General features: G+C 35.9%; 53 protein-coding genes and 1 riboswitch (2 of these 54 cut by a window edge). Of the genes, 19 read left to right on the plus strand and 34 right to left on the minus strand.

What is annotated here, in order from left to right; genetic code table 11:
- The 7 genes from thrB to IE155_RS12660 all read right to left on the minus strand — a co-directional run.
- Positions 1-457, minus strand: the 5' portion of a protein-coding gene (gene thrB, locus IE155_RS12630; RefSeq protein ID WP_229817281.1) for a homoserine kinase. Its footprint begins 548 nt before the window's first position; the window shows 457 of its 1,005 coding nt (coding positions 1-457); the start codon lies at positions 455-457; its stop codon lies beyond the left edge, outside the window.
- Positions 457-2,913 carry a bifunctional aspartate kinase/homoserine dehydrogenase I gene (gene thrA / locus IE155_RS12635; protein WP_189378606.1) on the minus strand — a complete coding sequence of 819 codons (2,457 nt, stop codon included), beginning with the start codon at positions 2,911-2,913 and terminating at the stop codon, positions 457-459. The genes thrB and thrA overlap by 1 nt, the downstream gene beginning before the upstream one ends.
- Before the next feature lie 256 nt (positions 2,914-3,169).
- The gene (locus tag IE155_RS12640; protein ID WP_189378607.1) at positions 3,170-4,120 is read right to left on the minus strand and encodes a sensor domain-containing diguanylate cyclase; all 951 of its coding nucleotides are present in this window, start codon (positions 4,118-4,120) and stop codon (positions 3,170-3,172) included.
- Positions 4,120-4,728 (minus strand): chemotaxis protein, encoded by a 609-nt coding sequence (locus IE155_RS12645; protein ID WP_189378608.1) that lies wholly within the window; start codon positions 4,726-4,728, stop codon positions 4,120-4,122. The genes IE155_RS12640 and IE155_RS12645 overlap by 1 nt, the downstream gene beginning before the upstream one ends.
- Positions 4,725-5,090, minus strand: coding sequence for a response regulator (locus IE155_RS12650; RefSeq protein WP_189378609.1), 366 nt, complete (start codon positions 5,088-5,090; stop codon positions 4,725-4,727). Before IE155_RS12650 ends, IE155_RS12645 begins: the two co-directional genes overlap by 4 nt.
- 431 nt (positions 5,091-5,521) lie before the next feature.
- Positions 5,522-6,241: a M48 family metallopeptidase gene (locus IE155_RS12655; RefSeq protein WP_308433831.1), complete on the minus strand. Its 720-nt coding sequence runs from the start codon at positions 6,239-6,241 to the stop codon at positions 5,522-5,524.
- A gap of 24 nt (positions 6,242-6,265) precedes the next feature.
- Positions 6,266-6,577, minus strand: a complete 312-nt coding sequence (locus IE155_RS12660; protein ID WP_189378611.1) for a YebG family protein — start codon at positions 6,575-6,577, stop codon at positions 6,266-6,268.
- A gap of 191 nt (positions 6,578-6,768) precedes the next feature.
- Positions 6,769-6,926, plus strand: a riboswitch (molybdenum cofactor riboswitch).
- Between IE155_RS12660 and moaA the strand changes: the two genes are divergently transcribed.
- Together moaA and mobA are read left to right on the plus strand one after the other, a co-directional pair.
- Complete coding sequence (gene moaA / locus IE155_RS12665; protein WP_189378612.1) at positions 6,913-7,884, plus strand: GTP 3',8-cyclase MoaA; 972 nt, start codon at positions 6,913-6,915, stop codon at positions 7,882-7,884. It overlaps the preceding riboswitch by 14 nt.
- A gap of 21 nt (positions 7,885-7,905) precedes the next feature.
- Positions 7,906-8,460, plus strand: coding sequence for a molybdenum cofactor guanylyltransferase (gene mobA / locus IE155_RS12670; protein ID WP_189378709.1), 555 nt, complete (start codon positions 7,906-7,908; stop codon positions 8,458-8,460).
- A gap of 53 nt (positions 8,461-8,513) precedes the next feature.
- On the opposite strand, the gene rmf is transcribed toward mobA, so the two are convergent.
- From rmf to IE155_RS12685, 3 genes are all read right to left on the minus strand, one after another.
- Positions 8,514-8,687, minus strand: a complete 174-nt coding sequence (gene rmf, locus IE155_RS12675; RefSeq protein WP_189378613.1) for a ribosome modulation factor — start codon at positions 8,685-8,687, stop codon at positions 8,514-8,516.
- A 324-nt stretch (positions 8,688-9,011) separates the two neighbouring features.
- Positions 9,012-9,230, minus strand: coding sequence for a DUF3820 family protein (locus tag IE155_RS12680; RefSeq protein ID WP_189378710.1), 219 nt, complete (start codon positions 9,228-9,230; stop codon positions 9,012-9,014).
- A gap of 89 nt (positions 9,231-9,319) precedes the next feature.
- Positions 9,320-9,802: a YajQ family cyclic di-GMP-binding protein gene (locus IE155_RS12685; protein WP_189378614.1), complete on the minus strand. Its 483-nt coding sequence runs from the start codon at positions 9,800-9,802 to the stop codon at positions 9,320-9,322.
- Positions 9,803-9,955: 153 nt separating this feature from the next.
- Between IE155_RS12685 and IE155_RS12690 the strand changes: the two genes are divergently transcribed.
- From IE155_RS12690 to IE155_RS12700, 3 genes are all read left to right on the plus strand, one after another.
- The gene (locus IE155_RS12690) at positions 9,956-10,312 is read left to right on the plus strand and encodes a VanZ family protein (protein ID WP_189378615.1); all 357 of its coding nucleotides are present in this window, start codon (positions 9,956-9,958) and stop codon (positions 10,310-10,312) included.
- On the plus strand, positions 10,309-11,238 hold the full coding sequence (locus IE155_RS12695) for a ketopantoate reductase family protein (protein WP_189378616.1): 930 nt from the start codon (positions 10,309-10,311) through the stop codon (positions 11,236-11,238). The genes IE155_RS12690 and IE155_RS12695 overlap by 4 nt, the downstream gene beginning before the upstream one ends.
- A gap of 195 nt (positions 11,239-11,433) precedes the next feature.
- Positions 11,434-12,441: a GGDEF domain-containing protein gene (locus tag IE155_RS12700; protein WP_229817285.1), complete on the plus strand. Its 1,008-nt coding sequence runs from the start codon at positions 11,434-11,436 to the stop codon at positions 12,439-12,441.
- 32 nt (positions 12,442-12,473) lie between these two features.
- On the opposite strand, the gene thiI is transcribed toward IE155_RS12700, so the two are convergent.
- The 3 genes from thiI to pomA form a co-directional block, all read right to left on the minus strand.
- Entirely contained in the window at positions 12,474-13,928 is a 1,455-nt protein-coding gene (gene thiI, locus IE155_RS12705) for a tRNA uracil 4-sulfurtransferase ThiI (RefSeq protein WP_189378617.1), read from the minus strand.
- 185 nt (positions 13,929-14,113) lie between these two features.
- Entirely contained in the window at positions 14,114-15,067 is a 954-nt protein-coding gene (locus IE155_RS12710; RefSeq protein ID WP_189378618.1) for a flagellar motor protein MotB, read from the minus strand.
- A gap of 11 nt (positions 15,068-15,078) precedes the next feature.
- A complete protein-coding gene (gene pomA, locus IE155_RS12715; RefSeq protein WP_189378619.1) occupies positions 15,079-15,843 on the minus strand; it encodes a flagellar motor protein PomA in 765 nt (254 codons plus the stop codon).
- 309 nt (positions 15,844-16,152) lie between these two features.
- Here pomA and IE155_RS12720 point away from each other — a divergent pair, with 309 nt between their 5' ends.
- The 5 genes from IE155_RS12720 (at position 16,153) to IE155_RS12740 (ending at position 21,889) form a co-directional block, all read left to right on the plus strand.
- Positions 16,153-16,401, plus strand: a complete 249-nt coding sequence (locus tag IE155_RS12720; RefSeq protein WP_189378620.1) for an exodeoxyribonuclease VII small subunit — start codon at positions 16,153-16,155, stop codon at positions 16,399-16,401.
- The gene (ispA, locus tag IE155_RS12725; protein WP_189378621.1) at positions 16,398-17,288 is read left to right on the plus strand and encodes a (2E,6E)-farnesyl diphosphate synthase; all 891 of its coding nucleotides are present in this window, start codon (positions 16,398-16,400) and stop codon (positions 17,286-17,288) included. The genes IE155_RS12720 and ispA overlap by 4 nt, the downstream gene beginning before the upstream one ends.
- Before the next feature lie 16 nt (positions 17,289-17,304).
- The gene (gene dxs / locus IE155_RS12730; RefSeq protein ID WP_189378622.1) at positions 17,305-19,170 is read left to right on the plus strand and encodes a 1-deoxy-D-xylulose-5-phosphate synthase; all 1,866 of its coding nucleotides are present in this window, start codon (positions 17,305-17,307) and stop codon (positions 19,168-19,170) included.
- Between the two features lie 209 nt (positions 19,171-19,379).
- Entirely contained in the window at positions 19,380-20,183 is an 804-nt protein-coding gene (locus tag IE155_RS12735; RefSeq protein WP_189378623.1) for a hypothetical protein, read from the plus strand.
- Between the two features lie 86 nt (positions 20,184-20,269).
- Entirely contained in the window at positions 20,270-21,889 is a 1,620-nt protein-coding gene (locus IE155_RS12740) for a GGDEF domain-containing protein (protein ID WP_189378624.1), read from the plus strand.
- A 70-nt stretch (positions 21,890-21,959) separates the two neighbouring features.
- Here IE155_RS12740 and IE155_RS12745 read toward each other — a convergent pair whose 3' ends face one another.
- Positions 21,960-22,373, minus strand: a complete 414-nt coding sequence (locus tag IE155_RS12745) for a MarR family winged helix-turn-helix transcriptional regulator (protein WP_189378625.1) — start codon at positions 22,371-22,373, stop codon at positions 21,960-21,962.
- Between the two features lie 82 nt (positions 22,374-22,455).
- Here IE155_RS12745 and IE155_RS12750 point away from each other — a divergent pair, with 82 nt between their 5' ends.
- Both IE155_RS12750 and IE155_RS12755 read left to right on the plus strand, forming a co-directional pair.
- Positions 22,456-22,938: a DUF2798 domain-containing protein gene (locus IE155_RS12750; protein WP_506054833.1), complete on the plus strand. Its 483-nt coding sequence runs from the start codon at positions 22,456-22,458 to the stop codon at positions 22,936-22,938.
- A gap of 27 nt (positions 22,939-22,965) precedes the next feature.
- Positions 22,966-23,691 carry a siderophore-interacting protein gene (locus tag IE155_RS12755; RefSeq protein ID WP_189378627.1) on the plus strand — a complete coding sequence of 242 codons (726 nt, stop codon included), beginning with the start codon at positions 22,966-22,968 and terminating at the stop codon, positions 23,689-23,691.
- Positions 23,692-23,787: 96 nt separating this feature from the next.
- Here IE155_RS12755 and ribBA read toward each other — a convergent pair whose 3' ends face one another.
- The 12 genes from ribBA to IE155_RS12815 form a co-directional block, all read right to left on the minus strand.
- Complete coding sequence (gene ribBA / locus IE155_RS12760) at positions 23,788-24,897, minus strand: bifunctional 3,4-dihydroxy-2-butanone-4-phosphate synthase/GTP cyclohydrolase II (RefSeq protein ID WP_189378628.1); 1,110 nt, start codon at positions 24,895-24,897, stop codon at positions 23,788-23,790.
- Positions 24,898-24,912: 15 nt separating this feature from the next.
- Entirely contained in the window at positions 24,913-25,569 is a 657-nt protein-coding gene (locus IE155_RS12765) for a riboflavin synthase (RefSeq protein ID WP_189378629.1), read from the minus strand.
- A 55-nt stretch (positions 25,570-25,624) separates the two neighbouring features.
- The gene (gene ribD, locus IE155_RS12770) at positions 25,625-26,764 is read right to left on the minus strand and encodes a bifunctional diaminohydroxyphosphoribosylaminopyrimidine deaminase/5-amino-6-(5-phosphoribosylamino)uracil reductase RibD (RefSeq protein ID WP_229817287.1); all 1,140 of its coding nucleotides are present in this window, start codon (positions 26,762-26,764) and stop codon (positions 25,625-25,627) included.
- A gap of 33 nt (positions 26,765-26,797) precedes the next feature.
- On the minus strand, positions 26,798-27,136 hold the full coding sequence (locus tag IE155_RS12775) for a hypothetical protein (protein WP_189378630.1): 339 nt from the start codon (positions 27,134-27,136) through the stop codon (positions 26,798-26,800).
- Between the two features lie 8 nt (positions 27,137-27,144).
- Positions 27,145-27,600, minus strand: a complete 456-nt coding sequence (nrdR, locus tag IE155_RS12780; protein WP_189378631.1) for a transcriptional regulator NrdR — start codon at positions 27,598-27,600, stop codon at positions 27,145-27,147.
- A gap of 104 nt (positions 27,601-27,704) precedes the next feature.
- The gene (locus IE155_RS12785; RefSeq protein WP_189378632.1) at positions 27,705-30,533 is read right to left on the minus strand and encodes a sensor domain-containing protein; all 2,829 of its coding nucleotides are present in this window, start codon (positions 30,531-30,533) and stop codon (positions 27,705-27,707) included.
- A 174-nt stretch (positions 30,534-30,707) separates the two neighbouring features.
- The gene (glyA, locus tag IE155_RS12790) at positions 30,708-31,964 is read right to left on the minus strand and encodes a serine hydroxymethyltransferase (RefSeq protein ID WP_189378633.1); all 1,257 of its coding nucleotides are present in this window, start codon (positions 31,962-31,964) and stop codon (positions 30,708-30,710) included.
- Between the two features lie 320 nt (positions 31,965-32,284).
- Positions 32,285-32,902: a hypothetical protein gene (locus tag IE155_RS12795; RefSeq protein WP_189378634.1), complete on the minus strand. Its 618-nt coding sequence runs from the start codon at positions 32,900-32,902 to the stop codon at positions 32,285-32,287.
- Complete coding sequence (locus IE155_RS12800; RefSeq protein WP_189378635.1) at positions 32,902-33,492, minus strand: RNA polymerase sigma factor; 591 nt, start codon at positions 33,490-33,492, stop codon at positions 32,902-32,904. The genes IE155_RS12795 and IE155_RS12800 overlap by 1 nt, the downstream gene beginning before the upstream one ends.
- Before the next feature lie 17 nt (positions 33,493-33,509).
- On the minus strand, positions 33,510-34,673 hold the full coding sequence (locus IE155_RS12805) for an ABC transporter permease (protein ID WP_189378636.1): 1,164 nt from the start codon (positions 34,671-34,673) through the stop codon (positions 33,510-33,512).
- Positions 34,670-35,416 (minus strand): ABC transporter ATP-binding protein, encoded by a 747-nt coding sequence (locus tag IE155_RS12810; RefSeq protein ID WP_189378637.1) that lies wholly within the window; start codon positions 35,414-35,416, stop codon positions 34,670-34,672. The genes IE155_RS12805 and IE155_RS12810 overlap by 4 nt, the downstream gene beginning before the upstream one ends.
- A gap of 9 nt (positions 35,417-35,425) precedes the next feature.
- Positions 35,426-36,844, minus strand: coding sequence for an alpha/beta fold hydrolase (locus IE155_RS12815; RefSeq protein ID WP_229817289.1), 1,419 nt, complete (start codon positions 36,842-36,844; stop codon positions 35,426-35,428).
- Between the two features lie 253 nt (positions 36,845-37,097).
- Here IE155_RS12815 and astB point away from each other — a divergent pair, with 253 nt between their 5' ends.
- The gene (gene astB / locus IE155_RS12820; RefSeq protein WP_189378639.1) at positions 37,098-38,432 is read left to right on the plus strand and encodes an N-succinylarginine dihydrolase; all 1,335 of its coding nucleotides are present in this window, start codon (positions 37,098-37,100) and stop codon (positions 38,430-38,432) included.
- A gap of 187 nt (positions 38,433-38,619) precedes the next feature.
- Here astB and IE155_RS12825 read toward each other — a convergent pair whose 3' ends face one another.
- Positions 38,620-41,628, minus strand: a complete 3,009-nt coding sequence (locus tag IE155_RS12825) for a TonB-dependent receptor (RefSeq protein ID WP_189378640.1) — start codon at positions 41,626-41,628, stop codon at positions 38,620-38,622.
- A 437-nt stretch (positions 41,629-42,065) separates the two neighbouring features.
- On the opposite strand from IE155_RS12825, the gene IE155_RS12830 reads away from it, so the two are divergent.
- Positions 42,066-42,284: an EF-hand domain-containing protein gene (locus tag IE155_RS12830; RefSeq protein ID WP_189378641.1), complete on the plus strand. Its 219-nt coding sequence runs from the start codon at positions 42,066-42,068 to the stop codon at positions 42,282-42,284.
- A 162-nt stretch (positions 42,285-42,446) separates the two neighbouring features.
- On the opposite strand, the gene IE155_RS12835 is transcribed toward IE155_RS12830, so the two are convergent.
- On the minus strand, positions 42,447-44,312 hold the full coding sequence (locus IE155_RS12835; protein ID WP_189378642.1) for a tetratricopeptide repeat-containing diguanylate cyclase: 1,866 nt from the start codon (positions 44,310-44,312) through the stop codon (positions 42,447-42,449).
- Positions 44,313-44,740: 428 nt separating this feature from the next.
- Here IE155_RS12835 and IE155_RS12840 point away from each other — a divergent pair, with 428 nt between their 5' ends.
- Positions 44,741-46,096, plus strand: a complete 1,356-nt coding sequence (locus IE155_RS12840) for a GGDEF domain-containing protein (RefSeq protein WP_189378643.1) — start codon at positions 44,741-44,743, stop codon at positions 46,094-46,096.
- 120 nt (positions 46,097-46,216) lie between these two features.
- Here IE155_RS12840 and lpdA read toward each other — a convergent pair whose 3' ends face one another.
- From lpdA to ampD, 6 genes are all read right to left on the minus strand, one after another.
- A complete protein-coding gene (gene lpdA / locus IE155_RS12845) occupies positions 46,217-47,647 on the minus strand; it encodes a dihydrolipoyl dehydrogenase (RefSeq protein WP_189378644.1) in 1,431 nt (476 codons plus the stop codon).
- A 208-nt stretch (positions 47,648-47,855) separates the two neighbouring features.
- Positions 47,856-49,538: a dihydrolipoyllysine-residue acetyltransferase gene (aceF, locus tag IE155_RS12850; protein WP_189378645.1), complete on the minus strand. Its 1,683-nt coding sequence runs from the start codon at positions 49,536-49,538 to the stop codon at positions 47,856-47,858.
- A 20-nt stretch (positions 49,539-49,558) separates the two neighbouring features.
- On the minus strand, positions 49,559-52,234 hold the full coding sequence (gene aceE / locus IE155_RS12855) for a pyruvate dehydrogenase (acetyl-transferring), homodimeric type (RefSeq protein WP_189378646.1): 2,676 nt from the start codon (positions 52,232-52,234) through the stop codon (positions 49,559-49,561).
- Positions 52,235-52,370: 136 nt separating this feature from the next.
- A complete protein-coding gene (gene pdhR / locus IE155_RS12860; protein WP_229817300.1) occupies positions 52,371-53,126 on the minus strand; it encodes a pyruvate dehydrogenase complex transcriptional repressor PdhR in 756 nt (251 codons plus the stop codon).
- A gap of 398 nt (positions 53,127-53,524) precedes the next feature.
- A complete protein-coding gene (ampE, locus tag IE155_RS12865) occupies positions 53,525-54,457 on the minus strand; it encodes a regulatory signaling modulator protein AmpE (protein ID WP_189378648.1) in 933 nt (310 codons plus the stop codon).
- Positions 54,458-54,486: 29 nt separating this feature from the next.
- Entirely contained in the window at positions 54,487-55,050 is a 564-nt protein-coding gene (gene ampD / locus IE155_RS12870; RefSeq protein WP_189378649.1) for a 1,6-anhydro-N-acetylmuramyl-L-alanine amidase AmpD, read from the minus strand.
- Between the two features lie 160 nt (positions 55,051-55,210).
- Between ampD and IE155_RS12875 the strand changes: the two genes are divergently transcribed.
- From IE155_RS12875 to pilB, 4 genes are all read left to right on the plus strand, one after another.
- Complete coding sequence (locus tag IE155_RS12875) at positions 55,211-55,732, plus strand: retropepsin-like aspartic protease family protein (protein ID WP_189378650.1); 522 nt, start codon at positions 55,211-55,213, stop codon at positions 55,730-55,732.
- Complete coding sequence (gene nadC, locus IE155_RS12880; protein ID WP_189378651.1) at positions 55,733-56,641, plus strand: carboxylating nicotinate-nucleotide diphosphorylase; 909 nt, start codon at positions 55,733-55,735, stop codon at positions 56,639-56,641.
- Positions 56,642-56,934: 293 nt separating this feature from the next.
- Positions 56,935-57,390, plus strand: coding sequence for a pilin (locus IE155_RS12885; RefSeq protein WP_189378652.1), 456 nt, complete (start codon positions 56,935-56,937; stop codon positions 57,388-57,390).
- Positions 57,391-57,514: 124 nt separating this feature from the next.
- On the plus strand, positions 57,515-57,671 hold the start of the coding sequence (gene pilB / locus IE155_RS12890; protein ID WP_189378653.1) for a type IV-A pilus assembly ATPase PilB. Its footprint extends 1,550 nt past the window's final position; the window shows 157 of its 1,707 coding nt (coding positions 1-157); the start codon lies at positions 57,515-57,517; its stop codon lies off the right edge, out of view.

Below are 57,671 nucleotides of genomic sequence, written 5' to 3' on the forward strand. Positions count from 1 at the left end.
CACTAATTTGCGCTTCCATTTCGCCCATCATTAACAGCATCTTTTTTCGATCAAATCCTGTTTGATTATATTGCTGATAAAACTGATTCAAGGCTTCAAGTGCCGCGACAACTGAACAAGCACTAGACCCTAAACCGCTACCAACAGGCATTTTTTTATCCAAAGTTAGCGCAAGTTTTTCAGTTTTATAACCAGCTTCAGCCATTGCTTTATTAAACAACAAGAGGCAATGCCAAACTATATTATCTTTTACATCCCCAGGTAGTTTTTTCGCAAACTCACCCACAACCGTTAAACTGTCTTCATCTGCTAGAACAATAGAGACTACATCGCCCAATAATGTACCATCAATAGGCTTCACACCAAGCCCTAGCACATCGAAACCAACGCTAACATTACCGATAGAAGCCGGAGCAAAAACAGATACACCGTCTAGTTTTGACATTAATTGTGACATTAGTGCTGTTGCTCCCATGCTAATGTTCTTAATAAATCACCAAATACACCTGCGGCAGTTACCTCTGCACCGGCACCATACCCCCTTAACACAAAAGGCAATGGTTGATAGTAGCGACTATGAATAGCAAGAGCATTCTCTCCATCTTTAATACTATAAAGTGGGTGTTCAACACCAACAGCTTCAATAGACACTCGACATTTACCTTCGATGATATTACCAATGTAACGTAATACTTTACCTTGTGATTTAGCCTCTTCAACCCGTTGTGAAAATTCTTTATCTAGCAAAGTCAAATTAGCCATAAAAGTTGGAATATCACCACTATCATCAAACCCCTTAGTTAATACTGGTTCAATTTCAATATCTGATAACTCTAACTTCATGCCCGCTTCACGCGCCATAATTAATAATTTACGCGCAACATCCAAACCACTTAAATCATCTCTAGGGTCAGGCTCAGTAAAGCCATTTTCTTTTGCTATTGTTGTTGCCTGCGATAAGCTCATGCCTTCGTCAAGCTTACCAAATATATAAGAAAGCGAACCTGATAAAACACCTTCAAATTGTACCAATTCATCACCCGCTTTAATTAAACTTTGCAAAGTATCAATTACAGGTAAACCAGCACCAACCGTTGTTTCATATAAGAAACGTCGATTAGTGGATTGTGCCGCCTTTCTCAATGCTTGATAATACTCCCAAGAATCGGTGTTAGCCTTTTTATTAGGTGTTACGACATGAAAGCCTTCTTGTAAAAAGTCAACATAGCTCATTGCTAACGTTTCATTGGAAGTAGAATCAACAAGAACAGGGTTTATTAAATGATGATCTCTAACAAATTTTTTAATATTTTCTGCATTAACAGCAACAGCTTCTTTCCCCATAAGACCTTGCCAGTTATCTAGGTCAATACCCTCAGAATCAAAAACCATCCCTTTACTATTTGCTAAACCATACACTTTAAGTGAAATATTCTGCTCTTTTAACTTTGGTTGCTGACGAGCAATTTGGGCGATAAGTTCGCTACCAACGACCCCACAACCGACTAAGAAGACATCGATAGTAGGTTTGTGAGAGAAGAAGTTTTGATGACTCACTTTCATCGCATCAGTACACTTTCTTTTCTCGATAACAACAGAAATGCTTCGCTCTGATGAGTCTTGCGCAATAGCAACAACATTAACACGTGCTTGTGCTAATGAACTAAAAAATTTAGCAGCAACCCCTTGCTGATGATGCATCCCATCGCCAACTAGAGAAACAATTGAAAGTTCATGTTTCAAACCAATAGGTTCAAGCAAACCATTTAATAACTCTAACTCAAATTCTTGTTTTAAACAGTTTTCCGCAATTTCGGCATCTGAAGAATGAATACAAAAACTAATACAGTATTCACTTGATGATTGACTGATTAAGACGAGTGAAATGTTTTCACGGCTCATAGTAGCAAATACTCGACTTGCCATACCAACCATGCCTTTCATACCAGGACCTGAAACATTAACCATAGTTAAGTCATCTAAATTAGAAATTGCTTTTACTTGTTTCTTTTGGTCATTTTCATTTGCAATTAAGGTTCCCTTAGCTTCAGGATTTCCGGTATTTTTAATCAGACAAGGAATATGATATTGCGCTATAGGACCAATAGTTTTTGGGTGTAAAACACTAGCACCAAAATAAGAAAGCTCCATTGCTTCTTGATATGATAAATAATCAAGTAATGTTGCATCTTTTATAAAGCGAGGATCAGCATTATAAACACCATCAACATCAGTCCAAATTTCACAACACTCTGCTTGTGCACATACCGCTAAAACAGCAGCCGAGTAATCAGAGCCATTACGTCCCAGTGTTGTCACATTACCTTTTTGATTAGTGCCTATAAAACCAGGCATTAATGAAACTTGATTTAATTGATTGTACTCTTTACCAAACACCTCTTTACACAACACAAGATCAGCTAAAGCATTAAGAGATACATTATTAGTGTATAGAAACTTTTCTGGCTCAATCAAAGATACATTTATTTTATAGGTTTTGAGAACGGAATCTAAAATAGCCACACTCAAACGTTCGCCGATACTAATAATAATTGCGCGTATATGATCTGGGCAATACGAAAGCATTGTTGCCCCTTTTAAATACCGACCAAGACTATGCTCCCAATTAGTGAGTACTTGCTCTGCATGTTGTGGACAAAATGCAGGAAGAGTTGCACTTAAGTCGTCAATAATAGTGGTAATAGCGCGATTAAAATGAATTAAATCATTAGCTAACTTATCTTCGTCTGAAATATTTTCAGCCATAGCAACTAAATGATTAGTAACTCCTTGTGGAGCTGATACAACAATAGCCACTGGCGACTCTTGACTTTTATCTTTGATGATCTCGGCAACCTGTATAAATCTATTTGCAGTTGCTAATGATGATCCACCAAATTTTAATACACGCATTTTTTACATCCCCTAAAAACAAAAAAAGTCCGTAACCTTTATGGTCACAGACTTCGATAAAATACTTTTTTTTATACGTCAGCCAATAACCACCAGTCGTTTGAGAATGGTAGTGGTGATAATAATGGTAATGCGGCTGATAAATAATTTCATGCCAATAAAATGCCCGAATTGATATTTACTGTCAACCTTTATCTATGAATAAAAGGTTATAATTTATGAATAAAATAAAGGTTAAGGTGAATATATGCTACTTTTATACAAATTCATCAAGTTCGTTTATTGCGAAAACTTTATTTCGACCTGCATTTTTAGCTTTATATAAAGCAATATCGGTATTTGAAATTAAGTCCTCATAGCGAGTATCAGCAGGGTTTATCACAGCGACGCCAACACTAACTGAGGCATGGATAATTTCATCCTGAAACTCTACGATCATTTCAGCAATAGATCTACGCACCCGTTCAGCAACATCTAGCGCTCCGGTCAAATCAGTTTCCGGTAAGATAATAGCAAACTCTTCTCCGCCATAGCGTCCGAATATATCGCATGCTCTTAAAAGTGTTTGAACTAAGCTAGCAACTTTTATTAATACTTTGTCTCCGCCTTGATGGCCAAAGGTATCATTAAGAAGTTTAAAACAATCCAAGTCGAACATAATCAATGCCAAACCATGATCATAACGTCGTGCTCTTGAAAATTCTTTTGCTAAACATTCTTCCCAATGTTTTCGATTAAAGATTTGGGTTAAGCCATCAATTCTATTAGAAAGGGCAAGCTGCTCTAATACTGTATTTAACTTTGTTTGGTAGTGATATACATCTGTAACATCTTCAATTAAAAGACAAATATTAGTTATTTTACTATCATCTAACACGGGTAAGAACGTACAATTTTGTGCCATATAAACGCTGTCAGTCGTTATAGGCCGGGTATGAGGTAACTCAAATAAATGATGCCGCTGTTCCCATGAACAAAAAGACTGTGTATTAAGTTCGATGACACTGGACAGCTTTCTTTCAAACCATCGACGAGGTAATTCAGGAAACACATCAAAGACACTTTTATCAATTACATTTTCAGTACTTTTGTTAGAGTGAACCTGCAAAAAGCGATTCCACATAACAATGTTGTAATCAAGATCAAGTATCAATACACCAGTATTTATTCTATCAACTATATTAGCGCAGTAACTTTCAAGAGACATTAAAAAGACGCCAAAATACGGTCAAGCACATCAGTGATATTAACTATTGCAGACTCTGGAATAAGTAAAACCATATCGCAATTAAAAGAATAATCAGTCACTTGATAGGTAATCTTCACTTTAAGTGCAAGATCCCAGTTATACGATTGTTGTTCTATATGTTCTGAAATAGCCCCCTTATGAGAAGCTAATAATCGTGGCGCACTATATGACATTTGGTTTTCTATTTGGCTAGCAAAAACATTTAAAAATGTTGTTGTCAAAATAGAACTCAAATCAATAATTTGCTCTTCAACCGAAAGCTCATCAGGCTCGTAACCTAATAAATCAGCCAATTTATCGGAATCCTTTGGTTGATATATCAGTAATGCTTCGCCTCGAATACCTTCATAACCAAAAAATCCCTGACTAACAACAGCTACTGTAGTATCTGATGGATTTAATGTACCAATTAAGCTTTGTGAACTTACTTGCTCAATACTAGGGACTTTTAAATAAACAAAAGTGTCTAAATAACGCGCTAATTGATCACTCGCCTGCCCCATCGCTACATTGATAAGTTCTTGTAAACAATCTTGCTGATCTTCTGTTAAATTGAAGTTACTCATAAAAATCCGTGTTGCTGAAGTTGTTCTATTAAGACTTCTTTTTTAACAGGCTTTTTAAGAAATGCTTTGGCACCTAAAGATAATACTTTACTTTGCATTTCAGGCTGTATATCAGCAGAAATTACAAATACGGCAATATTAGTATTATTCTCTTTAATTCCTTGTAATACCCCTAAACCATCTAATATCGGCATGGTCAGATCAAGAAATAATATGTCAAAATTTTGGCTTGTTAACAATTCTAGTGCTTCTTGCCCATTAGTAGCCAATTGAACGTCGGCGGATAATATATCAGGTAAACTTCTTAAAACTTGCTTACGGGCTAAGTTAGAGTCATCACAAATAAGGATTGACGAGCTCATGAAATTGGGGATCCTAAGGTTATTATTTTTATCCCCCTAATTTACCTTAAATATTCTCCTGTGTTAATCCACAACAGTTAAATATTGCTAGTTTTTTGCTCTGATTGTACAGATAAAGCACCACAACTATAAAAACAATATATATATAAGTAACTTACAAATATTTTACATTTTTAATAATTATAATGAATTAAAGTTATTTCATATAACAAAACGTTAAGCTGCTGATAAAATGTACAATTTAAAATGTACTTAATATAAACTTAACAAAGTGTCTAAAATAACCAATGATAAAACACACGAAATTAAATATAAGCTGGTCATTTTCCAGCGATAAGCATTTTTTTTCATCACTATTTCCAATTTTAGAGACTAAAGTGATGTAAAAACAAACAAATTTTATGCCAAATTTGAAATAGTAGAAGAAATATTTATAAAGACCAGAGTAATTTCTGTTGATGTTTTTTAAGCCATTTTTTAGCTAATATATAATCAGGCGAGTATTGCTCAACTAATTGCCAAAACTCTCGGCTATGATTTAAATGCTGTAAATGACACAATTCATGCACAATAACATAATCAACAACCCACTTAGGCGCCATCATTAGTAAATAGTTAAACTGCACATTTCCTAAACTGTTACAACTCCCCCAACGGGCTTTGTATTGTCTGATAGTAATAGTATTAGGGGTTAAAAGCATGACTTGTGAATATTGATGACAGCGAGGAATTAGATAATGCTCTGCTTGAGACTTTAACCACACTTCTAATTTTTTCTTTATTAACTTTTCAGGGATGTTTGCATTAACACCATGATCATTACTTGATTGATTAAGAACTTTTTGCATGGTTTTAATAACAATATTAATGCAACTTCCGTCAAAGTTGACGGTATTTTTAAGACCATAGGTGACATTAAGAGGACACAGTTTGCCGTCAAACCAAATTTGTCCGCCCGTACATAGACGATTTTGATCTATTTTTTGACGAAGCTGCTGAGTCAATTTGTCTTGAATCCAAGCAGATTTATTGATTAATAGATTATCAATATAACTTTCTTTAATTCGCAAAGGTGCCCGCACAACAACTTTACCCGCCACAATTTGCACAGAAATTGAACGTCTCTTACTTCTGATTAACTGATATTGCACTAATGAAAATGAAGTATTTATGGGTTAAGCAGCATCACTCTCTTTATTAGTCTTTTCCAATTCTGTCACTTTTGTCACTTTAGCTTTTGGTTTAGGTGCCGGTTTAGGCTTTTTGGCTTGTAAAGCAATTAAAACATTTTCTCTATTTTGTGCAAGGTAAATACTTAATTCTTCTTGCAAGGCCTCAGATAACTCCACTGGCGCTTGTTGAAACATTTCAGCTAAGTTATCAGCCATATCTAACATTTTGTCATATTCATCAGCGGCTTTCTTATCCATAAATGTTTCTACCTCTACACCTTTTCTTATGACGACAAATCTACTTTCTACTGCCATTGTTTTCCCTTAATTCACTATCAGTACAAAAAAATAACTTTAAACTGTATACATAAACAGTAATATACGCTCATCATCTATTAATGCAAGCAGAAATGCATCAATCTATTTGATTTGATTTCTTAATATTATCCTAATCAATTTATCGATAAATACAGACATATTCAAATAAGTTGCGTAAACTGATGAGACTCAATTTATTTCGCCGAGCTTGACAAGCTTCCCCTTCATTCTAGGTATGCTTGTTTAGCCGCGTTTAAATAAATCAAGTGATTTACTTAAACGCCAGGGTCAAAATGGAAACGCTTTGACCTCCCGACATTTGGAAAGGTGATATGTTAACAGATACTTATGGACGCAAGTTTAGTTACTTACGTCTTTCAATAACCGATGTGTGTAACTTTAGTTGCAACTACTGCTTGCCTGATGGCTACCAGTGTGGCTCTGATAGAGACTTTCTGTCAGTTACGGAAATATCTAGAATTGTTGCAACATTTGCAGAGTTAGGCACAAAGAAAATTAGAATTACCGGTGGTGAACCCTCATTAAGGAAAGATCTTCCTCAGATCATTGCTATCGCCAAACAAACCCCAGGAATAGAAACCGTCGCCATAACCACCAATGGTTATAAACTATTAGAACATATTGATTCATGGCTTAGCGCGGGCTTAAACTCGCTAAATATTAGTATCGACAGCCTAGATCCTCGATTATTCAACACTATTACAGGCCACAATAAGTTACCGCACATTTTAAAAGGTATCGATAAAGCATTTGAATTAGGCTGCACTAATATTAAAGTCAACAGTGTTCTAATGAAGTCATTTAATCATCAGCATATGAACTATTTTTATGACTGGTTAAAAGAGACTCCCGTTACCGTTCGTTTTATTGAGCTAATGCAAACAGGCGATAATACAAGCTTCTTTAATGAGCAACATGTCTCAGGTACACAGATTAAAGATGATCTCATCGCACAAGGCTGGCAACAGAAAATTAGATCACAAACAGCAGGGCCAGCAGAAGAATTTTATCACCCTGATTATGCGGGTAATATAGGCTTGATCATGCCTTACAGTAAAGATTTTTGTAAAACATGTAACCGTTTGCGGATCAGTGCGTTAGGGAAATTACATTTATGTTTATTTTCAGACTCTGGCATTTCTGTGCGTGAATTATTACAGTCTCCAGACAATACAATGTTAAAAAATGAAATAGCACAATTACTTACTAATAAAAAATCTACTCATTTTTTACACGATAAACTTGTTGGTGCTACTGAAAACCTAGCAATGCTTGGCGGATAATTGGACGAGAAAATAAGTAATATGCAAAAAACTTTAGGCGTAGTGCTAGCTGGTGGTTTATCTTCTCGAATGAAACAAGATAAAGCAACTTTACAAAGAAATCATGAAACCATGTTGGACTTTAGCCAATCAATACTAAAACAATGTGGTGTTGACGACATTGTTATTAGTGGTAGTAATTACCAAATTAAAGATTTATTTCAACACTTAGGTCCGTTATCAGGTATTTTCAGCGTTATTGAGCAGTGCCCCGCTACAGCATTATTAATTCTTCCCATTGATTTACCCCTATTAAAAGCCAACACATTGAAACAATTAAAAATAGTCGGTGAAGTTAGCCAAAAAGCATGTAGTTATGAAAATCATCCTTTACCACTATATCTTCCTGTAAATAGCTTTGTAGAACTATTTTTACAGAAATCACTAAGTACAACTTCGGGTAAAGGGCCTTCAATTCGACAGCTTGTAAAAGCCATTCCACATAAAACAATTGCAGCGCCAAACACTAATTGCTTATTTAATACCAATACTCCAGAGCAGTGGAAACATGCTCAGCGTTCTTTTATACGAGAGTAAATAATAGCCAATAAAAAGCCCTCTTTATTGAGGGCTTAACATACTAATAAATTCTATTTAAATAATCCTGAATGTCGATCTGAGACGGCCTCTCGCCAACCTCCAAGCCACTCAGATTTGGCCGTAGCATTTTGGTAGGGACAATTTTCTTTATTTCTTCCACAAAGGCCTGCTTGATAACCATTTGAATACGCTCTATCTAAGCGGTCTCTTTTTTGTCTTCTCATTTATAAATCTCCATAACTTATTAATAAGTATAGCTTTATTAAACAATTACACAACCAAACATAAACGATGTTTGATAATTCATTTAAGATCAAAACATGATGCTTTGCAAGTCATTTAGCACGAAGAAAAATTGAAAATTTGGGGAGAAATTATACGATAATTGATAACAATAAATGCCATAAAAGAATTCATTGTAAAAACAGTTTGTTAATAAAAATGAAATATAACTGCAATATATAAAAGGAAGTTTTTAAGAACAAATCGATTTATTAAAAATAGATACTAATTTATCTGAGTATCTATTCAAAATAATATTAATGTGATTACTTTGTCAGTAGAGGTTTTAACATTTCTTCAAGTCCATTTAATTTTATTTCATACATCAGGGCCAATTGCTGGCCTAATTTACCTTCAGGAAATCCTTTGCCATGAAACCATACTAAATATGGTTCAGGTAACTGTAACAGTTTTCGTCCGGCATACTTGCCAAACGGCATAACTTGATTAACCGTATTAATAAGTTCTTGTTGATCTGGAAGCACTATATTACCTAAACCATTTAAAAAATTATTGTAAAGGCGCAAACTTCACGCCTTTCAAACAGTGGTTATATTTTAGTGATACTAAAAAGTTAATCCCTAAAGTTAGTGAACTGAAAAGATTGATCAAATTCACTGTTTTTTACCAGTTGCATCACAGCTTGAAGATCGTCACGCTTTTTACCCGTTACACGTAATTGCTCTCCCTGAATAGCAGCCTGTACTTTAAGCTTACTATCTTTAATAAGTTTCACTATTTTTTTAGCGACGGGTTGTTCAATTCCCTCTTTGAAAGATACATGTACAGTACAGTTTTTGCCTGAAAACTCATATTTACCAACATCCATGGCTTTAGCATCAATCTTGCGTTTGGTTAACTGCGAACGTAATATGTCAACGATTTGCTTAACCTGAAAATCACCTTCAGACTTTATAACAACATTAGGTTTTTTCCATTCTAAACTAGCTTCAACACCACGAAAATCAAATCGTGTATCTAATTCTCGACTTGCATTGTCTGTTGCGTTGCGTACTTCTTCCAAATCAATTTCAGAAACAATATCCATTGAAGGCATAACTCAATCCTAACCAGTAAAAATAAACGAGATTCTAGCAAAGTATTTATCATTGCTAAACCTAATTTTAGTATTTACCAAGAGCGTGTTGCTTTTGAATTATCATGCTAAAATGATTCTCTATTTTCCAATTTCTCAAATAGTTCGCTTAAAATGAATCGCCATTACCAGTTACTTATTGTATTAATTATTCTCATTAGCAGTTTTTGCGCCTATTTTATGTTGGATGATTTGCGTGCCATCGTTTTTAGAGGGACACAAATTGATTCTATTGGCCATATCATTAGTTTTTTTCTACTAACTTGGCTATTAAATGGCATATTCAAACTCCCATTAACCAACTGTGTTATCACAATTAGCATCTATGCTGCTTTAACGGAGTTAGGACAGTATTACTTAGGTTTTCGTAACGGAGAATTAAGCGACTTCTTTGCTGATTTAGTGGGTATAGCCCTGTTTGCACTATTAAGATGGGGAATTACCATTTATCGGCAGAGCCGTATAAAATGAATATCGTTATTGTTGGACAAGGTCCTATTGGTTTAATGTGGTATAGATATTTAGCTTTATCTACGGCTAATAATGTAAAAATAGTGTGCTCAAAAAACGTACAACCCCCCCCTTCCTTTTTTAGTTTTTCTAACTTAAATGCCAATCCCCCTGATAAGTTGGAACAAATTAAACTAGTATCAGCTGATGATGATTCAATAACTAAAGCAGATTTAATTATTGTCTGTGTAAAATCGTTTCAGGTAATTAGTGCACTTAAACGATTGCAAAATATCCTTAATTCAAAAACCATTATTGCCTTATGTCACAATGGCATGGGGGTAAAAGAACAACTCCCCGACACCATAAAGCAAGCTCAGACTATTGTTAGCTTTTTAATCACCCATGGCGCAAAACTTAATGCCCCTTTTGATATTGTTCATACTGGTTTGGGAAAAACAGATATTGGTCTCGTATGTGGATCGTTAAACAGTAAAAAACAAGCTCAATTAATAAAGACGATTGATAACGCTCTCCCTCAAACAAGTTGGCAAGATAATATTCAACAAAAACAATGGGAAAAATTAGCAATAAATTGTGTTATTAACCCGATCACAGCCATTCATAACATAAAGAATGGCGATGTTAATCAAGAACAATACGATCAAACTAAAATACAAGTATTAGAAGAAGTTATTACAGTAGCAAAAGCTGAGGGCATTGAACTTAACCATGGTTCCTTATTAAATATAGTCGATCAAGTAATCCTACTAACAGCTGAAAATAGCTCTTCTATGCGAAGTGATATTCTAGCTAAACGCTCCACTGAAATAGACTATATCAATGGCTACATTCACCAACTTGGCATTAAACACCTAATACCTACACCACAAAACTCTTTATTGTGGCAACAAGTTAAAGCAACTGAATTACAAGATAAAAAATGAAGTAAGCCAACATACAGTGTTTCAACCATTACTAGCGCTTTCCTAGAGCATAAATATTGTAAATCTATATTTTGATACAGATAGCATTTATTCCAAATACTGATATGCTAAATAAGAGACAAATACTTAGCTTCGCATATTAATAGGGTTCTATTTTTGAGAAAAAACCTGAAAACAACCACTAGCAACAATAGGATGATCCATCACACAAATGTAATTGCTTTATTTGCATTGGTGGGGATGTCTATTACAGCTTCTATGGGAATTCTAGGGTTATTTAACGAAAATTATTTTTTAGCAGCGGCTCTGTTTTTAGCAAGTATTATTTATTTTTTAGGTTATTTTTCTTTAAAAAAATTCAATAACACAAACTTAAGCTCAGCTATTGTTCTTTACTCACTTTATCTGCTCATGTTTTATCTAGTATTTACAGGTGGAGTTGAGAATACCGGACCTTTATGGATTTATATTGTCCCCCCAGTCTCATTATATATCCATGGATTTAAACGCGGTTTAACGGATATAGCACTATTTATCATCATCATTGGCATGTTTATGTTTATGCCTATAAATGTAACAACTTACAGTATTGAATTTAAATTACGTTTAATCTATTCATTTCTAACAGTAACTTTCCTATCGGCCTTATACGAATATTCAAGAACACAATCTTTTAAACGCATTTTAGAGTTAAGCAATAAATATGAGCAACTGGCAAATTACGACCCATTAACACAATTATCTAATCGTCGTGACGCTCTACATATTTTACAACGAGAACAAGCGAGAATATTACGTAATAAAGAAGCATTATCGATTATTTTATGCGATGTAGATTACTTTAAAAAAGTTAATGATCAGTTAGGACATAATGCGGGAGATGCTGTTTTAGTTGAGCTTGCCAGCTTATTTACTCGCAGCATAAGAGAACAGGATTGTGTAGCTCGTTGGGGTGGTGAAGAATTTTTATTCATTCTACCGCAAACATCCGCTCAAAACGCCTTTGTGTTTGCAGAAAAAATCAAAAAACAAGTACAGAATCATTTAATTCGTTATGAGAATAACGACATTAACATAACGGTAAGTATGGGGGTTGTTCAATTACATAGTGATATCAGCATTGATGAAGCAATCAACAATGCTGATAAACACTTATATCAAGCAAAAAATTCAGGACGAAATGAAGTATATCCTAAGCCATAGCTTGTGGATAAGCTAATGTTTATTAAATAACTCTATTTTCGATATACTTTTACATTACTAAAGCCATTATCAAGTAAATAAAGCGCCTGTAATTTACTCATAATACCTTTATCACAATACAATAAATATTGCTTAGAGTTGTCTAAATCGCCAAACTGTGTGGCTAATTTATAAAAAGGAATATGCTTAACTTCCACGCCATCTATTGTTAACGGATTTTCATCTTCTTCTTCAGGACTACGAATATCTACAACGACTTCATCTTTACCAATTTTATCAACCGTATCAACCGCAGTAATCTCAGCTTCCGTTTCTTGGCCAATATCACGGATATCATATACCCGCATTTCCTCAACCACTTTATCTAAAATAGAAAAATCAAAGTTATCTTCTTCTTTTTCAACTTTTGATAAAACAGCTTTTACCGTAGGTTTTTTAGATATAACTCCACAATATTCAGGAATTGTTTTAGCAAAATCCTCAGTACCAATGTGTCGAGCAATATCGATAATATCTTGCTTATCATAAGCAACTAAAGGACGTAGAATTAAAGTCTCTGTAACTCTATCTATCACGTTTAAATTGGTTAATGTTTGGCTTGACACTTGGCCTAAACTTTCACCTGTCACTAATGACTGAATACCTCGCATTTCAGCTACTTTAGCTGCAGCACGCATCATCATGCGTTTAAGTACAACACCCATTTGACCATTTTCAATTTTTTCTAGGATCTCAGCAACCACAGGTTCGAAATCAATCGCGTAAAATTTAGTGCGATGTGATGCACCAAATTTATCCCACAAATAATAGCTTACTTGTTTAACACCAACTTCATGGGCTGAGCCGCCTAGATTAAAGAAACAAAAATGCGTACGAGAGCCTTTTTTAATCATTTGATAGCTAGCAACACCAGAATCAAAACCTCCTGACATTAATGACAATACATCTTCTTGAGTCGCAATTGGAAAACCACCTAAGCCTTTGAATGCATTACTGACAATATTTAAAACATTATTTTTAATTTCTAAACGGATTGTTACATCTGGCTTTTTCAATTTAACTTTAGCACTTTCAACATTTTGGTTTAAACCACCACCGACGTATTGCTCAACATCTAACGATTTAAAGTCATGCTCACCTGAACGTTTAACACGTACACAAAAGGTTTTATTTTCGATAGTTTGCGCATGAACCGCTAAGGTTTTTTCAAAAATATCATGAAGATCGGTAAATTCCATTTGCTGAACTTCAAGAAATGCTGGTACACCAGGAATACACTTTAAAGTTTCAATCAACTTTAAGCGATTTTCTGGGCTATTATTCTTGGTATTAACTTCAATGCTATCCCAATTAACACGTGTGGTGAGTTGCTCATCAACCCGACGTAAGACATTTTTAACATTAGATTCTAAGATCTTAGTAAAACGTTTACGCACAGGACGGCTTTTAATGGTGATTTCAGCTTGTAATTTTACGATAAACTTCATAGTAAAAGGGGATCCACATAAAATAATGGCGCGAATTATACACGGATAAGCTTAAATTGGGTATCAGCAATTCGACTGAGTTTGTTACAAGTCTTTAGGTAAAGATAAGGGCATCAAAACAGATACCCTTGCTAAAGTGTTTTTTATCGTGTCTTTTAAGCTTGTATTTCGTATATTCGAAACACTTACTGAGCATCACTTGAAATTGAAATAGGCTCTGAAACTTTGGCTTTACCTTGGTTTATTGCTATTTCAACTCTACGATTACGACGACGATTAAGTGCATTAGTATTAGGTACTAAGGGTCGAGTATCAGCATGACCAACAACTAACATACGCGTTTGATCAAAATCAGGTACTTTCACTAATTCGTGTGCTATGGCAACCGCTCGTTTAGTAGATAAATCCCAATTAGAGCTATACAACTCTGAGTTTATCCCTTGATTATCGCTATTACCTGATACCATCACTTCACCGGGGATCGTTGTTAATAGTTCACCTATTTGACGAATAATTGGTTTGAACTTTGGCTGTAAAAAAGCAGACCCTGCAGCAAATGAACCATTTTCACGAATACGTATAATGACCTGCTGTCCTAAAGATTCAAGCTCGATAGCTCCATCTTGGATCTGTTTCTCCATTTGATCAGCTATTTTTTTCACTAATTCATTAACTTGATCTTTTGATGCTTGCTTTAATTCAGCTTTAGCTTGTTGTTCTGCTTGCGCAGACTGTGCATCATCTGTACTTTGCGATTGTCCACCACGTTCTGTTCCTCGTTGCTCCTGACGCCCACCCGCTGATGTTTCATCGCCAGCCTGAAACTCTAACATTTGTTGCGTCATTTCCATGGTCTGTTGCTGGATAACTTCTATAGGAGTCGGCTCTGGTTTACCCGGTCTAAATTCTTGCGCGATAATGCTTGTACCTTTAGGAATATCTTTTACTTCAATTTTATTTTGCACACCAAAAGCAAACTTCATTGACCCAGCGATTTGTTTAAACTTAAGTACATCCATCTCGGAAAAAGATAATAACAATACAAAAAAGCACATAAGTAATGACATTAAATCGGCAAACGTTCCCATCCACGCAGGTAGTCCGGGTGGTGGGCACTTACATTCTGGAGGATTAGCCATAATTAATCTCGTTACTCTTCAGTTGTATTTACGACACGTTTACTTTCTGACAAATAATTTTTTAACAAGCCTTCGATTACTCTAGGGTTTTGCCCATCTTGAATACCAAGTACCGCATCAAGTATTAACTCTTGGTTAAGTTTTTCTTCGGCTAGACGTAGTTTTAATTTATTGGCAATAGGTATCGCAATTACGTTAGCTAAAAATGCACCATATAGCGTTGTTAACAATGCAACCGCCATTGCCGGACCAATAGCCTTAGGGTCATCCATATTTGACAACATAGCCACCAAGCCGATTAAAGTACCTATCATCCCCATTGCAGGTGCAACTTCAGCTAACGCCATTAACATACCAATGCCTTTTTCATGGCGCTCAGTGGTTAAATTAATATCTTTTTGTAATGTACCCTTTACTACGTCAGCGTCATGGCCATCAACTAGCATATCAACGCCTTTTTGCATAAAAGCATTCGATATCTCAGCTTCCTCTAACGCAAGAAAACCACCTTTTCTCGCCGCATCTGCCATTTCAACCGATTTTTCAATTAACTCTTCAGGCTGTTCAATTTTAAACATGAACGCCTTAGCGATAATTTTTCCAATACCAAAAAACTGCCCAAGGTTATAATTAGATAACACAACAAATGTAGAACCACAGAAAACAATTAGAATAGACTGAGTATCAATAAACATGTTGATATCACCGCCTAGCACCATTGCCATAACGATAAAACCAATAGCTCCTAAAATCCCCAGTATCGTAGCTAAATCCACAAAAAAGTCTCCTTAATACGTTGTTTTAATAACAACCTTAATTTGGTTAATACTATTTGATAATACAATACGGTTTAAATATACGCGACTATATATGAAATATTATATTGTTACTGTCTTATTATTATCGCCCATATTGTCAATAACTTAACTTAAAATTAAGATTAATTTTTTACTATTACGGTTCAACGGTAAAAAAGATATCTTAATGTTACGTTGACCCAAGCAGCAAGCTAAGGTAACTTTGCGCCTATTGACCTCATTCAATTTATCTATAGCATCTCATATATTGCTTTGGCACAAAAAATTATGGCACGAAAAAAATTAGAAAACTTAAGCTTTGAAGAATCTCTCAAGGAATTAGAACAAATTGTTCAAAACTTAGAAGCCGGTGAACTAAGTTTAGAAGAAGCGATGAATTTTTTTGAACGAGGGCTAAATTTAAGTCAACTTAGTCAAGAAAAACTACAAGATGCAGAACAAAAAATTCAAATGTTAATCACCCAAAATGGACAACAAAGCCTAGCAGACTTCAACGTTGCAGAGAATGAGCAGTGAGCCAATTAAGCGAAATCGATTATTTACAACAACAAATTAATAGCTTTCTTACCAATAAACTTGATCAATTGACTGTTAATAATGAGAAATTGTTAGCCGCAATGCGCTACGGTCTTTTAATTGGTGGCAAGCGCATGCGCCCTTACCTTGCTTACATCACAGGAAAAGCTCTTAATGTAGAAAGTAAAGATGCACAAGCTATAGGCGCTGCAATAGAGTGTATACATGCATACTCGCTATTACATGACGACTTACCCGCTATGGATGATGATGATCTGCGTAGAGGGCAACCTACTTGCCATAAAGCCTTTGACGAAGCAACAGCCATACTTGCAGGCGACAGTTTACAAACACTCGCATTTGATATTATCGCGAATCATACATTCTCAGTTTATAGTCAAACAAAGCAAGTAAAATTAATCCAGCAATTAGTGAATGCCGCAGGATATCAAGGCATGTGTGGTGGTCAGGCAATGGATTTAGCTGCGACTGACAAAGCCATTTCATTGAATGACTTGGAAAAACTACATGCATTAAAAACAGGCGCGTTATTGGAAGCTTGTGTATTAATGGTCGCTGAATGTGCTGAGCAAGTTACTGATACAGAAAAACAGCAGCTCGCAATATTTGCCCAAAGTATTGGTTTAGCTTACCAAGTACGTGATGATATAATTGATATAACTTCAACTGATGAAGAGTTAGGGAAACCCAGTGGTTCTGATGTTGCAGCGAATAAAAGCACTTATCCTGCACTTCTAGGTTTACAAGGCGCACAAGAAAAAGCTGAACAGTTATACCAACAAGCACTTCAAGCTTTGACCCATTTACCTTACAATACACAAACTTTGTCGCAATTTGCTACTTTTATAATAAAACGTACCAGTTAAACTGGGCTAATAAACTATGACTAAAAACCTTAACGACTATCCTTTGTTGTCTCAAATAGATGCACCAAAAAATTTACGAGAATTGTCTCGCTCTCAACTACCACAAGCGAGTGAAGAATTACGTCGTTATTTATTAAATTCTGTAAGTAAAAGTAGTGGTCATTTTGCATCAGGCTTAGGCACTATAGAATTAACAGTCGCGCTGCATTATGTTTATAACACCCCTTTTGACCAATTAATTTGGGATGTAGGCCATCAAGCCTACCCACATAAAATACTTACTGGGCGACGTGATCAATTACATACCATCAGACAAAAAGAAGGTCTACACCCATTTCCATGGCGTGAAGAAAGTGAATACGATGTATTAAGCGTAGGTCACTCAAGTACCTCTATTTCAGCTGCATTAGGCCTTGCAGTTGCGGCAGAAAAAGAAGGAAAAAATCGTAAAATCGTTGCCGTTATCGGTGACGGAGCGATGACAGCGGGTATGGCATTTGAAGCGCTCAACCATGCAGGCGATATTCATAAAGATATGCTTGTTATACTCAATGATAATGAAATGTCTATTTCAGAAAACGTTGGGGCGCTTAATAACCACTTAGCTAAAATGCTATCAGGTAGTTTTTATACCGGCATTCGTGAAGGTGGCAAGCGCATACTCAAAAACATTCCTCCTATTAAAGAACTTGCTAGTCGTGCTGAAGAACACCTTAAAGGCATGGTTGTTCCTAGTACTTTTTTTGAAGAGTTAGGCTTTAATTACATTGGACCAATCGATGGTCATGATGTGAATGGATTAGTCGATACTATTAGCAATATGCGCAGTTTAAAAGGCCCGCAACTACTCCATATTGCGACTAAAAAAGGTAAAGGTTACGAAGCTGCTGAACAAGACCCTATTAAATATCATGCGGTACCTAAGTTTAACCCTGAAGAAACATCATTACCCAAAAGCAAACCAAGCTTGCCCACTTATTCAACAATATTTGGTGATTGGCTTTGTAAAACAGCTGAATTAGATGAGAAACTTGTAGCCATCACACCCGCGATGCGCGAAGGTTCAGGTATGGTTGAGTTTAGTCAACGCTTCCCTAATCAGTACTATGATGTAGCAATTGCTGAACAACATGCAGTAACCTTTGCCGCTGGCTTAGCTATTGGCGGCTATAACCCAATAGTCGCTATCTATTCAAGTTTTCTTCAACGCGGTTACGACCAATTTATTCATGACGTTGCTATTCAAAACCTACCTGTAATGTTTGCTATCGATAGAGCTGGCATTGTCGGTGCTGATGGACCTACACACCAAGGTTCGTTTGATTTAAGCTTTATGCGCTGTATTCCCAACTTAGTTATTATGGCGCCAAGTGACGAACGTGAATGCCAATTAATGCTGACTACTGGGCATAAATTACAGCAGCCTTGTGCAGTCCGCTACCCTAGAGGAAATGGTATTGGCAAAGAGCTACCTAACATCAACGAAACCATTGAGATAGGTAAAGGCAAGGTTATTACAAAAGGTCAACGTATAGCCATTTTAAGCATTGGTACTATGTTAAACCAAGCAACAGAAGCCGCTAAAACACTTAATGCGACTCTCGTTGACATGCGCTTTATTAAGCCATTAGACACAGCTCTCATCGATAAATGTTGTGATGAACATGAAATTATTATTACCGTTGAAGATAATGCAATTGCAGGTGGTGCTGGTTCAGCTATTAATGAATATATATTACAACAAGGCAGAACAATTAAAATACTAAATATTGGTCTACCCGATCAGTTTATTAAACATGGCACTCAAGAAGAAATTCACCATGAGTTAGGGCTAGATAGTAATGGTATTATTGCAAAAATAAATACATTTTTAACTTTGTAACCACTTCACTGTAACGAATTTAACACAAATAAAATACAAGAATAAAAGCACTGTTCTGCTTCAGTGCTAGACACCTTGTTCTAAATTACGATATAAATGTTAATAGGAATAGTGTTAACGCTATTTAAAAGATAAGTTTATTGTTAAGAAGTCATACGCTAAAAATCAATCCATTATTCAATAATAAATAATTTTAAAAAGGATGTTCCGTGACTAAATACTTTGCGAGCTATTTAATGCTTTTCTTCGGTTTCGTGCCTCTACTCACTAAAGCTGACGGTCTTAATGATCTCAAACGCGCTTTGCAAAAACTTAATAGTAACACCCCTATTTCAGCAACATTAATAACAACAAGCTATCATCAACAAGGCGAAGGTAAAAACAAGATCGTCAAAAGTGGTGAGGCACAAGTATATTTAAGTGACGACCACCAAGGCTTGCAAATTACCTATAGCAATCAAATATTAGCTAAGCTTGAGCACGAAGCAAGTGAACGTATTAAAGATGAAAATGCAGAAACACCAACCCTTAATGCCATTAATAAAAATAATGCTACCGAGATAAAGTCTACATTATCTGCAGCTAGCGATATTATCAGAACTATGGCCCAAGCTAACTTTATTAATGAAGAAGCTATCACTATTAATGGAGAGGAGTTGCGCCAATTAAATTTTGAGTTACCGGTTAGTGCGATTATTAATGACAAACGTACACGTGAATATGTAAAAAAGTTTGAAAGTAGTTATAGTGTAGTTATTGATGATAATGGTATTCCCATTAGCACAAAAATAGACTTTAACGGCAAAGGACGTGCATATATAGTATTAAGTGTTAAGGCAAAAGGTTTTGAACATGCAACCTACCAAGTAGTAGAGCAACGTTTAGTAAGAATAACCAATGAAAGCAGCTCCACCTTTGACTCTACTTTTGGTTATACGGAACGTAAAAATAAAAATCTATTAACGCTTAACGAAAATAAAAATGCAGTTATCGCGCTAAATAAAGCACAATAATTTAATCAAAAATAAGCTCACCATTCGATATTTTCGTATTACTGTCTATACTTAACCCTGTATAGGTCATTGCTGATGGAATAACAATGAAAATATCTGCTGTATCAGCTAAGTTTATAGCTGTTTTTATATTATTTTCAACCACGTGTGTATTAGCAAATACCACAAAAAATCCGCACGAACTAACAACAATCAATGTTCAGCTAAAGTGGTATCATCAATTTCAATTTGCCGGTTACTATATTGCCAAAGAAAAAGGCTATTATAAACATCATGGCTTAGACGTTAAATTAATAGAACGTGCACCTGGACCTTCACCCATTGAAAAACTGAGTTATGGTGATGTGGATTACGCAATTGGTGCGGCAGGTGCTATTGTTTATAGGGCTAATGGAATTCCATTAGTAGCTTTAGCTACTTTTTTCCAGCACTCCCCTTCATTATTGATTAGTCGTTATCCTAAACTTTCTGATCTAACGAATAAAAAAGTAATGGTAACTAAAGGCTTAATAAATGCTGAAATCATTGCCATGTTTCGAAAAAATAATATAACGGCTAACAGCTTAAATGTAATTCCTAGTAAACAAGCATTAGGGCAATTTATTCAAGGTCATATTGACGCTTACAATATTTATTCTTCAAATGAAATTTTCACTCTCCAGCAAGAAAAACTTGATTTCTATAGCTTTACTCCTGCTGAACACGGCATCGATTTTTACGGAGATGTCTTATTAACACTAGAGAATAAAGTAAGAAATAGTCCTGAAGAAGTTAAAAACTTTACCGAAAGTACTAAAAAGGGGTGGCAATATGCCATTAATAATATTGATGAAACTATTGATATAATTATGCAAAAATACAATAGCCAAGGTAAATCAAAAGAAGAACTTGCTTTTGAGGCTAAGCAGCTTATTCAGCTAATGTATGCTGATATTATTCCTTTAGGATACATGAATACTGAGCGTTGGCAATTTATTGAAAACGAGCTCAGAAATACAGGAATTTTAAAGGGGCCTCCCATCGATTTAAACAGTTTTGTTTACTCATCAATTTCAAACGAGACTTTTTTACAAGCAATATTTAGTTTTAAAAAACAAATTTTAGTAATTGTAATTGTTCTATTTATTTCCGCTTTATTCTTTCATAATCGACGTTTAAAAGTAAAAATTAAAGAACACACACAACTACTCGAGCATGAACGTGTACAAGCTGAAAAAGAAGCGAGAACAGATGCTCTCACTCAGCTAGCTAATCGTCGGAAATTTATGGAGTCAATTAAACATGACCTATCCATCGCTACACGAAATCACTTAGATTTTTCAATAATTTATATTGATATTGATCACTTTAAAACCATCAATGATACCTATGGACATGCTGCTGGAGATAAAGTATTAGTAACCTTAGCTGATATTTTAAAAAGTAACACACGTCCTTCTGACAATGTATCTCGAATTGGTGGTGAAGAATTTGCGATCACCAGTTTAGGTAAAAATACCAACACGGCTACAGCACTAGCTGATAGGATCAGAAAAAAAGTAGAAGACCATCGTTTCGTATTAGCTGATATCGAGGTTAAAATTACTATCAGTTTAGGTGTAGCAACGTTAATTGATTCACAAACTAGTGATGAATTACTCAAACGTACTGACGATGCGCTTTATAAAGCTAAAAATTCAGGTAGAAACCAAGTACAAGTGGCTTAAAATATCAGATATAAAAATAACTGCACTTGAGAATAAACAGCTCAACTATTAAATTACAACTCAATAACGATTACCCTAAATTAATCTTAAGCAATTGTATTGTATCAATGAAGTCTTCAATTTGAGCAGAAGGAATATCATTAACCATTCTATTAAATACATTTTTTTCTACATTTTTAAACATTTTCATCATTTCCTCTCCTTTTGAAGACAAGACTATATGTTGACTGCGCTTATCTTGTTCATTATCTGTTTTTATAATTAACTCTTGATGAACCAACTCTTTAATAAGCCGATTAATTTGTGCTTTATCTCGGTCCATGAAATCAGCGAGTTTTTGCCCAGTGCAGCCATCTATTAATGAGATCACTTTTAATGACTTCAAATGCATTGGAGATAAATCTAATGCTAATTGCTTTATCTCATGTTTCATATTCTTACGCACCGCATGTACTAAACTAAAAAGCGCCTCACTTAATTCCATTATTTCCCCTATCAAAAAATCTAGATAATTAAATAAAAACATATTGATTGACAATATCAACCAACATGAAATATAGTTGACTTTGTTAACTACATTTATTGGATTTTATTATGCAAAAAAATCAGTAACAGTACTCTTTATGTTCACCATCATGATGACCTTAATTGGCACTATTACAGCTATTATGACATGGAGCAACCATTCAACATCTAAAAACTTTTTAAATACTTGGTTGAGTACTTACCTCTTTGCACTTTTAGTTATTCTCCCCATTGGCAGTGTCATATTTACAATGCTGAACAAATTCATTAATCGTGTATTTTCTGCTAGCAGCAATTTGCAAAAGAACTTGTTACAAGGCTTACTAATGGCTGTGATAATGGAATCAATCATGGCAATAATCACAGTACTAAATAACCATAGTGATAAGTCTTACTATGAAATTTATAATTTATTTTTCAAAAGCTTACTATATGCCTTACCAATAGGTCTTACCTTTTCATGCCTTATAACTTTAGTCATTAAGCCAAAAATTGAAAAATGTCTATCAAGCGTAACTGGTTAACAATTTAAACTATCAAGAGGTATCATTATGCAACCCACTATGCGTATGACACAAGTTTTAGAAGTTAATGATCTATCGCCACATATGAGACGAATTGTTCTGACGGGTAGTTCGCTGTCAGACTTTCCCGAAAATAAAGAAAGTGCTCATGTTAAACTCATATTTCCAAATCCAAATATTAATGATAAAAAACCTAGATTAGGTATGTATTTTGGATTTAAAAAATGGATGCGATCTTATACCGTTCGATCTTTTGAACCGCAGAAATTAACATTAACGATCGACTTTGCAGTCAATGACCATCAAGGGCTAGCAACTCATTGGGCACTTCAAGCTAAAGCTGGTGACTACCTTGGCATAGCCGGCCCGGGCGATACAAAACATACTGATTTATTTGCAGAGACGCATTTATTCTTCGGTGATATAACCGCGTTACCTGCTATTGCAAGTATTTTGGAGAAGCTACCAAAAGATGCTGTTGGACATGCCTATATACAAATACCAGATAAACGAGATGTACAACAATTAATACGCCCTAAAGCGATTAAAGTTCACTGGTTAATCACGCCTAATAAGTTAACAGATGACTTTTTAAAAGGGCTAGAGTCTAAAGGGAGTAACCTGAACAATACAGCTATATTTATAGCAGCTGAAGCAAGCATGGTTAAAAAATTAAAAGCGCACCTAAACGCACGCTGTCAATTTGATCAATCAAAACTTTATGCCAGCGCCTATTGGAACCAAAAGAGGTAATATCTCACACTAAAAGTAAAAACGCAGCTTTAGTAGTGAACAAAGCTTCATGACTAAAACTGCATTTTAATTAGATTGTACGCTTAGTGTGTTTTTTTATTCAGAAATATACTCAACCACTTCTAAACCAAAACCTGAAAGTGAATGATATTTTGTTTGTGAACTGAGTAAACGCATTTTACTCACACCTAAATTAGCCAGTATCTGTGAGCCAACACCGACATTACGAGAACCTACATGACGCTTAACTTCTTTAACCGTTTCGCCTGCATCTAGTTTTGCATATTTTTGCACTTGTGCGATGAGTTCTTCTGGTGACTCATGCTTGCCTAGTAAGACTAATACGCCACCTTCATTACCGATACGCTCTAATGCATTGCCAATAGGCCATTTTGCGACACTTTCTCGTTGACTAAAGAGCAGATCTCTAAAGGTATTTTCTAAGTGTACACGCACCAACGTTGGCTCATCTGGTTTAATTTCACCTTTAGTTAAAGCAAAATGCGCTTGGCCGTCAATTGTGTCTTTAAATACAGTTAAATCAAACTCACCAAATGCTGTAGGTAATTTACATTGTGAAACTCGCTCTATGGTGGTTTCATTAGCATTTCGATACTCTATTAAATCAGCAATTGTGCCCATTTTAATATCATGTTTTTGCGCAATAATCTCTAAATCAGGACGACGCGCCATAGTGCCATCTTCATTTAAAATTTCGACAATAACCGCTGCAGACTCTAAACCGGCTAAACGAGCTAAATCAACACCAGCTTCAGTATGACCAGCTCTATTTAACACACCACCATCTTTAGCAATAAGTGGAAAAATATGGCCCGGTTGAACAATAGAGTGTTGATTAGCATTTTTATCAACAGCTGCTAATACTGTCGTGGCTCTATCAGCAGCAGAAATACCAGTGGTAACACCTTCAGCTGCTTCAATTGATACCGTAAAATTAGTTGTAAATTGTGCGTCGTTCTTTTCAACCATCAAAGGTAAGTTAAGTCTTTTACATTTTTCAGCCGACATTGGCATACAGATTAAACCACGCCCATGAGTTGCCATAAAGTTGATAGCTTCTGGTGTAACTAATTCTGCCGCCATAATGAAGTCTCCTTCATTTTCACGATCTTCGTCATCCATCAAAATAACCATCTTGCCTAATTTGATGTCTTCAATGATCTCCTGCGGAGTATTTAAATTCATGACAACCTCTTAATTTTATTTAATAAATCCGCTTTCTTTTAATAAAGCTTCGGTAACGTTACTTGACGCTACTGTGGTGTTTTTTTTTGTCAATAAACGCTCTATATAGCGCGCCATTACATCTACTTCAATATTCACTTCAGTACCTACTTGATAATGACTGATCACAGTTTTTTCAGTCGTATGCGGCACTATGGTCAAACGAAAACTATCATCAGCTACAGTATTTACTGTTAGGCTAACTCCATCAATAGTAATAGAGCCTTTTTCAGCAATGTAAGGCGCTATTTCTTCAGGCATTTTAATCCAATAATCAATGCTATTACCTGTTGGTTCAATCGACTTTATCGAGGCCACTGCATCTACATGCCCAGAAACAATATGCCCACCAAAACGTGTTGTTGGGAGCATAGCTTTTTCTAAGTTAACAATTTGGTTAACACTATAGTCACCAAAACCTGTACGTGCCAAAGTTTCATTAGAGACATCAGCAGTAAAGCTGCTTTGGTCAAAAGCCACAACGGTTAAACAAATACCATTAGTGGCAATAGAATCGCCTAGTTGCACATCACTCATATCTAGTGACTGTGTATCAATGGTTAACCTTGCACCATCAGCATTGATGTTGATCTGTTTTATTTTACCTACAGCTTCAATTATTCCAGTAAACATACATTTTCTCTTTTAACAGTCTGTTTGTAACTATTCATTTTACTCAGCTTCAGCGTCACTTAAATAACGCCTTAATACGAATATCTTTTCCAACCATAGTAACGTCAGTAAACATTAAATTCTTTGCCTGACTTAAATGCTCAACACTTGGCATTTTCACTGAACCTTGGGTATTTTCGCCCATGAGCTTTGGCGCTTGATATAGTATTAATTCATCAACTAAGTTTTGATCAATAAAAGCTCCCGCTAAGGTTTTTCCGGCTTCAAGTAACACATCATTTAGCCCTCTTTTGGCTAATAAAGCTAAAACACTAGGTAAATCGACAAAACCCGATAGCTGCATTGGGACTACAACTTGTTCTACAAAATGAGGCCACTGAAGGCTATTTTCAATGCTCTTTCGAATTAATATGATTGGAGATGGAACACTAACATCAAATAAAGCCAAATCTGGAGTTAAACGGTTTTTTGTGTCTATGATTACGCGTATAGGTTGTCGTATATTGTTATTAGTACCACATTCAGAATAATACTGTTGTACTTGACCTAACTCAGACCAGCGTACTGTCATGCGTGCATTATCAACTAAAATGGAATCTGCCCCCGCAATAATAGCACAACTTTGCGCCCTTAATGCTTGAACATCTTTACGTGCTTCAGGAGAGGTTATCCATTGGCTTTCGCCATTAGCCATTGCTGTTTTACCATCTAGGCTTGTAGCAAGTTTGCAACGCACATAAGGTATGTTAGTGGTCATTAGTTTAATAAAACCTATGTTTAGCGCTTTTGCCTCGATCTCTAACAATCCTGATGCAGTTTCAATACCAGCTGCATTAAGCATGGCTAAGCCTTTACCACTGACTTTGGGGTTAGGATCAACCATGGCACAAATGACTTTTTGTACACCAGCATTAATCAGAGCCTGTGAACAAGGAGGTGTTCGACCAAAGTGACTACATGGCTCTAACGTTACATAAGCCGTTGCCCCCTTAGCACTATTCCCCGCTTGAGCCAGTGCGTTTACTTCCGCATGTCCGCTACCTGCTTTTACATGAAATCCTTCACCAACAATATCACCATTGTTAACAAGTACACATCCTACGCGGGGATTAGGCGATGTAGTAAAGCGCCCTTTTTTCGCTAAATTAAGAGCCCTTGCCATAAATTGATGATCTAATTGTGTAAAGTGGTTCAATGTAAGCCTTATATTTTCTGTCAAAATACGTATTTACTGATCAATAATAACTAATTGAGTATTTGGGAATAAATTTACAAGATCACGCCAAAAAGTATCTATATTTTTCTGGCTATGCCACACATCAATTGCATGACCACTTTGATAAAAGAAGCTAATCGTGTTGTTAACCTTCTGCAGTTTTACCACTTTGTTCATGTCTATTTTTGTGTCAAATTTTTTAAACACAAAGCTACCAAATCGCTGCTTTAATAATAAAGTGTTTTCGATGACTTCAATTGTATATAGCGCCCCATGGCCACCCCGATAATAATTGAATATTAATAAAGGTAAGGCTATCAAGGCTAGCCATTGAAAAAAATTAACATCCATAAATTATCCTAATGTTCATCATCTAATCGGGCTATTTCTTCACCAAATTCACGAATATCTTCAAAAGAACGATACACAGAGGCAAATCGCACATAGGCGACTTTATCAAGAGCTTTTAGTTGCTCCATAATAAAATTACCTAATAATTCGCTACTGATTTCACGCTCACCCGTGGCACGCATTTGTGATTTGACTTTATTAATTGAAAGTTCAACTTGTTCAACACTAACAGGACGCTTTTCAAGAGCACGTTGAAAACCACTACGCATCTTATCTTCATTAAAAGGTTCACGTGAACCATCGCGCTTTATAATCCGTGGCATAACTAATTCAGCAGTTTCAAAAGTGGTAAAACGCTCACTACAAGCGATACACTCTCTGCGACGGCGTATTTGATGGCCGTCTGCAACAAGGCGAGAATCAATTACTTTTGTTTCGGTGGCTGAGCAAAATGGGCAATACACGACAATAACTATCCACGTTAAAATTATCGCAATATTTTAATACAAAACGACTTGCTTAGCGAAATATAGTTTAAAAAACTCAATGTGTTTAAAAATAGGTGATGTCAAATCTCACTAGGTTGATCAATATAATAACCTTGTACGTAATCTACCGACATTTTTTTCAATAGTTGTTCAGTAGCTTTATCACCCACAAATTCTGCAATAGTTTTTTTACCTAATGATTTGGCAATATCATTAATCGATTTCACAATCGCTCTGTCACTTTCATCATTACAAAGGTTTTTAACAAAAGAGCCATCTATTTTTATGGTGTCAACAGGTAGGTTTTTTAAATAGGCAAACGAACACATACCAACACCAAAATCATCTAAAGCAAATTCACAGCCAAACCTTCTCAACTTATTAATAAAAGACTTTGCATTATTTAGCTTGGTGACCGCTTCAGTTTCTGTTATTTCAAAACATATCTTTTGAGGAGGGATTTCATTGATTGTCAACAAATCAATTATTTCATCAGCTAAAGTTTCATCAATAATTGTCGCCCCAGAAAGGTTAATTGAGCACTTTTGTGTATCAGCTAATAGTTTTTGATTATTACGTAGCAAACTAATTACATTAGTTAAAACCCAACGGTCTATTTCTCCCATTAAGTTAAATCTTTCAGCCGCGGGAATAAAAAGCGCGGGACTAATAAGTTCACCATCTAAACTTACCATACGTAATAATATTTCGTATGATTTTCCATTATTTTCAGTTACATGAAGTGGCTTGATGGTTTGATGAAAAAGCTTAAATCGGTTCTGATCTAAGGCTTGCTGGATCTCATTAGCCCAAGTTAATTTGATACTATGTTTAGACAGCTCTTCATCATGAATATTGTAAATACTTATTCTATTTCTTCCTCCATCTTTAGACATATAGCATGCAACATCTGCTGCCTTCATCAATTCCTCAGATCTCATCCCCTCATTTATTACCGTAAGTCCGATACTAGCACTTACTCTAAATACCTTATCTTCAATACTAAAACGGAACTCGTTTATTTTCCCTAATAAATTTTTCAAAATATGCAGTGACTCTTCAATACTTAATTCTTTGAATAAAATGGCAAATTCATCACCTCCAAGCCTAGCCACAGTATGCTGATTTAATTCTGTTGATATGATAGCCCCTAATTGCTTAAGCAATTGATCACCCGCAAAATGCCCCGAAGTATCATTCACAATTTTGAATTGATCTAGGTCGAGATAACACACACACCCTAAATGATCATCACTCCCACTAACACCTTCACTTAATATTTCCGATAATTTTGCATCGAATGCATAACGATTATATAAACCCGTTAAAGCATCATGGTTAGCTTGAAATAAAAGTTCATCTGATAATTGCTTTTCTCGGGTTATATCTTTGGCAATTCCCTCTATTGCAATTAGCTCATTATTGTCATCCAGAATTAAAGACTCTGTTAACTCCAACATTTTGAGTTCATTTTTTTCGTCGTATAACTCAACGGTAAAAATATGTACTTTTTGATTAATGTTCAGCATCGACGAGTTGTTCATATGATAATGTTTAATCTCATCATATAACGTACACCCATTAAGTTTATTAATGACTTCGCTCGGCTGGTATCCAATAATGTTTCTAACAGATTTACTCACATAGTTAAGTTCATCTTTATCGTTAATGCTATATAAGAAATGTCCTGATAGACCTTCAACTAAACGGCGATATTTCTGCTCTCGTTTAACGAGTGACATTTCAGCATTTTTCCGTGCTGTAACATCACGAATTGTAATTGCAATATATTGTTGCGCCCGTACCATTTGCAGTTTGATATGTTTAATGTTTGGGTTTTTAAAGTTCACTTCAAAGGTTTGATCGATAATATCACCTTGAAATACTCGCTCTGGCGCGTCTGTTAGCCAACTTCCTTCAAAGCCCATAGCTTCAATAAACATTGGATAAGTCATCTTATTTACATCATGATGAGATATGCCAAGAATGGAAGTAGCGAAAGGGTTTAGCTCTTGAAGTACTAACTCTTTATCAAATTGATAGAAAATCAGCATGGCATCTAATGCACTTTCTGAGGCAGCTTTAAAACGTTGTTGGCTAAAAATAATCTTTAAATGATTTAAGACTAATAAACGAGACACCCAAGCAAATAGCACAACAATGAAAAAACTAAGTATGGTATAAAATGTCTGATTAAAGGTTGATTTTCCCGTATACAATTGCAAAACAAATTTACGAGTACCAAAGTCTAAAACGGTTTCTAAACTATTACCATGATAGTTATACGTATTAGAACTTAAGATTAACGAATCACCATCGAGTAATTTAAAATTAATAGCATCATCCGAATAGTTTCCCATCATAAAATAAAATGCAGAATTAAAGTCAATGGTACAAACTAACCAACCTCTAATTTGGTTATTACTACTTACAGGTAAAATAATAGCGATCAACTTTTGCTTTTCTTGTGTTTCAATTATCGGCGAAACGAATGGCTTATTTTTTTGTGAAATATTAGCAAAATCAAGTGTGAGTATTTTATTATCAACCGGCACATTCGATGGCACTCGCCATGACTTCTTTGAGTTTTTATCGACCCAAACTAAACTATCAATCGCAGGAAGAATATTCATTATTCGAGATCCTGAAATATTAAACCATAATTCTAAATTAGGATGGTGATCAGGCCAATTGTTAGCTATATCTTCTAACGCCCTAATTCGACTGGCACTAAAGATATCTACGCGAGAGGAAATTTGTTGTGAAATAATATTAAGCTGATTAAGCTCTTGGGTTTTAATACGTTGGGCTTGTTGGTCTATTTCAAATGACACAAAACCAAAAAGTAGTACAACAAAAAGTATGGTAATGATATTTAAATTGGCTTTGCTATAAATTGTTTTCGTCACGTACTGCTCCTAACGCTGATAACAGCATTTTAAGAAACTTTTATGACGGTTTTATTTCAATTTAACAAAGAGAGAAATTAATTTATTAATGTAAGGCAAATAAAGCTGAGCTTTATAATAAAAAAGCTTAACCCCTCTAAGAGTTAAGCTTTTAATAATAGTTAACTTATAACATTAACCATAGACTGGAAAACGTGCACAAATTTCTTTTACTTTTTCTTGCACAGCAACAATTACATCTTCATTGTTAATATCATCTAAAATATCACAAATCCAACCCGTTAATTGTTTAGTTTCCTCAACACCAAAACCACGACGTGTTATAGCTGGCGTGCCTAAACGTAATCCAGATGTTACAAACGGAGAACGAGGGTCATTTGGAACCGAGTTTTTATTTACCGTAATATGAGCACGACCTAGTGCGGCATCTGCATCTTTACCTGTGATATCTTTATCAATTAAATCAAGTAATAACAGATGATTTTCTGTGCCGTTAGATACCACTTTATAACCACGTTCTTGTAATACTTCAACCATGGCTTTAGCGTTTTTCAATACCTGCTGTTGGTAAACTTTAAACTCTGGTTGAAGTGCTTCCTTAAATGCAACAGCTTTTGCCGCAATAACGTGCATTAATGGTCCACCTTGCCCTCCAGGGAAAACAGCAGAATTTAGTTTTTTATAAATATCTTCATCATTACAGCCAGAAATAATTAAACCGCCACGTGGGCCTGCTAATGTTTTATGGGTAGTGGTAGTAACAACATGAGCATGAGGCACAGGGTTAGGATATAAACCTGCAGCTACTAAACCAGCAACATGCGCCATATCAACCATAAAGTAAGCACCTACTTCATCGGCTATTTTACGCATACGAGCCCAATCAACAACACCTGAAAACGCAGAAAAACCACCTATGATCATTTCTGGCTTATGCTCTTTAGCTAAACGCTCAAGTTCTTCGTAATCAATATCACCAGTTTCAGGGTGTAAACCATATTGTATAGCTTCGTAAGATTTACCTGAAAAGTTAACATGTGAACCATGAGTTAAGTGCCCACCATGAGCAAGGCTCATACCTAGTACTTTGCCACCAGGGCTTACTAATGCTTGAAATACTGCAGAGTTAGCTTGAGATCCTGCATGTGGTTGAACGTTAGCATAAGTTGAACCAAATAATTGGTTAGCACGCTCAATAGCTAATGACTCAGCAATATCAACGAATTCACAACCGCCATAATAACGCTTACCAGGATAACCTTCTGCGTATTTATTGGTGAGTTGTGAGCCTTGCGCTTCTAATACACGAGGACTACAGTAGTTTTCTGATGCAATCAGTTCGATGTGCTCTTCTTGACGAACCACTTCGTCAGTCATTGATTGCCACAATTCAGCATCAAAATCAGCAATGTTCATATCACGAGTAAGCATGTTTTTACCTCAAGTTCACAGTTATTCACTGGAAAAAATGGATTAATTAAAATTGCCGCATATTTTGCCTGAACAAGGCGCTTTTGTACACGATAAAACGTTACCGCTTTAGCTTATTTTGCGATGATTTATACCGAGATAAGTCATAAGTAAATAGTTTAATTATCGTTATATATGCAGAATATCTTTCAAAGACAATATTAAGTTTGCCTTTGAACGAATATATCGAATTAAAACCTAAACAACAAGAATTTAATTAAAAATATTACCCAATAGTCAGTATTAAAAACAAAATTAAGCTATATTCTTGAATTTTATTTCTATAAAAAACTTTTTAATTGCTTTATTTCTTTCTTGCGTTTAACTAAATAGTAATGGCTCGCCCCCCACATGCCTGCAACAAATACATTTATAAATAGCAAAGGTGGTAAAATAGGTTTTTCCGCTAAAGTTGAAACTTCAAACAAGTACCAATTCACCGCAGGTAGAAGTATATAACAGGATATCTTACATAAATTTAGGTATCTTTTAGATGATTCAGCGTTCTTAATTGCATTATGTATAGCTTGATCAGGTGAATCACTCAGCTGTCGCCAGCCTCTTATACGAAAGTTAACGGTATGTATGCAAAAAATACTCGTCACAATACTACCAAACCCTAAGTAATAAAGTGTCGCTTTATCATTTTCATAGAAAAACAACGCAATAAAAAAACCTATAATGATTGCCATCGTACCTATAATATCAACTGCTAACCAATACTTAGCCGCTTTAACTCGCCGCTTTGTTTGCTTAATCAGCTGTTTAATATCGGTTTTAGGATAAGTTTGGCTCTGCCAATCTTTTGTTAATTCAGCCCATTGTAGCTCTGAATCTTGATGACTATCAGATGATACTTGATTCAACTCTTCGTTTTCATGCTCTATGTGTGACGTCATTAGTTCACCGCCAATTTTTGTGTTAGCGCCTGTTTGGCGCGTTGTAAGCGAACACCTACTAAGTTTGTACTGATTGCCAATACCTCAGAAACTTCTTGATAACTCATTCCTTCTAGCGCTAGCGTAATAACTTGTTGTTGTTCTAGCGTTAATTTTTGAATGGCACTAGTCAAACGTTGTTGTCGTTGTTGCTGATCTAACGCTTGGTAAGGCGTCGGCTGAACAGTATCTTGCTCAGCTTCAATTGAAATTTCAGAAAGTGTTTGTTCTGATTTGATGCTTTTAACCGCTTTGGCTACATGGGTGGCTAAAACGTTATGCGCAATACGTGCGATAAAAGTTTTTACCGCACTATCTTGCCTAAAACTAGGAATAGCTCGCCATATATTTAATGATATTTCTTGAAATAATTCATCTTGAATAGCAGGCTTTGCTTCAAAACCCGTAATGATATGACGAAGCAATTTTTCATGCTCCGTCATCCATTGGTAAAAAGTGTGTTTATGATCCAATGATAAACTCTTATTGTTGCTAACCGCCGTTTGCAAACGATCTTTTTGATTTACTGGCAATTCTAACGAGTTATTCATCCTAAACAAGACCTAAATTAACTTAGGGACTGAACCACTTTTTCAGACGTTAACTTCTTGGCAAGTGTAACCACTAATACAGCCGTTAATATTATGGTGATTAAGGTCGTTAATGCCAAGTTAGTCCAATCGACAGCTAACCCCTTGAAAATATCTTCCATAATAAGAGACTGCCCTGTAACCGGTACCCAATCAAACCATTTTGGCTTGTCATCTATAAAGGTCATTATGAATGGCAACATTGCAGGGATCATTACCACCATAGTGACCGAAGATTGTGCTTCTTTAAAACTTTTGGCTTGAAATGAAAAGAATAATTGTAATGCTGATGCCAGAAAACATATTGGCAGTAACATTGCCACGATAATCACTACAGCACTCAAATCAAGACTAAAACTTGCACCAATTTTAGTTAAATCAACAAAGCCGATAGAAGCAAATGTCAGTGAAATTGTCAGTAATACTCCGATAAAGGCGATAGTACTTGCGCAAGACAATTTAGCTAATACAATTTTTAGTGTGCTAACCGGCTGGCAAAGTAACATTTCTAATACATTACGTTCACGCTCCCCCGCACTAGTATCAATTGCTACTGATAAACCTGACATAAATGCAGCCATTAACAAATATAAACCTAGCATCATTGATATCATCAAAAAATTACTACTTGGCGATGAGGTATCCTGCTCAATTAAGTTAACTGGGCGTAATAAGTTAACATCTATACCCCGCACTAAGAGCCTCTTATATCCAATAGTTTGTGCATATTGATTAATAGCGGCTTTAATTCGTCGCAATGGAGCACTCATCGACTTTTCACTAAAATCAGCATTTAAGTAAACATCAATTCGTTTACCATCCATCATATCTTGAGCAAATGTTTCGGGTATAGTTAATTGAATATTACGCTCATCCCAAAGCATAGCATCATCAGTAGGGACGTCAGAAAACAGTTTAATATTATCATCCGCTAATGCTTTTATTAACTTTGGAGCGTACTCGCTTCCTGTAATTTTCACGTATACAGCAGGTGTTGACACCATTTCTTTAATCATCATTTTTGACATCGCAAAAATCATAATGGGTGCCATAATTGCCATCATCATAGCGACCATTAATGCACGCTTATCGCGAAACGCTTCTTTAAGTTCTTTTTTTAGTAATGCTTTAAATTGGATCATGCTGCGACTCCTTCATCTGAACCAATGAGTTTTACGAACGCATCTTCTAATTGCGTTTTCCCTGCCAAATCACATAACTCTTGTGGCGTACCTTGAGCCGCTAATTTACCGTTTGACACAATAATGACACGGTCACAAAGTGCCGCAACTTCCTGCATTACGTGTGATGAAAACAAAATACAATGGCCTTTTTCTTTAAAGCGACTAAGGTATTCACGTAACACTCGTGTACTCATCACATCTAAACCTCGAGTAGGCTCATCAAGCACAAAATTTTGTGGTTGATGCACTAGCGCTTGTGCTAGGGTCACTTTCATCCGTTGACCTTGTGAAAATCCTGCGGTTTTACGGTGCGCTAAAGCTTCCATATCTAAGTCTTTGATCACTTGCTCAATGGCACTTTTCTTAGCAGCACCTTGTAAGCCATGAATGCTCGCAAAATAGTCAATTTGCTCATACGCGGTTAAACGTTCATATAAACCAAATTTATCAGGGAATATACCTAATTTCGCACGTGCGGCTAACGGTTGCTCCGTTACTGAAATACCATCAATTATTGCTGACCCTTCATCGGCCTCTAATAAGCCATACAGAGTACGTAAACACGTAGTTTTACCCGCACCGTTTGGACCTAAAATTCCAGTAATTTCTCCGTCTTTAGCGGTAAATGACAAGCCATCTAAGGCAACAACTGTATTCTTTTTAGATTTAAATGTTTTATGTAAATTGTTAACTTCAATCATAATTCTTCCTTAAATACTGCCATTAAGACTCGTCATAAACGACTCACTCGGAATTTTTTCTAAACAAGACTCATCTAAGTCATTTGGATCTTTCTTCGTTAAAAACTCATCGATAATATCAATGGCACATGTTGATGGGCCTGGTGTATGCGCGCTATTTTTTAAAATAATATGCTTACTATTAGGTAATGATTTGTCGGCATAATCGCCATTAGAAGGCGGCGTAACAGGATCTACATCGCCAGAAATAATTAACGTTGGTATATCTGCTGTTACAGCTTGATAAAAAGACTCGCCTAAACGATATTGAGGCCATATTGGACAAACAGTTTTCCATGCAAGATGGCTTGCATCTTGTCCGAAATTATTATCTGCATCTTTACGCCACATCTCATCACTTATGCGAGGTAAATCTTCATTACACACAATATTAAACAAAAGTCCTACGTACATTCCCATACTGCTTTCTTGCGCGGCAGTTAATCCGGCTAGTGGCGCGAAGTTCCCTAAGAATGCTTGATGAATAATTAAAGGCACCATAGTTCTCATTTCAACAGAATAAAGTTGCATACGTATTGTTGAAATAAATTTCAAACGGCTAATAACAAACTCCGTTGGGGTGCCTAATCGAGGATGAGTAATAGTAACCGTTATCGGATTTTCTTCTAAACGCTCAATCACAGTAGCAAACTCTTGCGCTAAATCGGGGTATGCTTGTTTACAGCTTTCTTCCTCCATACAATGTGCTAACAGCATATTAAAAGATCTCGCTGAGCTTTGACCAAACGTACCAATAGGCACTTCAATCGGTCCAACACTGTCTAAAACAACTGCACTTAATGATTGTGGAAACATACGCATATAGACTAAACCGGCTCTTGTACCGTAAGAGCCACCATAAATAGTGATTTTTTCATGGCCTAAAGCGGCTCTTACTGCGTCAAAGTCTCTAATAGCATTTTCAGTATTATATTGACTTAAATCACCTTCAAGCTGAGCTAAGCATTGTTTTACATCTTCGAGATCTAACTCTTCAGGTATCGAAGTATATGGACTATTACCTTCAACTTCATCGCATTGTAACGGGTGTGATTTACCCGTACCGCGTTGATCTACTAAAATTAAATCACGTGTTTTTCTAACCTCAGTAAAACCTTGCCGCAATGTAGCGGCAATTTCAGCGGCAGCCTGCCCAGGACCACCCGCTAAAAACATTAAAGGTTCTTTATTTTGTGTTCTATCTATGGCAGGAATAACAGCAAAATTAATATTAATTTGAGTACCATTTGGCTGTTGGTAATTTTCTGGAACTTGCAATGTACCGCATTTTACCTGCTGCTTAATACCGTCAATATGGCAATCTTCTATTGTCAATTTTTCTGTTAAGGCAAAAGATTGACTTGAATAAGCCAAAAGACCAATTGTCAAAATTTTCTTCCAATATTCTCTCATAATAATCATCCATTAAAAGCGTTATCCCCATAGTCTTAAAATTAACAACTTTATTACAAAAAAATAAATATAATTTTAACCAACTGAAAAATAAGAATTATTTTTTATGGATTAAAAAATTGTCTATACGTTAAAAATTTTAAGCTGTGAAAAACATTACTGTGCTTTACTATCTATTGATAATGTTCATTAGGAAAGTGTCTTTACACTTAACAAAATAGGTAAAACAATGAGTAGTTTTGAAGTGAATTTTGATGGCTTAGTTGGACCCACTCATAACTACGCCGGTTTATCCGAAGGTAATGTGGCTTCTTTGGCAAATGCCAACGATATTGCAAACCCAAAGGCAGCAGCTAAAGAAGGTTTAGCAAAAATGAAAGCCTTACACGATTTAGGCTTAAAACAAGGCGTTTTTGCACCACAAGAGCGACCAGATTTATATACCTTAAGACGATTAGGATTCTCAGGCAGTGATGAGCGGGTATTAAAAAAGGCTTATCAACAACATCCGGTTTTATTATCGGCCTGTTGTTCAGCATCCAGTATGTGGACAGCTAATGCGTGTACCGTTTCACCTTCTGCAGATACCGCGGATAATAAAGTTCACTTTACGCCTGCTAATTTAACTAATAAATTTCATCGTTCGTTAGAACCACTAACAACTGGAAATATATTAAAAGCTATGTTCAATTCAGAACAACATTTCAATCACCATTTACACCTTAATGATAATGAACATTTTGGTGATGAAGGTGCCGCTAACCATACTCGTTTATGCCAAGATTATGATCAACAAGGTATTGAAATATTTACTTTCGGTCGTTACGCTTTTGACCGAACTAAGCCTTGTCCCAAACGTTATCCTGCAAGACAAACTAAAGAAGCTAGTCAAGCTATTTCAAGATTACATCAATTAGACGATAATCATACGGTGTATGTGCAACAAAACCCTGATGTGATCGACCAAGGGGTTTTCCATAATGATGTGATTGCGGTAGGCAATAAAAATGTGTTGTTTTATCACGAACAAGCTTTTTTAAATACACAAGGTTTTAAAGAAGAAGTTACTAATAAATCTGCATACCCTTTGCACTTTATTGAAGTCTCCACTGATGATGTCAGTATTGAAAACTGTGTGAATACCTATTTATTTAATACGCAAATTGTATCGCTTGCCGATAATTCAATGGCAATTATTGCGCCCATGCACTGTAAAGAAACGCCACAAGTCGCGCAGTATTTAGAAAAGCTATTAACACTTGATACACCAATTAAACATGTGCATTATTTTGACGTTAACCAAAGTATGAAAAATGGGGGGGGTCCGGCTTGTTTAAGATTACGAGTGAGTTTAACTCAAAATGAACTTACCGCTGTTAATCCTAACATTATGCTTACCGATAGATTATTTAATACTCTTAACGACTGGATAGATAAACACTATCGAGATCAACTCTCTTCTAAAGATTTAATGGATCCTCAATTAGTAACCGAATCAAGAGATGCACTAGATCAACTAACAAAAATTTTAGCCTTAGGTAATGTCTATCAATTTCAGCAATAACATTTACTAAATTGATAAACTCAAATAGGTACAAAAAAAGGTGAGTCGAAAATTACAACTCACCCAAAAAAGTGTCTTCCTTGACTCATACCTAGTGAGCTAAGTAGCAAACTCACCTTGATCCGAGATAAAGCAACCGAGGGAAAACTACTGCTTTATCTCCACTTCCAATGACTACAAACTCAACTTAAAAACTATAACGTGCCACAAATGAAACATAACGAGCACCCAACCTTCCTGTCGTCATATTCCATTCAGGGTTAGCTTCTAAGCCATTATCTCCATATTGTGAGCGTGTTTGATTAACACTAATTTGCGTATCAGCGTTGAATAAATTATAAACCGTTGCTTTAAGTAATAAATCGCCTTCACCTAAAGTCACGTTATAAGCAAGACTCATATCAAATTCTTTAGTCCAATCTGTACGTCCCGATGAACCTCGTGGTGCAGGATTACCATTTTCATCATAAAACGACACTTGACCATAACCACGGCCATTACAATCAGACCACACTGAGCCAGCGGCACAACTATCAACATTAAGTGGGTGCTCACTGAACATATTCACTGGCGTACCAGAAGTAATACGAGCATTAAAGCCTAAGGTTAGCGCTTCTGTGATTTCATAAAATCCATTCAATTTAAGTGAGTGACGACGATCATTAGGTAAGTTACCTTTTGAATGATCCATCAATTCGGCATAGTCATAAGATGTTGTCCAACCAGGATCGGCCTGTCCATTATCAGTACGAACTAATCCCTCAGTATTACCCCAACTGTGTGACCAAGTATAAGAACCACTATAATTAAACTTCTCATTTAATGAACCCGACAATGTTGTTTCTAGCGCGGCATATTTTCTCTCAGGAGTCGGTAGTGCAATCTCATCTGCAGTTAAATAAACATGCTCAATTGAGCCATCACCATTAAAGTCGTAGCTAATATCGAGTGGAGAACCTGGATTAGCTAAAACATACGTGTAAGAAGCATCTGCATTAATATTATTATCTGCAAAATATTGATTAATTACCGGACCATAATCGGTATCTTCAATAGTACGTTTTAAATCACGATAAATAGCGCGAACGCCTAATACCATATCGTTGTCTTCAAACTCTTTTTGGAAACCAAGGGTAAATTCATCTGAATACATTGATTTAAGATTAGCACTAGCAATTAACGATGGCTCACTTATACCTTCTTGTACCACTCTTGTACCTACATGTTCACCTGTAGATGGTGAGCCATCAGCAAGCAAAATAACTTCACCACTTGCATCGGTTTCACCCACTCGGTAATAATCATGCACATCTCGACGAGCACCACCTTGAGTAATATTCATATTGGCAGATACTGGCTGAAAGTAACGGCCATAAGTAGCATACACTTTAGATGTACCATCGCCTGAAAGGTCATAAATAGCTTGAAAGCGAGGAGATATTTGCCCTTTTACATCAACGTATTTACGCCCATCTGAAACGGTGTTGGAAACATTGGCATAACGTACCCCTAAATTTAATACTAAATCATCTGATACATTCCAAATATCTTGGATATAAAATGCCGATGACGTAACATCTGAATCTGTGAAATCGGTTCGAATACGCTGATCCACATAAGGCGTTCCTTCAGGCAAACCAGTAACACTGCCAGCCCCTGCATAAGTAACTTCCCACCAGCCTTCACGACCTGGAACACCATTTTGACTTGATTGATAATCCACTTGAATATTAGTGTAATCAAAGCCTATTTTGATGTCGTGTTCATCTAACATCCAGTTAAAGTCCGCTCTAAACTGATCGCGAATAAACTCACTTTCAGTGATTGTACTATTAGTTTCTGTTGATATTTTATTCCAAGAACCGGTTAAGTTTGACCAAACTAATGGATCGGTATTTTCAACTACATTGTAAGTTTTATCCGTTGTACGACCCGCTACAACCTCAATTGACATATCATCGTTTAAAATCCCTGAATATTTTAAACCTAAAATATCACCACCGGTTCTTGAACGATAACTACCTGTACTTGCACCAACTTCTTGAGTTTCCCAGTCATTTAGGTAACTTTTCCCTTTACCTTTATTAGTAAAACCAATAGTTGTGAATTCAATTGAATGATCGTCAGTTATATACCAATCTAACTTACCAAAATAGCGATCAGAGGTATTTTCACCATCATCTAAGGTATTTTGATATGCTGCAATATAATCAGATTTTTGTGGTGCATAAAGTGCGTAAAAGAAGATCTTATCTTCAAGTATTGGTCCACTCGCCCACACTGTTCCGCGGGTAAAAGTTGATTCGTCTTGTTCGGTATTACTTAAATAATCACCATTACTCTTTAATAAATTATCATGTTGAGAACGTGTTGCTTGAGGATCCACTCTTAAATATCCACCAAATTCAAATTCATTTGAACCTGATTTCGAAACAGCATTAACAATACCACCTAGTGCACCGCCAAATGATGGATCAATACCACCTGTTTTAATTTCAGTCTGTGCAACCGCTTCCCACGGTAAATTAATTGAACCTATACCAGTTTTAATAGAAGTAATATTAATACCGTTTAAATAATAAGCATTTTCAGCAGATGAGCTACCACCAATGCTGGCCGCACCAAACTCGCTATTACTTGTAACTCCTGGCGATAATAACGCGATAGATTCAAACCCTGATTCTACCGGCAGTCGATCAAGATCTTCTGCTGTTACCACAATACCACCTGTGGAAGACTCTAGATCAACACGACTAAAGCTAGAACCAACAACAGATATACGCTCAACATTACTATTTTCTGAATAAAGTTGTCCGTTATAGATAATTGAATTACCGACGGTAACCATTAAGTTTGACTCTTCAATCGTATCAAAGCCTGGTTTTGTTATAGTCATTTTATATTCACCAATAGGTAGCTTTCTTAGTGAATATTCGCCTTTATCATTTGTAATAATTGTTCGAGTAATATTTTTTGATTTATGTACCAGCGTAATTGTTGCCCCGCTTGTAGCTTGGTTATCTGCTGAAGTAATAACTCCTTTCACCACACCATTAAAAGCGTCGGCAGCATTTACCTGCACAGTAGCAAAACCAAGAACCGACATAACACTTAATGCGATAATTGATTTTTTTAAAGGATTTTTTCTGATTACATCTGAGCTATTTATTTTAGTTTTTTCGTTATTGTTATACATAATAAAACCTATGTGTTGCATGTTGTAATAATTCTGAATGATAGTTGTACTATATCGCTTTGTATACAATATATCGGATCCAGTATTCTTTATCGTTTTATTAATGTCAACGTAAAATGTGATTAAAAAACAAACCAAAAATTTAAAATTAATCCACTTTTAATAAATTATCCTTATTAATCAATCATTAGAAAAAGGAAATTAAATGTTAAAAAAGTGTAATAATAAAAATTAATAACTTATGCGAAAATTTTGTTAAATATCGGTCACTCTTGATTTAACTTGCAGAGGTTCCTGAAAATAGCCCTATTTGTTAAATCCTAATGGTAAATGCTTATAAAACCCTCAAATAATTACGATAAAGTAATTAATCGTTCACAAATCATAAAATTAACGATAAAGTTGTGTTAGATGTATTTCACATAGGGGTAAGGCTGATGGAAATTAATCAGTGGGTTGATGAGTTATTTGAAGTGTTTGACGTAGATAAAGACGGTGTTATTAATCGTAGGGAGTTCGTTGAATTAATTGATTGCTTATTACAAGATAAAGGCATTCGTATGTGTGAAACAATCTTTCATCGTTTTGATAGCAACCACGACAATTCTATTTCTAAAGCAGAGTTAAAAGAGATGGTGATAGAATTAGCGCTATAAAGCTTTAGTATTATTAAAGCACTGTCAAACTTAAAAAGATGATGCTATTTCAAGTAGCGCCATCTTTTTAGAAGAATGTTTGCAACTACCTAACATAGCTAAATCTAGTTAGATAATCGCCATATCGCTAAAGGTAGCTTAAACAAGCTATCTCCTGTTAAGCTATGGAATAGCTACCACAATACAATTTTTTCCGGTCGATTTTGCTTGATACAAGGCGTTATCTGCTTGTGTGTAGAGAGCATCATAGCTCTGGCATTGATGACCAAAACTCGAAATACCAATACTCGTAGTAATATGAATAGCCTCTCCACTTTTATAATAAAAAGGAAAGTTCGCAATAGCCTTAATCATTCGCTGAGCAACTTCTTCTGCCTGCTCAACTGATGTTCTTGGTAAAACACATAAAAACTCTTCACCACCTATGCGCGCCATTACATCACCAGAACGTAATACATCTGAGCCTATTTCCGCTATTTTCTGGATAATAAAATCCCCAGCTGGGTGACCATACTGGTCATTAATACTCTTAAAGTCGTCAATATCTAATATAAGTAAAGATAAGCTTCCCTTATCTGGTGACATTCCCGCTAATATTTTATCCAAGTAGCTAAAAATATAACGACGATTATAAAGTCCTGATAATGGGTCGGTAATTGAAAGTAACCGCATTTTATGATTACTTCGACGCTGTATTAAGATAACACAGATAACAATAGCAATAATTATCAAAAGGAAAATAACAAAGTACTGCTGTTGATTATGCTTTTGTTGTAAGGTTTCTTCTTTTAAGCTTTCTACTCTACCGCTCTGTAACGCCAATGCTTTCTCTACATCTTGGCGCTCAAGTTCCATATAAGCTCTAACTTTTAATAGTCGGTCGGTTGAATTTTTAAGTAACACTTCAGTATATTTTTGATAATACTCATCGAGTAATTGATAACCTAAATTATAGTCTTTTCTAGCATGGGCAATCTGGCTTTCTATTTTTAGCGTTTCTAATTCCCAAGTCGTTCCTTTTAGATCAGGTAATTCCTCAAATAAGTTTTTGGCCTCTTCCAGTGCTTGAGTAGCCTCTTCTATGCGCCCTAATTCAACTAAACAATGAGCTTTATTTTTAAGTAATTCACTATCGTAATCTTTCACACCTTTTTTCATCAAAGCTTGATTGATAATGATTAAAGCTTCTTCACATTTACCTGCCTCAGCTAATGTCATACCTAGACCATAAGCCGAATAAAAGCTAATTTCTTCATTGGAGGTATATCCAGAGTCTTTCCGATAACGCTCAAAATATTTAATCGCTAGATCAAATTTTTTCCAATAACGATATGTGGACGCTAACCCATAGACTGCCTCAGCAATATGAGCTTTGTAGCCTAATGTTTCGTAGCTTTCTAATGCTTTTTGATAATATTCAATTGATTTTTCATAGTCATGCATGTATCCGTATATAGCGCCATAAGTTTCATTAATCGCTGCAATTAAAAAGGGATCGTTTAGCCCATATGCCTTAACATAGGCTTCTTGCATATCGTTTAAAGATACTTCAAATAATTCAGCTAAACTTTGTGTGTATGCATTTTCTTGTTTTGTTTGAATATAAATTGCTTCAAATCCACCGCTTTTAGACTGCTTTAGTGCTAATGCTAAATGCTCAAATGATTTTTTATATTCACCTTTATTTCGAAACAAAATACCTCTAAATAAATTTAAATAACTCTGAACACTTAGTGGAGAATTTTCAGTGATATAGTTAAGTGCCTCATCAATTGACGCTTCAAATTCTGTATAAAAATAGAGTAAGTGTTCTGCTTGGGCTTTGCGTGTTAACCACCATAGGTAAGCTTCTTTTTGTGCTTTGGGTGGTGCGCTTTCAATAAGGCTTTGATAAGTAAGTAACGGGGCTTTAAAAAGCTTACGTTCAAATTCTACCGAACTCAAATCGTCAGAGGCAATGCTAGATAAAGAAAATACTAAAAAAATTAATCCAACGAAAGGTACAACACTTTTTTTCAATAAATTCATTTAATTCTCATTAATACAACGATTAAGAAGTGGTTAAAAATTTTTAAGTAGCTTTTTGTTGTATCCAACAACATATCCATTCGTAACTTTAATCACAGATATACTATGAAAACCTGCTTTAGTTAATTCCTTTTGTCTCGAAGGGAGTTTTACATAACATAAACGGTAATTAATATTCGAACGTTATTAAACTACTTTAGCTTTTCCACAATACGAACAATTATGACGAATATAAAGTACCATTTCTTTCAAAAAATACTCAAATTAAATTAATCATAACAAACAAAATAATAAAATTCCGCCAATTAACTTAAATTGATCTAAAATTTAATAAAAATCCTTGCTCTTGCACAATAGCCCTAATAACTTAAAAACACAGTTTAAAACTGTTTGCAATGAAAATGCACTTTAAGCGCTGTTAATTACACATGACACCTATTAATAAAGCCACCTTATATATTGAGACAGTTATGATACGAAGTAAGTTTTACAACACCTTATTAATCACTTTAATAACAGTGACATGTATTACAATAATTCTACAAATTTTTTCACTTAAAAAAACGCTAGTCTTACAACCTGATACTCATAAGGCGGTTAAAGCTATCTCTGATCAGTCGCTAAATGGCACATCCTCAGCCACACTTATCAAAAATAATAACAAATGGCTTTTAAAGTGTAATATACAAGCATCTAGTTATAATTGGCCTTTCTGTGAAATAGCTTTAAATTTTTTTGAAGCCCCTTACAGCAAAAGCATGAAAGGGCTCGACTTATCAAGCTATTCTAGCATTCAATTAAAAGCCAAATACCTCAATCACCCAAACTCCAGCATTCGCATACAGTTACGTAATTACAATGATAGTTACGCCAAAATTGATGATGATAGCACATGGAAATATATTGGAATTGAATATTGGCCCGATGATATGGGAATAACAGAAATTCCAATGAAGAGTTTACAGGTAGCCAGCTGGTGGCTAAACGAACAAAAAATTCCTATTCACCTTTCTGCTCCTGAATTCGATTCTGTAATGGTAATTGAAATTTCTACTGGTAATAAGATAAAACCTGGACAGTATATGCTTGAATTAGAATATATAAAATTTACAGGAAAGTTTTTTACCAATAGCCAAGTACTTTATACCCTGATCGCTCTTTGGGTTTTTTCGGCTATTATAGTTTTGTTGCTTAATCTTAAACATTCTCGTGAAAAACTCACTAACACAGCTAGGGAAGCACAAGAACTCAAGCAACTGAATCAACTTCTAAATGTTAAAACTAAAACACTAAAAGACAAAGCAGAAAGAGACCCTTTAACTGGAGCACTTAATCGCTCAGGTATTCAACCATATTTTACCCAAAAACAAAAAAAGCTGTCATTGATTTTTATCGACATTGATCATTTTAAGCTAATAAATGATATTCATGGACATCTTGTTGGCGATGAGATCCTTAAAGAATTTGTAAAAACAATAAGTGAAAACTGTCGTAATACAGATATTATAGCGCGTTGGGGTGGTGAAGAGTTCTTATTAGTATGTCCAGATACCTTACTATCAGAAGCTTTTGAACTCGCTCAACTGTTACGAAAAATAATGGACGAAAAAACATGGGTCAATAACATCAAGTTAACTTCTAGTTTTGGTGTAGCACAACGAGGCGATGAAAGTGCAAGTGACTTTATTGAGCGTGCAGACAAAGCATTATATGACGCTAAAGCACGAGGAAGAAATCAAGTTGTTATGTCTAAACCTACCAGCCATTTAAACCCACTGATATAAACCATTAAACCTAATGTGATACCCTCTCAAATAAAGAATAAATAAAATAGGTTAATAAAAAAAACAAAAAGCCAGCATAAATGCTGGCTTGGTTATTAACACTTTTATCTAGTACTAAGGTTACTTTTTCTTTTTAACTGCTTTTGCGTTTGGTAAGTCGGTAATTGAACCTTCAAATATCTCTGCGGCTAAACCAATTGACTCATTTAACGTTGGATGAGCATGAATAGTTAAACCAACATCTTCTGCATCAGCGCCCATTTCAACCGCTAAACAGATTTCACCAAGCATCTCGCCAGCATTAATACCAACGATAGCACCGCCAAGTACTCGGCCAGTTTCTTTTTCAAAAATCATCTTAGTTTTACCTTCAGTACGTGCTGATGCAATCGCACGACCAGAAGCAGCCCATGGGAAGTTAGCAACTTCAATATTTAAACCTTGCTCTTTCGCTTCACGCTCAGTAACACCAACCCATGCCATTTCAGGGTCAGTATAAGCAATTGAAGGAATACAACGTGGGTCAAATACGTGCTTTTTACCCGCAATTACTTCAGCAGCAACATGACCTTCATGAGCCGCTTTATGTGCAAGCATAGGTTGACCAACTACATCACCAATAGCAAAAATGTTATTTACGTTAGTGCGTAATTCGTTAGAAACATTAATGAAACCACGCTCATCTACATTTACGCCTGCTTTATCAGCAGCCACTAAGTGACCATTTGGCTTACGGCCAACGGCAACTAAAATCTTGTCATAACGAACTTGTTCAGCAGGAGCATTTTTGCCTTCAAAAGTCACGTATAAACCGTCATCTTTTGCATCAACAGCAACGACTTTAGTTGACAACATAATGTTGAATTTTTTCTTGTTGAAATTAGTGTAAATTTTAACAATGTCTTTATCAGCTGCAGGCACTAATTGATCTGCAAACTCAACTACAGATACATTTGAACCTAGTGCCGAATAAACCGTTCCCATTTCTAGTCCAATAATACCACCACCTAGCACTAACATTTCACCTGGTACATCTTCTAACTCTAATGCGCCAGTAGAATCAATAACACGTGGGTCATCATTTGGAATAAACGGTAAGTCAATTACCGAAGAACCACATGCAATAATAGCATTATCAAAAGTAATGGTTGTTTTACCATCCGCACCTTCAACTTCAATCGTTTTGTCTGAAGTAAACTTACCGTAACCAGTCACAGTTTGAACTTTACGTGCTTTAGACATACCGCCCAAACCACCTGTTAATTGGCCAATAACATCTTCTTTCCAGCTACGAATTTTATCTAAATCAATTTCAGGCTTGCCAAAAGTAACACCGTGAGAAGCCATAGCTGCTGCATCATCAATAACTTTTGCTACATGAAGCAAAGCTTTTGATGGTATACAACCAACATTTAAACATACACCACCTAATGTTGCGCGGCTTTCAACTAATACCACATCTAGGCCTAAATCAGCCGCACGAAATGCTGCTGAATAACCGCCAGGACCTCCACCTAAAACTACTACTTGAGCTTTAATATCGTTACTCATGCTAACCTCAAATTAACTTGTTGTTTGTTACACATTGTGTGAAAAACGTGCAATATGTATTTATTTATTTTTTGAATTTCTGACTCGAATTGTACTGAAACTCAACGAAAATCGCTATCATTAATCGTAATTTTAAGACCAAAGTAGCAAAGAGCCGAACAAATAAACTTCCACCTTTGTGCTACTTATAAAAGTCTTAATTCAACACTTATAAAATAAGTTTACGAATATCACTCATTACACCAGCTAAATGCACAGTAAAACGTGCAGCAAGTGCCCCGTCGATCACACGATGATCATATGACATTGACAATGGTAGCATGAGTTTAGGTTCAAATTCTTTACCATTCCATTTAGGTTTCATTTCAGATTTAGAAACACCTAAAATGGCTACTTCTGGCGCGTTAACTATCGGAGTAAACGCAGTACCACCGATCCCACCTAAGCTTGAAATAGTAAAACAACCACCTTGCATATCTGCCGCTTTAAGTTTGCCTTCACGAGCTTTAACGCTTATTTCAAGCAACTCACGTGATAATTCATAAATGCCTTTTTTATCAACATCACGTACCACAGGAACAACTAAGCCGTTAGGTGTGTCTACTGCGACACCAATGTGAATATACTTTTTCAATATTAAGCTTTCACCATCTTCACTCAAACTTGAGTTAAAGGTTGGAAACGCTCTCAAAGCATCAGCAGCGGCCTTTAAAATAAACACTAATGGTGTAATTTTAAAGCCAAGCTTTTGTTTTTCACACACCACATTTTGCTCTTTGCGGAAAGCTTCAACATTAGTGATATCGGCTTCATCAAATTGCGTAACGTGTGGAATTGTTACCCAGTTACGATGTAAAAATGGACCAGAAATTTTCTGAATTCTTGATAAGGCTTTCGTTTCAATTTCACCGAATTTGGCAAAGTCGATTGATTTAGCACTAACCACTTGTAGCCCACCTTCACCAGCAGATACACTGCTACCAGCATTGGCTTTAGGACGAGATAATTCATATTTAACATACGATTGCACATCTTCTTTAAGAATACGGTTTTTATTACCCGTTCCTTTAACTAAACTCAAATCAACACCAAATTCACGTGCTAAACGACGAATTGAAGGCGATGTGTAAATAGTTTTCGTTTCTTTAAATGAACCCGCCTGTGGGTGATGAGGTACAGGTGCAGACTTTTGTGGTGCAGTTGGCGCACTCTGTACTGGCTCAGTTTTTTCTGGCTCTGGTGCCGCAGGTTGCTCAATTGCAGCAGGGGCACCATTATTAGTTTCTAGTTTAATAACCAATGAACCTTGCTTAACTTTATCGCCTGTAGACACTAATAGTTCTTTAACTATACCCGCATGTGAAGATGGTACATCCATAGTGGCTTTGTCAGTTTCTAAGGTAATTAAACCGTCTTCTTCAGCGATTTCATCACCTACAGCAACTAACACATCGATTACATCTACTTCACCATCAGAACCAATATCTGGAACTACGATGTCAATAACTTCACTACCACCTGAAGACCCAGCAGGAGCCGTTGCCTCTTTAGATACAGCAGGTTTTTCTTCTACTTTTTCTTCAGTTTTTTCTTCAGCTTTGGGGGCCGGTTTATCATCTGCTTCAGTTGAATTGTCAGCAGGCGTTTCCGAGCCAGCCGCTTTCATTTCAGCAATAATATCGCCTTCTTTAATTTTATCGCCAACTGACACTTTAATCGCAGTAAGTTCACCTGCCATTGGCGCAGGAATATCCATTGAAGCTTTATCTGTTTCAACCGTAACAATCCCTTCATCAGCTTCTAAGGTATCGCCTACAGCAAAGCATATTTCTATCACTTCAACTTCATCGCCACCAACATCAGGAACCAGAATTTGTTGAATATCACTCATTTTAATTCTCCTATTCCTAATTAAGCGTAAAGTGGATTAAGTTTGTTAGTGTCTATCTCAAAACGTTTTATCGCTTCGGTTACAACACTCGCCTTAATTTCACCACGATTGGCTAATTCAAATAATGACGCTACAACGATATATGACGCATTAACTTCAAAATGACGACGTAAGTTTTCACGACTATCACTACGACCAAAACCATCTGTACCTAAACAGCGGTATTGTGTATCAATAAAGGCACGAATTTGATCAGAATATGACTTCACATAATCCGTTGCTGAAATAGCAGGTCCTTTATCTTTAGTTAAAATTTGGCCTACATAAGGCACTTGTTGTTTAGCTTCCGGATTTAACATATTTTGACGAGTGACTTCTTGTCCTTCTCGCGCTAATTCATTAAACGATGTGACCGAATAAACATCACTTGAAACATTATAATCTTTAGCTAATATCTGCGCGGCTTCACGGACTTGTAATAAAATAGTACCAGAACCTAATAACTGAACATTAGCAACAGCTTTTTTCGCAGCAACGCTTTCTAACTTATATATGCCTTTGATAATTTGGTCGGCAATATCTTTATCTTCAGGTATTGCTGGATGTTGATAGTTTTCATTCATCAAGGTTAAATAATAGAAAACATTTTCATTTTCTTCGTACATACGGCGTAAACCATCGCGAACAATCACAGCCACTTCATAACCATAAGTAGGGTCATAAGTTACACAGTTAGGGATTAAGCCCGCCTGAACATGTGAATGACCATCCTGATGTTGTAAGCCTTCACCGTTGAGTGTTGTTCTACCTGCAGTAGCTCCTAATAAGAAACCACGTGCTTGGCTATCGCCAGCAGCCCATGCTAAATCACCCACACGTTGGAAACCAAACATTGAGTAATAAATATAAAATGGAATAGTGGTAGCATTACATGTTGAATATGACGTACCTGACGCCACCCAAGAAGCCATAGCCCCTAATTCATTAATACCTTCTTGTAATACTTGGCCTTTTTTATCTTCACGATAATAAGCTACTTGATCAGCATCTTGCGGAATATACTTCTGACCTTCATTTGCATAAATACCTACTTGACGGAAAAGCCCTTCCATACCAAAAGTACGTGCTTCATCCGGAATAATTGGCACAATACGCTTACCGATTTTCTTATCTTTTAATAAGCTATTTAATACACGTACAAAGGTCATCGTTGAAGAAACTTCACGATCACCGGAACCTTTTAATACCGCATCAAAGCTTTTTAATGGGGGTATTTCTAAAGATTCTTCGGCTTGCTTGCGACGTGCTGGCAATGAGCCTCCTAAGGCTTCACGTCGTGCTTTCATATACTTAAATTCAGCACTGTCTTCTGGAAATTGATAGAAAGGTAATTCTTCAATTTTGTCGTCACTAATAGGCATATTGAAACGATCACGGAAATATTTAACCGCAGTTATATCCATTTTCTTAACATTATGTGCAATGTTTAAACCTTCACCGGCAGCCCCTAAACCATAACCTTTTACCGTTTTAGCAAGAATAACGGTTGGGCGACCTTTCGTTTTAATCGCTTTATCATAAGCGGCATATACTTTAATAGGATCATGACCACCACGATTTAGACGCCAAATGTCTTCGTCAGACATATTAGCAACCATCTCTGCCGTTTCTGGATATTTATTAAAGAAGTTTTCGCGGGTATATTTTCCGCCTTTTGCTTTACAGTTTTGATATTCACCATCAACAGTTTCATTCATTAACTGTAATAGTTTACCTGAAGTATCACGTGCTAATAATGCATCCCAATAGCTACCCCAAATAACTTTAGTGACTTCCCAGCCAGCGCCACGGAATGTACCTTCAAGTTCTTGAATAATTTTACCGTTACCACGAACAGGACCATCTAAACGTTGTAAGTTACAGTTAATTATAAATGTTAAGTTATCTAGACCTTCACGTGCAGCTAAACCAATAGCACCTAATGATTCTGGCTCATCAGTTTCACCATCACCCAAGAAAGCATAAACACGTTGACCAGAACAATCTTTAATACCACGATCAGTTAAGTACTTTAAGAAACGCGCAGTATAGATAGCTTGTAATGGACCTAATCCCATTGATACTGTTGGAAATTGCCAAAAATCTTGCATTAAATGTGGATGAGGATATGAAGATAAACCGTTACCATCAACTTCCTGACGGAAATTATTCATTTGATCTTCAGTTAAACGGCCTTCCATAAAAGCACGAGCGTAAATACCTGGAGAAATATGGCCTTGTGCAAAAATAAAGTCACCACCATCTTCAGGCGATGCCGCTTTAAAGAAGTGATTAAAGCCTACATCATACAGCATTGCTGATGAGGCAAAACTACCAATATGACCGCCTAGATCTAAATCTTTTTTAGAGGCACGTAATACTAAAATTAACGCATTCCAACGAATAGCAGCACGAATACGCGCTTCAATGGTTAAATCGCCCGGCATATGAGGCTCTTGTCCCGGCGGAATTGTATTTACATAAGCAGTTGTTGCATCAAAAGGTAAATGTGTACCACTGCGACGTGCATGGTCAATTAACTTTTCTAATAAATAATGAGCACGTTCCGGACCTTCATTTTCCAAAACGGCTTCCATTGACTCTAACCATTCTTGGGTTTCTAACGAATCAATATCAATATTTGGGAGCTCAGACATAATGTTTACTTAGTCTCCATATCTCTAGTTAAAATTATTGTTAATTAATTGATAGTTAATGACCCTATCAATGCTTATTTCAGGTGTTGCTTGCTATATAGCTATGACTTATTCATAGCGGTTGTAATTATTTTCTCTAAATTTTGTGCATTCGACTCATTGAACGCGGCATACGGCTTTGTTCTTGCGTGAGTTTAAGTAAAACTTCTTCAATAAATGCAAGGTGACGATGACTTGCACCCCATGCTTTTTGTGGTTGACCACTTAGTATTGCCGTCATTAACCGTGTACGGTAATCCGCCATTTGTACAAAAATATCAGGACGCTGCGCTAAAATGGTTAAATTTTTCTCGATATTGTCGATCAACAATGCCGACATACTTCTCGCTAAATGTAAGATCACCACATTATGAGATGCTGAACAAATCGCCAGATAAAACTCAAAAACAGCAATCGCTTCTTCTTTATAATTGTTATCTAATTGAGCACTACCTATAGCATCATGTTTTGCCTGAATCTCATCAAAGTCAGCCTTAGTTCCACGCATTGCAGCATAATACGATGACATTCCTTCAATACCATGACGAAATTCTAACAAGTCAAATTGAGATTCATAACTTTCAGACATCAAGTTAAATAATGGATCAGCAAAACCAGCTAAAATGTTCTCACTAACGAAAGTACCACCACCTTGGCGGCGAGTGACTAAACCTTTAGCTTCTAGTTTTTGAATGGCTTCACGCAAAGAAGGACGAGATACGTCAAATTGAACTGCAAGTTCTCGTTCAGGAGGTAATTTTTGACCTGCAATTAAACTTCCATCTAAAATCATCACTTCAAGCTGTGATTGAATCACATCAGAAAGCTTTGTTTGTTTTAAAGGCTGTTTAATATTAGTTAATGTCATAAACTCTTATCATTATGTATTTAATTACATTAAAAATTCTTTGTTAATCACACTAAAAAATCAGCCCAAAAACAAAGAAAATCACAAAGGTAAATTGGTATTACCATTGATTAATTTGATGTAAAAATAACAAAATAAATTCAAAATGTAAATAGAACATAGCCTAAATGGCGGGATTTTCAATAGAAGTGTTGTGATATATCAACAAAAATAAAATGAGTCGATATTTATGCCGACAGAAAACTTATGCATTCTCGTTAGCCTTATAGGGAATGGCTCCAGCATTATTCTACTACCGTCATCCTTGTCGGTAAGAGCAACCTACAACACATGAACTTAATTATATGTAGGTCGCGCATACGCCGGCAGAAAATTTAGCTGAGTTAACTCAACACCCCCGTTAATATTAATATGGCGATAACTGCTAAACATAACAATAATGTACGTTTTGCTAAACGTACTAGCAAACATGGCTCTGCGGTACAGTCACCTACATCTATCATAAAGTCTTCAGATTTTTGAGCGACATCGACTAATAATACATGTGGTAATTTATCAACATTAAACAAGTTTTCTAGCCAAACAGGCATTGCTTTTGAAAAGTGCCCAACTAACATATAACAAAAAGACACTATTCTCACGGGTAACCAATCAACCCAAAAAAGCGCTTGTTCGCTTATTCGACTAAGATTTTGAGTGTTAACATCAACAGAAAACTTTTCATCTTCTACCTCACTTTCTTTCGATACCAAACTATTTTGCTCAGTCATTTTAGTCAGTAAACGATAAGCTAAAGCACCAGGCGCACCAAATAGTACAAAGAAAATCATAATGGCAATAAAATAGCGATAATTAAGCCAAATAAGGCTTTGCCCAAAGCCCATGTTCATTAATTTTTTGTCTTGTAATAACTGCAAATGATGCATTTCACAAGTGGTGGTTTCACCTCTAAAAGCCGCTAATAAATATTGTTTATAGCAATTACGCGTTTGCACACAGCCAAAACAAACAATAAGCACTATAGTAGATGCAATTAAATATAGTAAACCATCATCTAATAATCCCAACAGCAAATAACACGCTAGTACAGGGATTACAAAAAACACAATAGTTTGAAGTGTTGCATTAGTTTCATCTGCTGAACCTGTATTAGTATCAACCCCTTCAACAGTTTGATTTTGATAAGCTTCATCACCAACAAAAGGTAGGCGATTAAAGAACTTTAGGTAATGTTGATAATAAAAATTAAATTGCCAAACAGGTGACGACAAATAACGCTCGGCTGCTAATGCAATTAATAAGCTGATCAAACTCATACTTTTTCCTAAAGGCTATATTCTAAGGCCTACTGTTTTGTTAATAATAGTTGATAATATTGCCAATCAAAGGCTTTACCTGGATCAGTTTTTCGCCCTGGGGCAATATCACAATGCCCAACAATATCATCATCAATGTCAGGGTATACCTGCTTAATACTTGCGGTTAATCTACTAAGCTGTTGATACTGCTCGTCAGTATAAGGAATTTCATCTGTACCTTCTAGCTCAATACCAATAGAAAAGTCATTACATTGCGCTTTGCCTTTATATATAGAAACCCCTGCGTGCCATGCGCGATCATCAAATGATACATACTGAATGATATTACCATCTCGTTGTATTAAACAATGTGCAGATACTTTTAGCTGATATATAGAAGAGAAATAGGGATGGGCATGCTCATCAAGCTGCCCCAAAAATAAATCCGTTATATAATTACCACCAAACTTTCCAGGGGGAAGTGAAATATTATGCACAACGAGTAAAGACACCTTTGTATTTTCAGGCCTAGCATTAAAATGGGGCGATGGTATTTTATCTGCAGTATCAAGCCAGCCGTTCGTTATCTTTAATATTGGCACATCTGGCATGTTAGACTTTGGGAAGAGCAGCTTATTCAAAATAATATTTAACATTTCATCTGATTTATAATGAAAATCATAATACAATAGCCTTAAAACGATAAGCTAATTCGCTATATAAATGTGAATTAATACGATACAAAATACACGAGAAAACACGAAAACTAATATGACGCCTACTGATCCAACTGCAAAACTTGGTAAATATTTTATCTGGCTCGCCTGGATAATAGTATTGGTAATCTTGGTTTTTGTATTTCAATCAGCGCTCGAACAGCAAATAAACCCAAATAGCGAGCCAGAATATTCGTTAAATGCTCAAGGTCAAGCCGAAGTTATCTTGCAACAAAACCGACAAGGCCATTATGTAACTTCAGGGACTATTCATGAAATTCCGGTCACTTTTTTATTAGATACGGGGGCAACTCAAGTGTCTATTCCTGCACATATTGCTGACCAACTTAACTTACAAGCGACAGGTCAAGGTATTGCTAATACCGCAAATGGTCAAGTGAGAATTTATCAAACGCATTTAAATCAACTAAGCATAGGTAATATTTACCTTTACGATGTTGACGCCCATATTAATCCTGGTATGAAGTCAGATAAAATTTTATTGGGTATGAGTGCATTAAAACGATTAGAATTTAGCCAAACAGGCAAACAACTTATATTAAGAGAACGAAACTAAATGTTAACGCCATCACAGACTCCTGCTTTTATTAAAGATATACAACACTCAGTTAATAGCGCCTTATGCGAAGATTTAGGAATAAGTGCTATTGAACAAATCAATAATCAACTTGATATAACAGCAGAGTTAATCCCAGAAAATAACACCGCAACAGCTAGTATTATTACAAGAGAAGACTGTGTAGTTTGTGGTGTTGAATGGGTCAATCAAGTATTTAACGTGTTAGATACTGCCTATCAGCTTACCCAAAAAACACAAGTTACCTGGTTTGTAAAAGATGGCGATCTAGTTAAAGCCAATACACCCTTATTTGAGCTTTCAGGCAACTCGCGTATTTTGCTAACGGGTGAACGTAGCGCCTTAAATTTTTTACAATTACTGTCTGGTACGGCTACTGACACTCATAAATATGTTGCTTGTTTAGCTAATACTCAAACAAAGTTGTTAGATACTCGAAAAACTATTCCAGGACTACGCAGTGCACAAAAATACGCGGTAAAATGTGGTGGCGGTGTTAACCATAGAATTGGCTTGTTTGACGCATTTTTAATTAAAGAAAATCATATCGCCGCTTGTGGCAGTATTGAACAAGCTATCGCAACCGCTAAAGCAAACCATAGTGATAAAACCGTTGAGGTAGAAGTTGAATCACTCGCCGAGTTAACCGAAGCACTTAATGCTAAAGCTGATATTATAATGCTGGATAATTTCACCCCACAAATGATAGAGCAAGCCGTTAAACTGCGTCAGGAATTGAGTCAACAGCATACTAAATTTGAAGTGTCAGGCAATATGACATTAGAAACCTTAAGCCAGTATGCCAAGGCCGGTGTGGACTTTATTTCAGTGGGTGCATTAACCAAGCATGTTAAGGCGGTTGATCTCTCAATGCGGTTAAAAATGTAGTTAGTGTATTGATTATGCAACAAATGTAGATACAGCCCATTATTTAAAGGCCTCTACTCGAAAAGCACTAAATTTTTTTCACAAACCTTGGAATAATTTATAAATATGGCTATAGTTGGCTGGTAATTACTTTAAAATTAAGCATATTTTAAAGTAATTATTTAAATAAAGTGGATAAAAAATGTCCTTTTATTAAAAAAATTAAAAAAAAAGCGAAACAATATTTTACATTTTAAATATTTTAGCGCAGTATCTATTTAGCCCCCGTAATTAATAGTATGGATGTACTGATTATGAAAAAAACGTTACAAAACTTAGCAACAGCAAAAACTGGCCAAAAAGGCTTCACATTAATTGAATTGATGATCGTTGTAGCGATTATTGGTATTTTGGCGGCGGTAGCTTTGCCTGCATATCAATCTTATACAGCTAAAGCAGCTTACACTGAAGTATCACAAGCGGCAACTGGTGTAAAATCAGCCGTAGAAGTGTGTGCTCAAATTAATTCGGATTTAACAAAGTGTAACACTACTGATAACAAAGAAATAAAAGCTCTAGCCGATGGTGCTACAGGCGCTGCAAGTGTAAATACTTTAACAGTTGCTGGTTCTGGCGTAATAACAGTTACACCTAATGCTGTTAATGGCATTAAAACAACAGACACTTATATAATAACTCCAACAGTTACTAATGGCCAAGTAACTTGGGCTCAAAGTGGTGGCTGTGCAACATCTGGTTATTGTAAATAACTAATACTTTCAATAAAAAAAGCCCCTTCGGGGCTTTTTTTATGTCTTTAAATTGAAACTTTGTCTTTTCGTTCAATCTTAGGTTACACTAGTTTTATAGAGAATAGAGTTAATTCAAGGCGTTATGAAAGGTCTTCACCAACAATCAAGTTTGCTATCAGCATTGTCCAAGCATGATTTAATACCTACAGAAATGGTAGATAAAATCAGTGAGGGTTTTATACAACAAAATAAACCTTTTATCCGCTATTTGGTTGAAGATAAAAACTTTAATGCCAACC

This window comes from Thalassotalea profundi, from assembly GCF_014653195.1.
GTDB classification, from domain to species: Bacteria; Pseudomonadota; Gammaproteobacteria; order Enterobacterales; family Alteromonadaceae; genus Thalassotalea_B; species Thalassotalea_B profundi.

What these genes read in the sequence shown, in the direction of transcription:
- thrA (WP_189378606.1), bottom strand. Translation starts at nt 2,913, where the DNA reads ATGCGTGTATTAAAATTTGGTGGATCATCATTAGCAACTGCAAATAGA.
- IE155_RS12640 (WP_189378607.1), bottom strand. Translation starts at nt 4,120, where the DNA reads ATGTCTCTTGAAAGTTACTGCGCTAATATAGTTGATAGAATAAATACT.
- IE155_RS12645 (WP_189378608.1), bottom strand. Translation starts at nt 4,728, where the DNA reads ATGAGTAACTTCAATTTAACAGAAGATCAGCAAGATTGTTTACAAGAA.
- IE155_RS12650 (WP_189378609.1), bottom strand. Translation starts at nt 5,090, where the DNA reads ATGAGCTCGTCAATCCTTATTTGTGATGACTCTAACTTAGCCCGTAAG.
- IE155_RS12660 (WP_189378611.1), bottom strand. Translation starts at nt 6,577, where the DNA reads ATGGCAGTAGAAAGTAGATTTGTCGTCATAAGAAAAGGTGTAGAGGTA.
- moaA (WP_189378612.1), top strand. Translation starts at nt 6,913, where the DNA reads ATGTTAACAGATACTTATGGACGCAAGTTTAGTTACTTACGTCTTTCA.
- mobA (WP_189378709.1), top strand. Translation starts at nt 7,906, where the DNA reads ATGCAAAAAACTTTAGGCGTAGTGCTAGCTGGTGGTTTATCTTCTCGA.
- rmf (WP_189378613.1), bottom strand. Translation starts at nt 8,687, where the DNA reads ATGAGAAGACAAAAAAGAGACCGCTTAGATAGAGCGTATTCAAATGGT.
- IE155_RS12685 (WP_189378614.1), bottom strand. Translation starts at nt 9,802, where the DNA reads ATGCCTTCAATGGATATTGTTTCTGAAATTGATTTGGAAGAAGTACGC.
- IE155_RS12690 (WP_189378615.1), top strand. Translation starts at nt 9,956, where the DNA reads ATGAATCGCCATTACCAGTTACTTATTGTATTAATTATTCTCATTAGC.
- IE155_RS12695 (WP_189378616.1), top strand. Translation starts at nt 10,309, where the DNA reads ATGAATATCGTTATTGTTGGACAAGGTCCTATTGGTTTAATGTGGTAT.
- IE155_RS12700 (WP_229817285.1), top strand. Translation starts at nt 11,434, where the DNA reads ATGATCCATCACACAAATGTAATTGCTTTATTTGCATTGGTGGGGATG.
- thiI (WP_189378617.1), bottom strand. Translation starts at nt 13,928, where the DNA reads ATGAAGTTTATCGTAAAATTACAAGCTGAAATCACCATTAAAAGCCGT.
- IE155_RS12710 (WP_189378618.1), bottom strand. Translation starts at nt 15,067, where the DNA reads ATGGCTAATCCTCCAGAATGTAAGTGCCCACCACCCGGACTACCTGCG.
- IE155_RS12720 (WP_189378620.1), top strand. Translation starts at nt 16,153, where the DNA reads ATGGCACGAAAAAAATTAGAAAACTTAAGCTTTGAAGAATCTCTCAAG.
- dxs (WP_189378622.1), top strand. Translation starts at nt 17,305, where the DNA reads ATGACTAAAAACCTTAACGACTATCCTTTGTTGTCTCAAATAGATGCA.
- IE155_RS12740 (WP_189378624.1), top strand. Translation starts at nt 20,270, where the DNA reads ATGAAAATATCTGCTGTATCAGCTAAGTTTATAGCTGTTTTTATATTA.
- IE155_RS12745 (WP_189378625.1), bottom strand. Translation starts at nt 22,373, where the DNA reads ATGGAATTAAGTGAGGCGCTTTTTAGTTTAGTACATGCGGTGCGTAAG.
- IE155_RS12755 (WP_189378627.1), top strand. Translation starts at nt 22,966, where the DNA reads ATGCAACCCACTATGCGTATGACACAAGTTTTAGAAGTTAATGATCTA.
- ribBA (WP_189378628.1), bottom strand. Translation starts at nt 24,897, where the DNA reads ATGAATTTAAATACTCCGCAGGAGATCATTGAAGACATCAAATTAGGC.
- IE155_RS12765 (WP_189378629.1), bottom strand. Translation starts at nt 25,569, where the DNA reads ATGTTTACTGGAATAATTGAAGCTGTAGGTAAAATAAAACAGATCAAC.
- IE155_RS12775 (WP_189378630.1), bottom strand. Translation starts at nt 27,136, where the DNA reads ATGGATGTTAATTTTTTTCAATGGCTAGCCTTGATAGCCTTACCTTTA.
- glyA (WP_189378633.1), bottom strand. Translation starts at nt 31,964, where the DNA reads ATGCTTACTCGTGATATGAACATTGCTGATTTTGATGCTGAATTGTGG.
- IE155_RS12795 (WP_189378634.1), bottom strand. Translation starts at nt 32,902, where the DNA reads ATGACGTCACACATAGAGCATGAAAACGAAGAGTTGAATCAAGTATCA.
- IE155_RS12800 (WP_189378635.1), bottom strand. Translation starts at nt 33,492, where the DNA reads ATGAATAACTCGTTAGAATTGCCAGTAAATCAAAAAGATCGTTTGCAA.
- IE155_RS12805 (WP_189378636.1), bottom strand. Translation starts at nt 34,673, where the DNA reads ATGATCCAATTTAAAGCATTACTAAAAAAAGAACTTAAAGAAGCGTTT.
- IE155_RS12810 (WP_189378637.1), bottom strand. Translation starts at nt 35,416, where the DNA reads ATGATTGAAGTTAACAATTTACATAAAACATTTAAATCTAAAAAGAAT.
- astB (WP_189378639.1), top strand. Translation starts at nt 37,098, where the DNA reads ATGAGTAGTTTTGAAGTGAATTTTGATGGCTTAGTTGGACCCACTCAT.
- IE155_RS12825 (WP_189378640.1), bottom strand. Translation starts at nt 41,628, where the DNA reads ATGTATAACAATAACGAAAAAACTAAAATAAATAGCTCAGATGTAATC.
- IE155_RS12830 (WP_189378641.1), top strand. Translation starts at nt 42,066, where the DNA reads ATGGAAATTAATCAGTGGGTTGATGAGTTATTTGAAGTGTTTGACGTA.
- IE155_RS12835 (WP_189378642.1), bottom strand. Translation starts at nt 44,312, where the DNA reads ATGAATTTATTGAAAAAAAGTGTTGTACCTTTCGTTGGATTAATTTTT.
- IE155_RS12840 (WP_189378643.1), top strand. Translation starts at nt 44,741, where the DNA reads ATGACACCTATTAATAAAGCCACCTTATATATTGAGACAGTTATGATA.
- lpdA (WP_189378644.1), bottom strand. Translation starts at nt 47,647, where the DNA reads ATGAGTAACGATATTAAAGCTCAAGTAGTAGTTTTAGGTGGAGGTCCT.
- aceF (WP_189378645.1), bottom strand. Translation starts at nt 49,538, where the DNA reads ATGAGTGATATTCAACAAATTCTGGTTCCTGATGTTGGTGGCGATGAA.
- aceE (WP_189378646.1), bottom strand. Translation starts at nt 52,234, where the DNA reads ATGTCTGAGCTCCCAAATATTGATATTGATTCGTTAGAAACCCAAGAA.
- ampE (WP_189378648.1), bottom strand. Translation starts at nt 54,457, where the DNA reads ATGAGTTTGATCAGCTTATTAATTGCATTAGCAGCCGAGCGTTATTTG.
- ampD (WP_189378649.1), bottom strand. Translation starts at nt 55,050, where the DNA reads ATGCCAGATGTGCCAATATTAAAGATAACGAACGGCTGGCTTGATACT.
- IE155_RS12875 (WP_189378650.1), top strand. Translation starts at nt 55,211, where the DNA reads ATGACGCCTACTGATCCAACTGCAAAACTTGGTAAATATTTTATCTGG.
- nadC (WP_189378651.1), top strand. Translation starts at nt 55,733, where the DNA reads ATGTTAACGCCATCACAGACTCCTGCTTTTATTAAAGATATACAACAC.
- IE155_RS12885 (WP_189378652.1), top strand. Translation starts at nt 56,935, where the DNA reads ATGAAAAAAACGTTACAAAACTTAGCAACAGCAAAAACTGGCCAAAAA.